The organism is Aminobacter sp. GW821-FHT11F06, assembly GCF_058808215.1.
Genome location: NZ_JBXARL010000002.1, coordinates 434218 through 488104 on the forward strand (window position 1 = coordinate 434218; position 53887 = coordinate 488104).

63 protein-coding genes (1 of these 63 cut by a window edge) are annotated in these 53887 nt (G+C 63.0%); 28 read left to right on the forward strand and 35 right to left on the reverse strand.

What is annotated here, in order from left to right:
- Both AC1RTB_RS06580 and AC1RTB_RS06585 read left to right on the forward strand, forming a co-directional pair.
- The coding region (locus AC1RTB_RS06580) for a hypothetical protein (protein WP_492943800.1) at nt 1–664 on the forward strand (664 nt) is incomplete at its 5' end.
- A 239-nt stretch (nt 665–903) separates the two neighbouring features.
- A complete protein-coding gene (locus tag AC1RTB_RS06585; protein WP_492875852.1) occupies nt 904–1491 on the forward strand; it encodes a transglutaminase-like cysteine peptidase in 588 nt (195 codons plus the stop codon).
- A 14-nt stretch (nt 1492–1505) separates the two neighbouring features.
- Here AC1RTB_RS06585 and AC1RTB_RS06590 read toward each other — a convergent pair whose 3' ends face one another.
- Together AC1RTB_RS06590 and AC1RTB_RS06595 are read right to left on the reverse strand one after the other, a co-directional pair.
- Nucleotides 1506–2039, reverse strand: a complete 534-nt coding sequence (locus tag AC1RTB_RS06590; RefSeq protein WP_492875854.1) for a GNAT family N-acetyltransferase — start codon at nt 2037–2039, stop codon at nt 1506–1508.
- A gap of 92 nt (nt 2040–2131) precedes the next feature.
- Nucleotides 2132–2359: a YdeI/OmpD-associated family protein gene (locus AC1RTB_RS06595; protein ID WP_492875856.1), complete on the reverse strand. Its 228-nt coding sequence runs from the start codon at nt 2357–2359 to the stop codon at nt 2132–2134.
- A 131-nt stretch (nt 2360–2490) separates the two neighbouring features.
- On the opposite strand from AC1RTB_RS06595, the gene AC1RTB_RS06600 reads away from it, so the two are divergent.
- Nucleotides 2491–2931, forward strand: coding sequence for a DUF2214 family protein (locus AC1RTB_RS06600; protein ID WP_492875858.1), 441 nt, complete (start codon nt 2491–2493; stop codon nt 2929–2931).
- On the opposite strand, the gene nth is transcribed toward AC1RTB_RS06600, so the two are convergent.
- Nucleotides 2925–3743: an endonuclease III gene (gene nth, locus AC1RTB_RS06605; RefSeq protein ID WP_492875860.1), complete on the reverse strand. Its 819-nt coding sequence runs from the start codon at nt 3741–3743 to the stop codon at nt 2925–2927. The genes AC1RTB_RS06600 and nth overlap by 7 nt on opposite strands.
- 22 nt (nt 3744–3765) lie before the next feature.
- On the opposite strand from nth, the gene AC1RTB_RS06610 reads away from it, so the two are divergent.
- The 4 genes from AC1RTB_RS06610 (at nt 3766) to AC1RTB_RS06625 (ending at nt 6878) form a co-directional block, all read left to right on the forward strand.
- Nucleotides 3766–4260 carry a DUF2244 domain-containing protein gene (locus AC1RTB_RS06610; protein WP_492875862.1) on the forward strand — a complete coding sequence of 165 codons (495 nt, stop codon included), beginning with the start codon at nt 3766–3768 and terminating at the stop codon, nt 4258–4260.
- Between the two features lie 62 nt (nt 4261–4322).
- On the forward strand, nt 4323–5216 hold the full coding sequence (locus AC1RTB_RS06615; RefSeq protein WP_492875864.1) for a methylated-DNA--[protein]-cysteine S-methyltransferase: 894 nt from the start codon (nt 4323–4325) through the stop codon (nt 5214–5216).
- Nucleotides 5217–5295: 79 nt separating this feature from the next.
- The gene (locus AC1RTB_RS06620; RefSeq protein ID WP_492875865.1) at nt 5296–6195 is read left to right on the forward strand and encodes a ribokinase; all 900 of its coding nucleotides are present in this window, start codon (nt 5296–5298) and stop codon (nt 6193–6195) included.
- 68 nt (nt 6196–6263) lie between these two features.
- On the forward strand, nt 6264–6878 hold the full coding sequence (locus AC1RTB_RS06625) for a LysE family translocator (protein WP_492875866.1): 615 nt from the start codon (nt 6264–6266) through the stop codon (nt 6876–6878).
- Between the two features lie 161 nt (nt 6879–7039).
- On the opposite strand, the gene AC1RTB_RS06630 is transcribed toward AC1RTB_RS06625, so the two are convergent.
- A complete protein-coding gene (locus AC1RTB_RS06630; protein ID WP_492875868.1) occupies nt 7040–7981 on the reverse strand; it encodes a nucleoside hydrolase in 942 nt (313 codons plus the stop codon).
- 130 nt (nt 7982–8111) lie between these two features.
- Here AC1RTB_RS06630 and AC1RTB_RS06635 point away from each other — a divergent pair, with 130 nt between their 5' ends.
- A complete protein-coding gene (locus AC1RTB_RS06635) occupies nt 8112–8537 on the forward strand; it encodes an Hsp20 family protein (protein ID WP_109575873.1) in 426 nt (141 codons plus the stop codon).
- Between the two features lie 62 nt (nt 8538–8599).
- Nucleotides 8600–8857, forward strand: a complete 258-nt coding sequence (locus tag AC1RTB_RS06640; protein ID WP_108605559.1) for a BQ00720 family protein — start codon at nt 8600–8602, stop codon at nt 8855–8857.
- Nucleotides 8858–8973: 116 nt separating this feature from the next.
- On the opposite strand, the gene ptsN is transcribed toward AC1RTB_RS06640, so the two are convergent.
- The 6 genes from ptsN to lptC all read right to left on the reverse strand — a co-directional run bounded on the left by ptsN (nt 8974) and on the right by lptC (nt 14156).
- Nucleotides 8974–9438 (reverse strand): PTS IIA-like nitrogen regulatory protein PtsN, encoded by a 465-nt coding sequence (gene ptsN / locus AC1RTB_RS06645; protein WP_476782832.1) that lies wholly within the window; start codon nt 9436–9438, stop codon nt 8974–8976.
- Nucleotides 9439–9503: 65 nt separating this feature from the next.
- The gene (gene hpf / locus AC1RTB_RS06650) at nt 9504–10088 is read right to left on the reverse strand and encodes a ribosome hibernation-promoting factor, HPF/YfiA family (protein WP_492875872.1); all 585 of its coding nucleotides are present in this window, start codon (nt 10086–10088) and stop codon (nt 9504–9506) included.
- Between the two features lie 280 nt (nt 10089–10368).
- Entirely contained in the window at nt 10369–11901 is a 1533-nt protein-coding gene (rpoN, locus tag AC1RTB_RS06655; RefSeq protein ID WP_492875874.1) for an RNA polymerase factor sigma-54, read from the reverse strand.
- 164 nt (nt 11902–12065) lie between these two features.
- Nucleotides 12066–12887, reverse strand: coding sequence for an LPS export ABC transporter ATP-binding protein (gene lptB, locus AC1RTB_RS06660; RefSeq protein WP_492875876.1), 822 nt, complete (start codon nt 12885–12887; stop codon nt 12066–12068).
- Nucleotides 12887–13468: an LptA/OstA family protein gene (locus tag AC1RTB_RS06665; protein WP_492875878.1), complete on the reverse strand. Its 582-nt coding sequence runs from the start codon at nt 13466–13468 to the stop codon at nt 12887–12889. The genes lptB and AC1RTB_RS06665 overlap by 1 nt, the downstream gene beginning before the upstream one ends.
- Entirely contained in the window at nt 13437–14156 is a 720-nt protein-coding gene (gene lptC / locus AC1RTB_RS06670; protein ID WP_492875880.1) for an LPS export ABC transporter periplasmic protein LptC, read from the reverse strand. The genes AC1RTB_RS06665 and lptC overlap by 32 nt, the downstream gene beginning before the upstream one ends.
- A gap of 266 nt (nt 14157–14422) precedes the next feature.
- On the opposite strand from lptC, the gene sppA reads away from it, so the two are divergent.
- From sppA to AC1RTB_RS06735, 13 genes are all read left to right on the forward strand, one after another.
- A complete protein-coding gene (sppA, locus tag AC1RTB_RS06675) occupies nt 14423–15397 on the forward strand; it encodes a signal peptide peptidase SppA (RefSeq protein ID WP_492875882.1) in 975 nt (324 codons plus the stop codon).
- A gap of 42 nt (nt 15398–15439) precedes the next feature.
- A complete protein-coding gene (locus tag AC1RTB_RS06680) occupies nt 15440–15724 on the forward strand; it encodes an integration host factor subunit beta (RefSeq protein WP_055981346.1) in 285 nt (94 codons plus the stop codon).
- Between the two features lie 43 nt (nt 15725–15767).
- On the forward strand, nt 15768–16097 hold the full coding sequence (locus tag AC1RTB_RS06685) for a LapA family protein (RefSeq protein ID WP_476800445.1): 330 nt from the start codon (nt 15768–15770) through the stop codon (nt 16095–16097).
- A 22-nt stretch (nt 16098–16119) separates the two neighbouring features.
- On the forward strand, nt 16120–17085 hold the full coding sequence (gene lhpI / locus AC1RTB_RS06690) for a bifunctional Delta(1)-pyrroline-2-carboxylate/Delta(1)-piperideine-2-carboxylate reductase (protein ID WP_492875885.1): 966 nt from the start codon (nt 16120–16122) through the stop codon (nt 17083–17085).
- Nucleotides 17086–17230: 145 nt separating this feature from the next.
- A complete protein-coding gene (locus AC1RTB_RS06695) occupies nt 17231–18298 on the forward strand; it encodes an RsmD family RNA methyltransferase (RefSeq protein WP_492875887.1) in 1068 nt (355 codons plus the stop codon).
- Nucleotides 18295–19131 (forward strand): TrmH family RNA methyltransferase, encoded by an 837-nt coding sequence (locus tag AC1RTB_RS06700; RefSeq protein WP_492875889.1) that lies wholly within the window; start codon nt 18295–18297, stop codon nt 19129–19131. The genes AC1RTB_RS06695 and AC1RTB_RS06700 overlap by 4 nt, the downstream gene beginning before the upstream one ends.
- A gap of 13 nt (nt 19132–19144) precedes the next feature.
- Nucleotides 19145–19636, forward strand: a complete 492-nt coding sequence (lspA, locus tag AC1RTB_RS06705; RefSeq protein WP_492875891.1) for a signal peptidase II — start codon at nt 19145–19147, stop codon at nt 19634–19636.
- 288 nt (nt 19637–19924) lie between these two features.
- A complete protein-coding gene (locus AC1RTB_RS06710) occupies nt 19925–20677 on the forward strand; it encodes an SH3 domain-containing protein (RefSeq protein ID WP_492943802.1) in 753 nt (250 codons plus the stop codon).
- Between the two features lie 86 nt (nt 20678–20763).
- Nucleotides 20764–23055 (forward strand): PAS domain-containing hybrid sensor histidine kinase/response regulator, encoded by a 2292-nt coding sequence (locus AC1RTB_RS06715; protein WP_492875895.1) that lies wholly within the window; start codon nt 20764–20766, stop codon nt 23053–23055.
- A gap of 199 nt (nt 23056–23254) precedes the next feature.
- Nucleotides 23255–24085, forward strand: a complete 831-nt coding sequence (gene olsB, locus AC1RTB_RS06720) for a l-ornithine N(alpha)-acyltransferase (protein WP_492876345.1) — start codon at nt 23255–23257, stop codon at nt 24083–24085.
- A gap of 4 nt (nt 24086–24089) precedes the next feature.
- Complete coding sequence (locus AC1RTB_RS06725) at nt 24090–24443, forward strand: MmcQ/YjbR family DNA-binding protein (protein WP_492875896.1); 354 nt, start codon at nt 24090–24092, stop codon at nt 24441–24443.
- Between the two features lie 49 nt (nt 24444–24492).
- The gene (locus AC1RTB_RS06730; protein WP_492875898.1) at nt 24493–25632 is read left to right on the forward strand and encodes an MBL fold metallo-hydrolase; all 1140 of its coding nucleotides are present in this window, start codon (nt 24493–24495) and stop codon (nt 25630–25632) included.
- Nucleotides 25613–25819 carry a hypothetical protein gene (locus tag AC1RTB_RS06735; protein ID WP_492875900.1) on the forward strand — a complete coding sequence of 69 codons (207 nt, stop codon included), beginning with the start codon at nt 25613–25615 and terminating at the stop codon, nt 25817–25819. The genes AC1RTB_RS06730 and AC1RTB_RS06735 overlap by 20 nt, the downstream gene beginning before the upstream one ends.
- A gap of 30 nt (nt 25820–25849) precedes the next feature.
- On the opposite strand, the gene AC1RTB_RS06740 is transcribed toward AC1RTB_RS06735, so the two are convergent.
- The 5 genes from AC1RTB_RS06740 to grpE form a co-directional block, all read right to left on the reverse strand.
- A complete protein-coding gene (locus tag AC1RTB_RS06740; protein ID WP_492875901.1) occupies nt 25850–27025 on the reverse strand; it encodes an oleate hydratase in 1176 nt (391 codons plus the stop codon).
- Between the two features lie 35 nt (nt 27026–27060).
- Entirely contained in the window at nt 27061–27438 is a 378-nt protein-coding gene (locus AC1RTB_RS06745; RefSeq protein WP_492875903.1) for an oleate hydratase, read from the reverse strand.
- 107 nt (nt 27439–27545) lie between these two features.
- The gene (locus AC1RTB_RS06750; RefSeq protein ID WP_492875905.1) at nt 27546–28856 is read right to left on the reverse strand and encodes an NAD(P)/FAD-dependent oxidoreductase; all 1311 of its coding nucleotides are present in this window, start codon (nt 28854–28856) and stop codon (nt 27546–27548) included.
- Nucleotides 28857–28925: 69 nt separating this feature from the next.
- Complete coding sequence (locus tag AC1RTB_RS06755) at nt 28926–29558, reverse strand: trimeric intracellular cation channel family protein (RefSeq protein ID WP_492875907.1); 633 nt, start codon at nt 29556–29558, stop codon at nt 28926–28928.
- 116 nt (nt 29559–29674) lie between these two features.
- Nucleotides 29675–30352, reverse strand: coding sequence for a nucleotide exchange factor GrpE (grpE, locus tag AC1RTB_RS06760; RefSeq protein ID WP_492876347.1), 678 nt, complete (start codon nt 30350–30352; stop codon nt 29675–29677).
- A 193-nt stretch (nt 30353–30545) separates the two neighbouring features.
- Here grpE and AC1RTB_RS06765 point away from each other — a divergent pair, with 193 nt between their 5' ends.
- Entirely contained in the window at nt 30546–30776 is a 231-nt protein-coding gene (locus AC1RTB_RS06765; RefSeq protein ID WP_492875909.1) for a hypothetical protein, read from the forward strand.
- Nucleotides 30777–30803: 27 nt separating this feature from the next.
- Here the strand turns inward: AC1RTB_RS06765 and AC1RTB_RS06770 are convergent, their stop codons facing one another.
- From AC1RTB_RS06770 to cysG, 5 genes are read right to left on the reverse strand one after another with little or no spacing between them, the layout of a single operon-like run.
- A complete protein-coding gene (locus tag AC1RTB_RS06770) occupies nt 30804–31349 on the reverse strand; it encodes a DUF934 domain-containing protein (protein ID WP_492875911.1) in 546 nt (181 codons plus the stop codon).
- A gap of 10 nt (nt 31350–31359) precedes the next feature.
- Nucleotides 31360–32118, reverse strand: a complete 759-nt coding sequence (locus tag AC1RTB_RS06775) for a phosphoadenylyl-sulfate reductase (RefSeq protein ID WP_492875913.1) — start codon at nt 32116–32118, stop codon at nt 31360–31362.
- A complete protein-coding gene (locus AC1RTB_RS06780) occupies nt 32093–33763 on the reverse strand; it encodes a nitrite/sulfite reductase (RefSeq protein WP_492875915.1) in 1671 nt (556 codons plus the stop codon). The genes AC1RTB_RS06775 and AC1RTB_RS06780 overlap by 26 nt, the downstream gene beginning before the upstream one ends.
- A gap of 20 nt (nt 33764–33783) precedes the next feature.
- Nucleotides 33784–34089, reverse strand: coding sequence for a DUF2849 domain-containing protein (locus tag AC1RTB_RS06785; RefSeq protein ID WP_492875917.1), 306 nt, complete (start codon nt 34087–34089; stop codon nt 33784–33786).
- Entirely contained in the window at nt 34086–35537 is a 1452-nt protein-coding gene (gene cysG / locus AC1RTB_RS06790) for a siroheme synthase CysG (protein ID WP_492875919.1), read from the reverse strand. The genes AC1RTB_RS06785 and cysG overlap by 4 nt, the downstream gene beginning before the upstream one ends.
- A gap of 419 nt (nt 35538–35956) precedes the next feature.
- Here cysG and AC1RTB_RS06795 point away from each other — a divergent pair, with 419 nt between their 5' ends.
- Together AC1RTB_RS06795 and ybaL are read left to right on the forward strand one after the other, a co-directional pair.
- Nucleotides 35957–36406, forward strand: a complete 450-nt coding sequence (locus tag AC1RTB_RS06795; RefSeq protein ID WP_492875920.1) for a baeRF12 domain-containing protein — start codon at nt 35957–35959, stop codon at nt 36404–36406.
- A 193-nt stretch (nt 36407–36599) separates the two neighbouring features.
- On the forward strand, nt 36600–38399 hold the full coding sequence (gene ybaL, locus AC1RTB_RS06800) for a YbaL family putative K(+) efflux transporter (RefSeq protein ID WP_492875922.1): 1800 nt from the start codon (nt 36600–36602) through the stop codon (nt 38397–38399).
- A 9-nt stretch (nt 38400–38408) separates the two neighbouring features.
- Here ybaL and AC1RTB_RS06805 read toward each other — a convergent pair whose 3' ends face one another.
- The 11 genes from AC1RTB_RS06805 to AC1RTB_RS06855 form a co-directional block, all read right to left on the reverse strand.
- Nucleotides 38409–39248 (reverse strand): DUF2865 domain-containing protein, encoded by an 840-nt coding sequence (locus AC1RTB_RS06805; protein WP_492875924.1) that lies wholly within the window; start codon nt 39246–39248, stop codon nt 38409–38411.
- A 174-nt stretch (nt 39249–39422) separates the two neighbouring features.
- Entirely contained in the window at nt 39423–39764 is a 342-nt protein-coding gene (locus AC1RTB_RS06810) for a DUF6616 family protein (RefSeq protein ID WP_492875926.1), read from the reverse strand.
- A gap of 91 nt (nt 39765–39855) precedes the next feature.
- Nucleotides 39856–40371: a MarR family winged helix-turn-helix transcriptional regulator gene (locus AC1RTB_RS06815; RefSeq protein WP_492875928.1), complete on the reverse strand. Its 516-nt coding sequence runs from the start codon at nt 40369–40371 to the stop codon at nt 39856–39858.
- A gap of 75 nt (nt 40372–40446) precedes the next feature.
- The gene (locus tag AC1RTB_RS06820) at nt 40447–42672 is read right to left on the reverse strand and encodes a transglycosylase domain-containing protein (RefSeq protein ID WP_492875930.1); all 2226 of its coding nucleotides are present in this window, start codon (nt 42670–42672) and stop codon (nt 40447–40449) included.
- A 124-nt stretch (nt 42673–42796) separates the two neighbouring features.
- Nucleotides 42797–42997: a hypothetical protein gene (locus AC1RTB_RS06825; protein ID WP_492875932.1), complete on the reverse strand. Its 201-nt coding sequence runs from the start codon at nt 42995–42997 to the stop codon at nt 42797–42799.
- A 35-nt stretch (nt 42998–43032) separates the two neighbouring features.
- On the reverse strand, nt 43033–43281 hold the full coding sequence (locus AC1RTB_RS06830; protein WP_492875934.1) for a hypothetical protein: 249 nt from the start codon (nt 43279–43281) through the stop codon (nt 43033–43035).
- A gap of 73 nt (nt 43282–43354) precedes the next feature.
- Nucleotides 43355–43654: a hypothetical protein gene (locus AC1RTB_RS06835; RefSeq protein ID WP_492875936.1), complete on the reverse strand. Its 300-nt coding sequence runs from the start codon at nt 43652–43654 to the stop codon at nt 43355–43357.
- Between the two features lie 83 nt (nt 43655–43737).
- Nucleotides 43738–44355 carry a ribonuclease D gene (locus AC1RTB_RS06840; RefSeq protein WP_492875938.1) on the reverse strand — a complete coding sequence of 206 codons (618 nt, stop codon included), beginning with the start codon at nt 44353–44355 and terminating at the stop codon, nt 43738–43740.
- A gap of 76 nt (nt 44356–44431) precedes the next feature.
- Nucleotides 44432–45820, reverse strand: coding sequence for a dipeptidase (locus tag AC1RTB_RS06845; protein ID WP_492875940.1), 1389 nt, complete (start codon nt 45818–45820; stop codon nt 44432–44434).
- A gap of 342 nt (nt 45821–46162) precedes the next feature.
- On the reverse strand, nt 46163–46372 hold the full coding sequence (locus AC1RTB_RS06850) for a tautomerase family protein (protein ID WP_492875941.1): 210 nt from the start codon (nt 46370–46372) through the stop codon (nt 46163–46165).
- 24 nt (nt 46373–46396) lie between these two features.
- Nucleotides 46397–46747: a nuclear transport factor 2 family protein gene (locus AC1RTB_RS06855; RefSeq protein WP_492875943.1), complete on the reverse strand. Its 351-nt coding sequence runs from the start codon at nt 46745–46747 to the stop codon at nt 46397–46399.
- Here AC1RTB_RS06855 and AC1RTB_RS06860 point away from each other — a divergent pair.
- From AC1RTB_RS06860 to AC1RTB_RS06870, 3 genes are all read left to right on the forward strand, one after another.
- Complete coding sequence (locus tag AC1RTB_RS06860; RefSeq protein ID WP_492875945.1) at nt 46741–47217, forward strand: GNAT family N-acetyltransferase; 477 nt, start codon at nt 46741–46743, stop codon at nt 47215–47217. The genes AC1RTB_RS06855 and AC1RTB_RS06860 overlap by 7 nt on opposite strands.
- Before the next feature lie 99 nt (nt 47218–47316).
- Nucleotides 47317–50316, forward strand: a complete 3000-nt coding sequence (gene polA / locus AC1RTB_RS06865) for a DNA polymerase I (protein ID WP_492875947.1) — start codon at nt 47317–47319, stop codon at nt 50314–50316.
- Nucleotide 50317: 1 nt separating this feature from the next.
- The gene (locus AC1RTB_RS06870; RefSeq protein ID WP_492875949.1) at nt 50318–50947 is read left to right on the forward strand and encodes a LysE family translocator; all 630 of its coding nucleotides are present in this window, start codon (nt 50318–50320) and stop codon (nt 50945–50947) included.
- A gap of 3 nt (nt 50948–50950) precedes the next feature.
- Here the strand turns inward: AC1RTB_RS06870 and AC1RTB_RS06875 are convergent, their stop codons facing one another.
- The 4 genes from AC1RTB_RS06875 to AC1RTB_RS06890 all read right to left on the reverse strand — a co-directional run.
- Entirely contained in the window at nt 50951–51364 is a 414-nt protein-coding gene (locus tag AC1RTB_RS06875) for a Fur family transcriptional regulator (RefSeq protein WP_492876349.1), read from the reverse strand.
- Between the two features lie 185 nt (nt 51365–51549).
- Nucleotides 51550–52602, reverse strand: a complete 1053-nt coding sequence (mgrA, locus tag AC1RTB_RS06880; protein ID WP_492875951.1) for an L-glyceraldehyde 3-phosphate reductase — start codon at nt 52600–52602, stop codon at nt 51550–51552.
- Nucleotides 52603–52659: 57 nt separating this feature from the next.
- Entirely contained in the window at nt 52660–53802 is a 1143-nt protein-coding gene (locus AC1RTB_RS06885) for a Gfo/Idh/MocA family protein (RefSeq protein ID WP_492875953.1), read from the reverse strand.
- Nucleotides 53803–53812: 10 nt separating this feature from the next.
- Nucleotides 53813–53887 carry the final stretch of a sugar phosphate isomerase/epimerase family protein gene (locus tag AC1RTB_RS06890; RefSeq protein WP_492875955.1) on the reverse strand. The gene runs 672 nt beyond the window's last position, so only the last 75 of its 747 coding nucleotides appear in the window; its start codon lies off the right edge, out of view; it ends in the stop codon at nt 53813–53815.

Genomic DNA, 53887 nt, shown 5'->3' on the forward strand with positions numbered 1-53887 from the left:
CGTGGTGATCATTGCCACCACCCTTGTGGTCGCCACCACCCTGGTGATCGTTGCCGCCACCCTTGGGATCGCCGCCACCCTGGTGATCTTTGCCACCGCCCTTGGGATCGCCGCCACCCTGGTGATCGCTACCACCACCTTTGTGGTCGCCGCCACCTTGGTGATCTTTGTCGCCACCGCCGCGATGGTCTTTGTCGCCGTGGTGATCGCCATCACCGCCGTCGTGGCCATGATCGTGGTGGTGGTGGTCGCCACCCCCGCCACCGTTGTCACCGCCGCCATTCGATCCACCCCCGCTGGAGCCACCTCCGCTCGAGCCACCCCCACTGGATCCACCACCGCTCGAGCCACTTCCACTGGAGCTGCCACCGCCCGATCCGCCGCCGCTGGCGACGACGCTGCCGCCAGCACCACCACCACTGGAGCCGCCATTTCTGGAGCCGCCGCCATTAAAGAAGTGATCGTGATCGCTCTCATTGGTCGTGAGCGATCGTATCGCGGCCGTCGTCAATGGCGGACACTGATTGAGCTGATCTTGAGTCAGGATCTGCTTCCTGTTCAAGGCAATGCAGCACCTTGCATAATTAGCGCCATTGAGAGGGCTGCATTGAGCAGCTGCAAGCCGTTGTGGAACAGATGCTCCAGCATATCCTGCCATGTATAGTGAGGATGCGGATACGGAGAGCGCGACAGCTAAGGCTTTAGCTATTGATTGCTTGATTGCAGACATTTTTGTCTCCATTGGAGGCGCCGCAACCAAATTTATATTGCTGCTTCAAATCCTATTTAAGCAAGTTACAATTTGTTAAGCATTACGCCCCTTATCGGCCAGATCGTCACTTTAGCAATAGCTCATTAACCGATACCCATCATTCTTTAAGCTAAGTCCGGGGGTACAAAACCGTGAAACGCCATGCCGCGCTGGTCGCACTTTCGGCGTTGTTCGCCAGCCCGCTTGCCGCCCAGGCTGGCACGACGATGGAAACCATGGGCAATGCCTTTGCGCCGCCCGCCTTCTATTCATTCTGCAGCCACGAACCTCGCTTGTGCAGCACATCTGGCGGCAAGAAGGTGGTATCGCTGCAGCCCAGGCTCAGTGCCGAGCTGCAGCAGGTCAACCGCGCGGTCAATTCCCGCATCAAGGAACGCAGCGACCTTGTCACTGTCGGCAAGGACGACGACTGGCGCGTGCCTGTCGCCTATGGCGATTGCGAAGACTTCGCGATCCTGAAGAAAAAGGAACTGCTGGCACGCGGCTGGCCGGCATCGGCGCTGCTGCTCACCGTGGCGCGCTATCGCGGTGAAGGCCATACTGTGTTGACCGTGCGGACCAGCGAAGGCGACCTCATCCTCGACAACATGACCAGCTCAATCCGCGACTGGTCGAGCACACCCTACGGCTACTTTGCCCGCCAGGCGCAAGGCAATGGCCACCGCTGGGAGCGCATCGGCAACGCCAGGCAAATCGTGACGACGGCGGTCGGCAACTGACGCCTGCCGGAGAATTAGCCTAAACGTTCGAGCAGGATCGTCGGCTCGCCGTGATAGGTGGTGCGGCCGATCTCGCGATAGCCGTTCTTTTCAGCGACGCGCAGCGAAGCGCCGTTGACCGGATCGATGATGCAGACAGTGCGGCCTTCGAAACGGTGGTCGGCCCAGGTCACGAAGGCGCCCACCACCTCGCTCGCAATGCCTTGGCCATGCTTGTCGGCGACAAATCCCCAGCCAGCCTCGGGGATGCCTTCGATCGAAGGTTCGATGTCGCGCTTGAGGTCATGGAAGCCAGCCTCGCCGATGAAGCGGCCCGTGGCCTTTTCCTCGACCGCCCAAAAGCCATAGCCGATCAGCGACCAGGAGCCGGCATGGCGCAGGAAACGCTGCCAGCTTTCCTCGCGTGTCCGTGGCTTGGCAATGAAGCGCGTGACGACCGGATCGGCCCACATCCCGGCATAAGCGTCGAAATCGGCGAGGCGATGCGGCCTCAGGATGGTGCGTTCGGTCTCGATGACAGGAATATCGGCAAGGTCAAAAGTGGTCATCGGTGAAGCTCCATCCATCGTTGCCGGGGCTTTAGCACGGTCCGACGGACAAGCAGCAGGCCAGATCGACATTTCGGCATCCGCCAGCGGAATCAGCCGCGCCAGGCCATGCGCATGTAGACGCCACCGCGTTCGAGCTCGTCGAGCATCTGGTCGAGCCGCTTGCGGCGGGTCGCTTCGAGCTTGGCGCGTTCGATCCAGCCGAGATAGTCGTTGCGCTGATAGCCGGGCCGCGCCTCATAGGCATTGAGCACACCGCGCGACAAAAGCTCGCTGCGGATCCACTCGGGCATCGGATTGATGTCGCGGGTCAGGGCCATGGCTGAAATTTGCGGATGAAAAACGCGCCCGTCAACCACACCACAATCATCAACTGACACATCCGGTTGTCATTTCGACATCGACCTCGCTTTGATATCGTAGCGACGAGGACAGGGTTTGCGAGGCGCCGATGACCGATCTCCTTCTGACAATCGTCCACCACCTGCTTGCCTTCACCCTCGCCGGCGTGATCGCCACGGAAGCCGTGCTGGTGCGCCCCGGTCTCGACCGGCGTGGCCTTGCCCTGCTCGGCCGTGTCGACGCCGCTTATGGCGCCTTGGCGGCTTTGCTGGTGATCATCGGCGCGGCACGGGTCTATTTCGGGCTGAAGGGCTGGGAATTCTACATCTACAACCCGACCTTCTGGGCCAAGATGGCAGCGTTCGCGACAGTCGGACTGCTGTCGATTGCGCCCACCATCCGCATCTTGCGCTGGCGCGCCGCTGGTAGCGGCGAGGCTTATGTCGTGCCCGATGTCGAGGTGGCGCGCGTGCGGCGCTTCATCAAGGCTGAAATCGCCGTCTTCGCCCTGATCCCGATCTTTGCCGCGGCGATGGCGCGCGGTTACTGAGCCGCCACTTCGGCTTCCGCGACCTCGACCGGATCGAGTTCGTCCAGCAGCACCAGCGGCGCGGGCTCGCTTGTCGACTTTTCTGGTGACTTGCAGATGTCGGCGATGACGCAGCGCCAGCAATCGGGCTTGCGTGCCTTGCAGACGTAGCGGCCATGCAGGATCAGCCAGTGATGGGCATGCAGCATGAACTCGTCGGGGATGATCTTGACCAGGATCGCCTCGATCTGATCGGGCGTCTTGCCGGGCGCCAGCCCGATCCTGTTGCCGATGCGCAGGATATGGGTGTCGACAGCCATGGTGTGGTGGCCGAAGGCCATGTTGAGCACGACATTGGCGGTCTTGCGGCCGACGCCGGGCAGCTTGACGAGCATATCGCGATCGTCAGGCACCTCGCCGCCATGGTCTCGGATCAGCGCTTCCGACAGGGCGATCACGTTCTTGGCCTTGTTGCGCCACAGGCCGATGGTGCGGATATGCTGGCCGAGCGCCTCCTCGCCCAGCGCCACCATCTTTTCTGGCGTATCGGCAATGGCGAAAAGCGCGCGGGTCGCCTTGTTGACGCCGGCATCGGTCGCCTGCGCCGACAGCGCTACCGCCACCAGCAGCGTGAACGGATTGACGTGTTCGAGCTCGCCTTTCGGCGCCGGCCGCTGGACCTGGAAACGGCGGAAGATCTCGCGCACTTCCGCAGCCGAATAGAGCGACTTGGCACGCGTTGAGCGGGCGCGCGGCTTCGGCTTGGTGCCCGATACGGCGCGGACGGTGGCCTGCGACGCCATTGGCGCATCTTTGGACTTGGGGTTTTTCATAGGCCCTCTATAATTAACCGACATGAGCGAGACAAACGCCACCTTTGCCGCCGACGAGCCGTTCTTCAAGGCGCTTTTGCTGCCGCACCGGTCGCTTGGCCGCACCGGCTTCATGATCCTGATGGGCGCGATGATGTTCGGCTGGATCGTCACCGGCATCATTTTCCTGAGCTACGGCGCCTGGCCGATCTTCGGCTTCTTCGGCCTCGACGTCATCGGCCTCTACATCGCCTTTCGGCTCAACTATCGCGCGGCGCGCGCCCGCGAAGAGGTGATCGTTTCCCGAACCAGCCTCGACATCCTCAAGACGGCGCCTTCCGGCAAATCGGAGCAGTATCACTTCAACCCGTTCTGGGCGCGTTTTGCCGTTTCCCGCCACGACGAGATCGGCATCACCGGCATGGCCGTGGTATCGCGGGAAAAAAGCGTGCCGATCGGCAGCTTCCTCAATCCCGACGACCGTGAGAGCTTCGCCAAGGCTTTTTCGCGGGCACTTGCAACCGCAAGGAGCAGATGAGCAGGAATCGGGTGGGAAATACCCACCGACAGCGCGATATTGGCGTCCAAGGAGATATTGCCATGAACGCCCAGACGCAAACGAAGCCCATTGCCACGCTGCAGCACGACATCACGCCGGTCGGCTCGGAATATGAGACGGTGCGCCGGGTGATCGAAAAGATCAGCCTCGACTATCGCGACCAGCCCTCGCTCGAAACCCTGGCCGACGAGGTTGGCGAAACGCCGACCGGCCTGCAAAAGCTGTTCAGCCGCTGGGCCGGCCTGTCGCCAAAGGCCTTCCTGCAGGCGGTGACGCTCGACCATGCCCGCAAGCTGCTCGACGAGGGCCTGCCGCTGCTCGAGGCCTCCTTCGAGGTCGGCATGTCGGGTCCGGGACGTCTGCACGACCTGTTCGTCACCCATGAGGCGATGTCGCCGGGCGACTACAAGACCCGTGGTGCCGGGCTTACCATCCGCTACGGTTTCCACATCTCGCCCTTTGGCGTGGCGCTCGTCATGGTCACCGATCGCGGGCTTGCCGGCCTGTCCTTCAACGATGCCGGCGAGGAGCGCGCCGCATTCGCCGACATGTCCGGACGCTGGCCCAACGCCACCTATGTCGAGGACATGAGCGCGACGGCACCTTATGCCGCGCACATTTTCGATCCGACCCGCTGGCGGCAGGACCAGCCGCTGCGCGTGGTGATGATCGGCACCGACTTCCAGGTCCGGGTGTGGGAAGCGCTGCTCAAGATCCCGATGGGCCGGGCCTGCACCTATTCGTCGATCGCTTCGGAAATTGGCTCACCCAAGGCCAGCCGCGCTGTGGGTGCCGCCGTCGGCGCCAATCCGATTTCCTTCGTCGTGCCGTGCCACCGGGCGCTTGGAAAATCGGGCGCGCTCACCGGCTATCACTGGGGCCTGACGCGCAAGCGTGCGATCCTCGGCTGGGAGGCCGGCCAGGTCGCGCGATGATGGTTCGAAATGGCAACGCGACATCTGGCAAGTGAGCGCGACACAGGCTAGTTTCCGGCCGATTTTTCAGGAGACTGCCGTGATCACCGTTGTCGGATCCATCAACCTCGACCTCATCGCCACCGTCGGCCGTTTGCCAGGACCCGGCGAAACCGTTCCGGGCAGCGACTTCAAGTCGGCGCCCGGTGGCAAGGGCGCCAACCAGGCGCTCGCGGCGGCGCGCGCCGGCGTTCCGGTCCGCATGGTGGGCGCTGTCGGCAAGGATGCCTTCGCCGGCGAAGCGACTGCCTTTCTTAGGGATGGCGGCGTCGACCTTTCCGGCGTCGCTGAAATCCAGGCGGCCACCGGCATCGCCCTGATCCTTGTCGGCGGCGACGGCGAAAACATGATCGCTGTGGTGCCCGGCGCCAATGGTTCGGTGGTACCGGGCGATCTCGCCAAGGCGCAGTTCAAAAAGGGCGACATCGTCCTGCTCCAGCACGAGATCCCGCTTGCCACCGTGGATGCGGCACTCGCGGCGGCACGCAAGGTAGGTGCGGTGACCATGCTCAACACCGCCCCCTTCCGCGCCGAAGCGGCGAGCTTCGTCGGCAAGGCCGACTATGTCGTTGCCAACGAAACCGAGTTCGACCTCTATGCCGAAGCCCTGAGCCTGCCGGCCGGCGAGCGGTCGGAGCGCATGAGCGAATTTGCCCGCCGCACCGGTGCCACCGTCATCGTCACGCTTGGTGGCGAAGGCGTTCTGGCGGCCAAGGGCGACGAACTCGTCCATGTCGACGCACTCAAGATCACGCCGGTCGATACTGTGGGTGCAGGCGACACTTTCTGCGGCTATCTCGCCGCGAGCCTGTCGACTGGGCTCGACCTCAAGGACGCGCTTCGGCGCGCGGCTGTGGCCGGGTCGCTTGCTTGCCTGAAGCCGGGTGCCCAGCCAGCCATCCCGCTCGCCGCCGAGGTGGAAGCAGCACACAAGGGTTGAGCGCAGCACCTTCTGGACACGCGTAAAATCTCAGTGCTTAGTGTCGAGCGACCGCCGGAGGAACGGAAATGTCGCTCGAACTCTACGCCGCCTATGTCGTTGCCTGTATCGTCATCGTGCTGATACCGGGGCCGACCGTCACTTTGATCATCGCCTCGAGCATAAGGCACGGCACGCGCGCCGGGCTGCTCAACGCCGCCGGCACGCAGATCGGCGTGGCCGCGATGATCGCCATTGTCGGCATCGGCCTCAACCAGATGATCGAGGCCATGGGCCACTGGTTCGAATGGGTCAGGCTCTTGGGTGCGGCCTATCTGATCTGGCTCGGCATCCAGATGTTCCGTTCGGGCGGCGAACTCGCCGCCGATGGCGCACCGAAGCGGCCGCGCGGCGGTTTCTTCCTGCAAGGCTTCCTGGTTGCCATCTCCAACCCCAAGACGCTGATCTTTTTTGGCGCCTTCATCCCGCAGTTCATCGACCCGACTGCCAATTACGCCCAGCAGATCGTCATCATGGGCATCACCGCGATGGTCTTCGCAGCACTCTCGGATTCCACCTATGCGGTGGCCGCCGGTCGTGCGGGCAAGTTCCTGTCGGCCAAGCGCCTGAAGCTGATGACCCGCATCAGCGGCACGTTCCTTGTCGGCGGTGGCGTGTGGCTGGCGTTTTCGCGGGCGAGATAGAGCATTCGCCTACCTGCGTTTCAGGGAGAATTGCCCCTCATCCCCTGCCGGACCTTCTCCCCGTAATGACGGGGAGAAGGAGGATGGCCGCAACGCCGGCGCCCCCTCGCCCCGTCCTTCACGGGGAGAGGTAAGGATGAAAATGCTCTAGTCTTACGGTCTCAGAGCCGGCCGAGGCGCTCGACGAGCAGCGCAAAGAAGCCGTCATGGTCGATGTCGCGCATGACGGTCGCGTTCTTCTCACGCTTGGTGACGCCCCACCAGTCGACCACGGTCATGCCCATGGTCAGCTCCGACGCCGTCTCGACGGTGACGTTGCAGAACCTGCCCTGGAACAGCTCGGGCTTGATAAGGTAGGCAATGACGCACGGATCGTGCAGCGGGCCGCCGTCGGTGCCATACTTGCCTTCGTCGTAGCGCTCGAAGAATTCCAGCATCTGGGCGGTGGCGATGCCAACCTTGGTGCCGAGCTTGCGGAAGGCGTCGATGCGCTTGGTCGTGGTCAGCGCCTTGTGGGTGACGTCGAGCGGCATCATGACGATCGGCACGCCCGAGCGGAACACCACGTCGGCCGCATGCGGGTCGACATAGATGTTGAACTCGGCCGACGGCGTGACATTGCCGCCTTCAAAGAAGCCGCCACCCATCAGGACGATCTCCTTGATGCGCGGTGCGATCCTGGGCTCGCGGATCATGGCGAGCGCAATGTTGGTGAGCGGGCCGAGCGGGCACAGCGTGACGGTACCGGCTTCCTCGCGCATCAGCGTCTCGACGAGGTAGTCGACGGCGTGCTGCTCCTCAAGCTTCATCGTGGGTTCGGGCAGTTCGGGGCCATTGAGGCCGGTCTTGCCGTGGACTTCCTCGGCGGTGACGAGGTCGCGGATCAGCGGACGGATGGCGCCTGAATAGACCTTGGTCTCGGGGCGGCCGGCCAGTTCGCAGATCTTGCGGGCATTCTTCTCGGTCAGTTTCAGCGGCACGTTGCCGGCGACGGCAGTGATTCCCAGGATATCGAGTTCAGGGCTTCCGAGCGCCAGCAATATGGCGACGGCATCGTCCTGACCGGGGTCGGTGTCGATGATAATCTTGCGCGGTATGGGCATTTTCTTTCCTTGTTGGGCAGTTTTTTTGCAGTCTTGAAGTTGCCGACGCGGCGGACCATATCAACAACAGTCGGGAAAATGCCATCTGGGTTTTTCCGCTTTATGTCGCTCTCGGAGGACAAGCTGTAACATGAGCCGTATGACGCCCTTTTCGAGCCCGCTTCTACTGGGCTTCGACACGATGGAAAAGACGCTGGAGCGCCTTGCCAAGTCGGGCGACAGCTATCCGCCCTACAATATCGAACGCATCAGGGATGCCGACGAACGGGGTGAAAGGCTGCGGATCACGCTTGCGGTGGCCGGTTTCGCCGAAAACGATCTCGAAGTCACCGTCGAGGAGAACCAACTCATCGTGCGTGGCCGACAGAGCGACGACAAGGAGCGCGAGTTCCTGCATCGCGGTATCGCATCACGACAGTTCCAACGCTGCTTCGTGCTGGCCGACGGGATGCGGGTGATCGCGGCCGATCTGAAGAACGGTCTGCTCTCGGTCGATCTCGACCGACCGGAAGCCGAACGGCTGGTACGGAAAATAAACATATCGGTAGCAGACTGAAAACTACCGATGGCTCTCATGCGGGATGGCCGAATCGGCATCCTGGCTAGAAGGAGGCTGTAATGCCCAGTACTGACCAGAGACACACCATGACCACGGGCGAATTGGCCCATCTCGGCGAAGGTTCCGTCGCCTATCTCAGGAAGGTATCCAGCGACGACCTGCGCGGCCGTTTCCCAGGCCTGACGCAGATTGATCCCGGCCTTGAGCTGTGGGCGCTGTTTGCCGCCAATGGCGAGCCGATCCTGTTGTCCGACGCTCGTGACCGCGCTCTTGCCGGTGCGATGGAAAACGATCTGACGACCGTCGCCATCCACTAACCCTTTGGGGTTATCGGCTCCAGTTCGAGCCGATGTGACAGATGGCGAAACGGAAAAGGGCCGCGAGACGCGGCCCTTCCCAAGCTTTTTCCAAAATCCAAACGTCCACCAAGACGTCAAGCGGCGTGCGAAGCCGGCGTTTCCGACAGAAGCGCGAGGATGGCGGACGCGTCGCGCGTGCCGCGAATCTTGGCCACGGTGTCGGCATCGCGCAGGACACGCGCGATACGCGACAACGCCTTGAGATGGTCGGCCCCGGCCCCTTCAGGGGCCAGAAGCAGGAAGACGAGATCGACCGGCTGGTCGTCCAGTGCCTCGAAGTCGACGGGCGTTTCCAAGCGCGCAAAGACGCCTGTGATGCGCTTAACGCCTGCGAGCTTTCCATGCGGGATGGCAATGCCATTGCCGACACCGGTCGAGCCGAGACGCTCGCGCTGGAGTATGGTGTCGAACACCTCCCGCTCGGGGATGCCGGAGATCGATGCGGCCCTTTCGGCGAGAAGTTGCAGAAGCTGCTTCTTCGAATTCGCCTTCAAGGCCGGCATGATCGCCGGTACCTCGATCAGATCACTCAGATCCATGCTGAAATTCCCTTGCTGTGCTCATCGCCGCATTGCCCCAAAACCCCACATGCGGTCGGCGGCGACTATCCCTGGGCGACCTTAGCGGTCGAGGGATCTATCCAGCCGATGTTCCCATCCGGCCGGCGGTAGACGATGTTGAGGTGCTCGTTGCCAGCATTGCGGAAGACCACAACAGGGCTGTCCTTGGTATCGAGCTCGATGACGGCGGAAGCCACCGACATGGTCTTCAGCACCATCGTCGATTCGGCGACGATGGCGGGTGCGAAATCCTCGGGCACATCTTCGTCGTCATCGACGAGTGCTGCGACCACCGAGTAGGCGACATCGGTCAGCTGACCGTTGCCCGCACCCAGATTGTGCGACTTGAGCCGGCGCTTGTAACGCCTCAAGCGGGTTTCAAGCTTGTCGGCCGCCGCTTCGAATGCGGCGGTCGGTTCCTGGGCCTCGCCGGTCGCTTGCAACGACATGCCCGAATCGAGCCGCACCACGCAATCGGCGGTGTAGCGCGAGCCGGCCTTTACGACGTTGACGTGTCCGGAGAAGCCGCGATCGAAGTATTTGCCGATCGCTTCGCCGATACGACCTTCGATGCGCGTACGAAACGCATCGCCGACGTCCATGTGTTTTCCAGAAATACGCAGGCTCATCTGAAAACTGACCTTTTCTGTTCAGACTTCAAACCAGTCCGAGTTTATACCCGTGGCCGATGCAAACAAGCGTTGGCTCGCCTGTCGCACCGAATTTAAGTCCGAACCTGTCGGCTGATCTTGGGCCACCCACCGGCAGCCTATGGCTCGTATCACAAGCCATCTCGTGCCGCATCTTTCTCTGGCGGGCTTAGCCCCTCTCATGCGGGCGGGCTTCTAGACACTTCATTAGGGATTGTCAATCAAGGCCCCGGATTGGCGCGAATGCGCGCCTTTCCGTCTAGCTGCTGCTACCGGCGATCGCGCGCTTTTCGCGCCGGCGCTGCACCGACGAGGCGATGTTCATGCCTTCGCGATATTTGGCGACTGTGCGCCGGGCGATATCGACGCCACTTTTCTTCAGGATATCCACAATGGCATCGTCGGACAGCACATCGGCCGCCTGCTCTTCCTCGATCATCTGGCGGATGCGGTCACGCACGGCTTCCGACGAATGCGCATCGCCACCTTCGGCAGAGGCGATCGAAGCGGTGAAGAAGTAGCGCAGTTCGAACACGCCACGCGTCGTCAGCATGTATTTGTTGGCGGTGACGCGGCTGACCGTCGATTCATGCATGCCGATGGCATCGGCCACGGTGCGCAGGTTGAGTGGCCTGAGATGGCGCACGCCGTGGACCAGGAAGGCATCCTGCTGGCGCACGATCTCCGAGGCGACCTTGAGGATGGTCTTGGCGCGCTGGTCGAGGCTGCGCGTCAGCCAGTTGGCGTTCTGCAGGCACTCGCTGAGGAAATTACGCTCCGAGGCATTCTTGGTTCGCCCGGTCACCTCGGCAAAATAGACCTGGTCGACCAGCACGCGCGGCAGGGTTTCGGGGTTGAGCTCAACCGCCCAACTGCCATCGGCGGCCTGGCGCACCTCGACATCGGGCACGATGGTATCGGTAGCGCCCCCCACAAAGGCTCCGCCGGGCCTGGGATCGAGCGCACGGATTTCTGCCAGCATCGCGAGCAGATCCTCCTCGTCGACGCCGCAGATGCGCTTGAGGGCCTGGAAATCGCGTTTGGCCAGAAGGTCGAGATTGTCGATGAGTGCCGCCATCGCCGGGTCGAGCCGGTCGCGGCGGGCAAGCTGGATACGCAGGCACTCGGCAAGATCTCGAGCGAAAAGCCCAGCCGGATCAAAGCCCTGGCAATCCGCAAGCACCCTGAGCACAAATGCCTCATCGACACCGAAGCGCGTGGCAATCTCGCTTGGATCGCCACGGAAATAGCCCGCTTCGTCGAGCCAGTCGGTCAATTCGGAGGCAACGAGTCGTTCAGCGGGATCGATGAAGGCGAAGGAAATCTGCTCGCCGACATGGTCGCGCAGCGTAATCGCCGCCGCTGCCATGTCCTCCATGTCGAAACCTTCGGAGGAACCGCCCGAGTTTGAGCCCGGAGATGACGACTTCCATTGCATGGCCAGGTCCGGCCCCACGCGCTCGACAGCGCCGGAATCGTCGGGAAACAGGTTTTCAAGCGAGGTGTCGAGCTTGTCGGAGATCGCCTCGGAACTCCAGCCGGCTTCGGCCTCGAACCAGTCCTCGCTGGCCGCAGCGTTTGCCTCGCTGGGCGTTTCGATCTTCGGAAACTGGTCCGGTGCGTCTTCCGGCGCGTCCACGCGCTCGAGCAGCGGGTTGCGCTCGATCTCGTCGTCGATGAAGCGTTCGAGCTCGGTGTGGGTGAACTGCAGCAGTCTTATCGACTGCATCAGTTGTGGCGTCATCACCAGAGACTGCGACTGCCGTAGCTGTAATTTCGCCGACAGCGCCATAAGCTGTTGTGACCCGATCCCGATCCGCGACGGCCGAAAACCGGCCCGCCTGCCAGCAGCGATAAAACTGGCCCGGCTTTTGCATGTCAAGCAGATTGGGGTTTTGGCAGTGTTATTGCCGATGCGCTACCCGGAGCGCGGAACGCCGGCTGCGCGTTCAGCGGTCAGAGCGTGAAGCCCTCGCCGAGATAGAGACGGCGGACATCCGGGTTGGCCACGACCTCGTCGGCACGGCCATGGGTCAGAACCTCGCCGGCATGGATGATGTAGGCGCGGTCGATCAGGCCCAGCGTCTCGCGGACGTTATGGTCGGTGATCAACACGCCAATGCCGCGCTTGGTCAAATGCCGGACAAGCTGCTGGATGTCGGCGACTGCGATCGGGTCGATACCGGCGAAGGGTTCGTCGAGCAGCATGTAGTTGGGCCGGCTGGCCAATGCGCGCGCGATTTCGAGACGCCGCCGCTCGCCGCCCGAGAGCGCGATGGCCGGTGCCTTGCGCAGATGGCTGATGTGGAATTCCTCGAGCAACGCGTCGAGCGATTTCTCGCGCTCCTTGCGGCTCGTTTCGACCACTTCGAGAATGGCGCGGATGTTGTTTTCGACCGACAGGCCGCGGAAGATCGAGGCTTCCTGCGGCAGATAGCCGATGCCGAGGCGGGCGCGGCGGTACATCGGCATCGCGGTCACGTCGAAGCCGTCGATCTCGATGGTGCCTTGGTCGACCGGCACCAGGCCTGTGACCATGTAGAAGCAGGTCGTCTTGCCAGCGCCGTTGGGGCCGAGCAGGCCTACGGCCTCGCCGGCGCGCACGCCAAGCGTCACGCCTGACACCACCTGCCTGCCCTTGTAGCTCTTGGTCAGGCCCTTGGCGATCAGCGTGCCCTTGAACTTACCGTTCTTGGCACCGCCAGTTATCGCGGGCGCGGCAAGCTTTTGCGCCGAGCCGGGCTTCAGACGCGACAACAACCGGGATACCTCAATCATTATTTCTTCTGCGAACTCGGCGTAATCGACATTATGACGCGACCATTGCTGTTGGTGCCCTTGGTGCAGCCATCAACCTGCGCGAGCCCGGTCTTCATCTGAACGGTAAGCTTGCAGCCAACCAGAACGTTGTCGCCTTCCGACAGAACGACTTCCTTGCCGGACATCACCAACACCTCGGTCTTCATGTCGAACGTGCCGCGGTCGCCAGTGGCAACCTGCTTGTCGGACTTCACATAGACCTTGTCGTCGACTTCAAGCCGATCGATCTTGGCGGAGCCGGTGGCCGCCGAACCGCCATCCTTGGCGTAATAGACAGTCATCTTGCCCGACTTCATCAGCGTCGGTCCCTGGGTGACGTTGACGTTGCCGGTAAAGATCGCGAGGTTTTCCGATTGGCGGACCTCAAGCTTGTCGCTTTCGATCTGGATCGGCTGATCGCCGGAGAGCTTGAGGCCCGAAAGCCTGCTCTGGCTGTCCTGCGCAAAAGCGCTGGCGGTGCAAAGCACAACGCCTGCGCATGTTAACGCGGCCAATGACCGCCAAGACCTAATTTGCCGCACTCCCGCCTCCGCTGTCATTCTGCGCCGCCTTCATCCGCGCCGGATCGATGTCCACGCGTACCCTCTTCTCAAAGACGACAACCTTGCCGTTTTCGAGCATCGACATCGAATCGGACGTGATCCTCGAACCGTCAAGGCTTATTTCAACCGGTTCGGTAGTCTTCATCTCGCCGCTGCCCATATCGAGATACGCCGATTTGAGCTTGGCGACCATACCATCACTGGTCTTTACTGTGACCTGATCCGTCAGATTGAGCGTATTTCCCGTGCGATCATAGACACCACGCGCCGCATTGACCTCGGCGACGTTCTCGGCAGCGATCGGCAGCTTCGCGTCGATGCCAAGCAATTCGACCACGCCCTGGTTGGCCGGATCCTGCACAGCGCGGTCAGCCGTCATCGAATAGGGCAGATTGGTCCGGGTGAAACCGCTGAGCTGAGGCTTGGCCATCACCAGCTTGCCTTCGGAGAAGGCAGCACCCTCCGCCTTGACCTGGAAGGAGGGCGGGGCGGCAAGATAAGAATAGCCGCCGAACAGCGCCGCAAGCGCCACAGCCGCCAACGGCAAAACGCGCTTGAGAAAGCGGACGCGGCGCGAATGGCGCGACGCGAGATTGAAGGCATCGCCGCGCGAAGTCGCGAGCGCAATTGCGGAATCCACCGCAACGCCGCCACCGCCGCCACTCGTATCGATCGGTCGCGCCAACGCAAATGTCCTTTTTCGAACTATCTAGGCCGTGTTCAGGCCGGCACGGTGAAGCGGATGAAAGCCACGAAAATATGACCGTAAGGTCAAAGAGTTGCGGCTGAACGTACACGCCCCGCGCGTCCAGCTGCCGAAAGTGCAAACCCCAATATGGCTATTTACATTACAAATCCAAGTTCCCGCAACGGTAGCTGCGTCAGGAAAGCGGTGGCTCTCGCCAAAGCGTTGCGATAAAAGCGCAAGCCTCACAGCATGCGAGGCACGCCATGTCCATGAAAGCCGACGACCTCATCGACCGACGCCGGTTGCGGCGCAAACTGACATTCTGGCGCGTCGCGGCCTTTGTCATTGCCGCATTGGCCATTGTCGGCCTGTCGACCTGGCTCGCCGGCGAGCGAATTCCTGGCGTCACCAGCGACCATATCGCCAAGATCAGGATCGACGGCACGATCACCGAGGACGAAGAACTGCTCAAGCGCATCGACGACGTCCGCAAGTCGGCCGCGGTCAAGGGCGTGATCCTGTCGATCGATTCGCCCGGCGGCACCACCGCCGGCGGCGAAGCGATCTTCGATGCCGTGCGCAAGCTTGCCGCCGAAAAGCCTGTCGTCACCCAGGTCGGCACGCTGGCTGCTTCGGCCGGCTACATGATCGCCACGGCCACCGACCATATCGTGGCGCGCAAGTCCTCCATCGTCGGCTCGATCGGCGTTCTGGTGCAATATCCTGACCTGACCGGCCTGATGGACAAGATCGGCGTCAAGCTCGAGGAGGTGAAGTCGTCGCCGCTGAAGGCCACTCCCTCGCCGTTCAAGCCGACGACTGAAGAAGAGCGCGCCATGGTGCGCAACATGATCATGGACAGCTACGACTGGTTCGTCGGCATCGTCGCCGATCGCCGCTCGATGTCCAAGGCCGAAGCCACCGCCCTTGCCGACGGCAGGGTCTTCACCGGGCGCCAGGCGCTCACCAACAAGCTGATCGACGAGGTCGGCGGTGAAGATCAAGCGATTGCCTGGCTCGGCACCAAGGGCGTCGATGCCAAGCTGTCGGTGGTCGAGTGGAAGCCGGCACGCAGCAGCAGCTTCTTCTTGCCGACAGCGCTTGCCCAGGCGCTGGGCCGGGCGTTCGGTGCCGGCGATCTTTCGTCGGAACTGATCAGGGAGATGGGCGCCGACCGCTTGTTCCTTGACGGTATGCTGTCGCTCTGGCAGGCTGAAAAAGCCGTGTCTGGCGGCTGAAAAACAAATAAAATCATCACCATCTCGACGGGGACCGCGCATATGATCAAGTCTGAACTGGTGCAAATTATTGCCACACGCAATCCGCATCTTTTCCTACGGGATGTCGAGAACATCGTCAGCGCCATTTTCGACGAGATCACTGATGCGCTTGCCGACGGCAATCGCGTCGAGCTGCGCGGCTTTGGGGCGTTTTCGGTCAAGAACCGCCCGGCCCGCACCGGCCGCAACCCGCGCACCGGCGAATCCGTCGAGGTCGAGGAAAAGTGGGTGCCGTTCTTCAAGACCGGCAAGGAGCTGCGCGAGCGGCTGAACTCCGCGAAATAGGTCGCGAAGCGACCAAAACGGCGGGGCTTAAACGGGAATATCCATGTTCAATCGCTTCATGCTCATCGTCGTCTTCGTGCCGGTGGCAATCGTGCTCATCGCACTTGCCGTCGCCAACCGCGCCGCCACCGCATTCACGCTCGACCCGTTCAATCCGGGCAATCCCGCGCTGACCATCCAGGCGCCGCTGTTTGTGCTGCTGTTTGCGGCACTGGCGCTCGGCGTGATCTTGGGCGGCGCCGTGACATGGCTCAAGCAGGGCCGCTACCGCAAGGTGGCGCGCCAGCGCGGGCTCGAAGCCGAGAGCCTGCGTCAGGCGGCGGCCCAGCGGCCGCCCGTCGCGCAAGGCCCGGCCTTGCCGCGCCCCAACTAGATAAGCCTTCAGGGAGAAACCGATGCTGCAATTTTCGGCCGATGACATCGACCGGGCGCTTACCTTTCCCGGATTGGTCGAGACATTGCGCACCGCCTTTCGCGAAGGCGCGGTGCAGCCAGTGCGCCACCACCACACCGTCGAACGCGCCGAAGGCACGGATTCGACCCTGCTCCTGATGCCGGCCTGGACCGACTTCAAGGCAGCGGGTGCTGGAACCGACGGGCATATCGGCGTCAAGATCGTCACCGTGTCGCCCGACAACAACGACATCGCCAAACCGGCGGTCGTTGGCGTCTATCTGCTGCTCGACGGCATCACCGGCGAGCCGCAGGCGCTTATGGACGGCCCGCGCCTGACGCAATGGCGCACGGCTTGCGCTTCGGCGCTCGCCGCCTCCTATCTGGCGCGCGAGGATGCCTCGAAGCTTCTGGTGATCGGTGCCGGCGCGCAGTGCAAGTTCCTGGCACGCGCCCACGCTGCCGTGCGGCCGATCAAGCAGATCCGCATCTGGAACCGCACAATCGCCAATGCCGAGACGCTGGCCGCTTCGCTGCGCGGCGAAGGCTTTGAAGCGACCGCCGTCTCCGACCTCGATGCCGAACTTGGCTGGGCTGACATCGTCACCGCCGGCACGATCTCGACGACACCGCTGGTCAAGGGCGCAATGCTCAAGCCAGGTTGCCATGTCGATCTCGTCGGCGGCTTCACGCCCGGCATGCGCGAGGCCGATGATGCAGCGATCAGCAAGTCGCGCGTCTATGTCGACACCCGCGCAGGCGCCACCAAGGAAGCCGGCGACATCGTCCAGCCGATTGCATCGGGCGTGCTCAAGGCAGAAGACATCGTCGCCGACCTGCATGAACTGGCCCGTGGCCAGAAACCAGCCCGCCAGTCGGCGGACGAAATCACCTTGTTCAAGTCGGTGGGCGCGGCGCTCGAAGACCTCGCCGCCGGCATCGCCGTCTACAAGGCGCTCAAGCGTTAACGCTGGAATCGGCGCCCATAGCTTCCGCGATCAGGCGGAAGTCGTGTTCGCTGAGCAGGCAAAGCCCGAGGCGTAGCTGATAACCCCAATTGCGGAGTTCTGGGCCGTATGCCAAAAGCGGCCAACAGCCCGGAGATACAATTTCTTGAAGCACCCGCGTGACAAGCGCCGCGACAGCCGGCCTCAGCCGCCCCGCCAGGGTGCGACGGCACCTGCGCCAACGCGCGCCCGTGAAGAGCATCGCCCTGCTCCCAGGCAAGAGGCGACCCCAGAGCCCAAGGCCGAGCCGCGCAAGCTTGTCCGTCGCGAAGGCGCCCTGCCCGCAGAACGCCTGCCGCTGATCCTCGAAGTCTTGCCCAATGACGATTACGCGTTGCTCGACAGCGGCGCGGGCCTCAAGCTCGAGCAATATGGCCCCTACCGGATCGTGCGGCCCGAAGGCCAGGCGATCTGGCAGCCGGCCCTGCCGGCCAGGCAGTGGGAAAACGCCGACGCCGTCTTCACCGGCGACACCGACGAGGAAGGCCTTGGCCGCTGGCGTTTCCCCAAGATGCCGCTCGGCGAAACCTGGCCGATGCGCCATGACGGGCTGCACTATCAGGGCCGCTTCACCTCGTTCCGCCATGTCGGGGTGTTTCCCGAGCAGGCGACGCACTGGGACCACATGGCCCGGCTGATCGAGGACGCCAAGCGCCCGGTCAAGGTGCTCAACCTGTTTGGCTATACCGGGCTTGCCTCGCTGGTCGCCGCACGCGCCGGTGCCGAGGTCACCCATGTCGACGCTTCCAAGAAAGCCATCGGCTGGGCGCGTGAAAACCAGGAAATGGCCGGCCTCGCCAACAAGCCGATCCGCTGGATCTGCGACGACGCAATGAAATTCGCCGAGCGCGAGGAACGCCGCGGCAGCCGCTACGACATCATCCTGTTCGATCCGCCGGCCTATGGCCGTGGCCCCAAGGGTGAGGTCTGGCAACTGTTCGAACACCTGCCTGTTCTGACCGACATCTGTCGCTCGATCCTGACGCCCAAGCCGCTGGCCATGGTGCTGACCGCCTATTCGATCCGCGCCTCATTCTTCGCCATCCACGCCTTGATGCGCGACACCTTCGCCGGCATGGGCGGCACCATCGAATCGGGCGAGCTGGTCATCCGCGAGAAATCGGCGGGACGCGCGCTTTCGACTTCCCTCTTTTCGCGCTGGGTGGCCAAATGAGCGAACACCGCACCGGAGCGCCGGGCCGCGTCAAGGAGGTGACCAGCCTCGCCAACCCGCTGGTCAAGGACATCAAGGCGCTGGCGCAGAAGAAATTCCGCGACCAGCAGAATGCCTTCATGGCCGAAGGGCTGAAGCTCGTCATCGACGCGCTCGATCTCGGCTGGACCATCAAGACGCTGATCTTCGCCAAGTCCGCGCTAGGCAACGCCGCCGTGGAAAAGGTCGCGGCGCGCACCGTCGCCTTGGGTGGCGACGTGCTCGAAGTCTCCGAAAAAGTGCTGACGGCGATCACCCGCCGCGACAACCCGCAGGCGGTCGTCGGTGTGTTCAGCCAGCGTTTCGTGCCGCTCAAGGATGTTCGCCCTAGAGGTAACGATGTCTGGGTGGCGCTCGACCGGGTGCGCGATCCCGGCAATCTCGGCACCGTCATCCGCACTGTCGATGCTGTCGGGGCCAAGGGCATCATCCTCGTTGGCGAGACAACCGATCCGTTTTCGCTCGAAACCGTGCGCGCCACCATGGGCTCGATCTTCGCGGTTCCGGTCGCCAAGACCAATCCGGAGGCGTTTCTTGCCTGGCGCAAGGATTTTGCCGGCACTGTCGCCGGTACCCATCTCAAGGGCGCTGTCGACTACCGCTCGGTCGATTTCGGCAACCGCCCGGTTCTGCTGATGATGGGCAACGAGCAGCAAGGCCTGCCCGACAATCTGGCCGAGGCCTGCGACAAGCTTTTGCGCATCCCGCAGGCGGGCCGCGCCGATTCGCTCAATCTGGCGGTCGCCACCGGCGTCATGCTGTTTGAGATCCGGCGCAACGCGCTCACACTTTAGGAGACGGCGCCCAGTGAAATCCGCAGCATTCTATGGCGTTGTGACGGCCTTGGCCGTAGCCCTCGACCAGTGGATCAAGGTCCTTGTCGAAGCCAACCTCGTGATGCACGAGAAGGTCGACGTGCTGCCCTTCCTGGCGCTGTACCGCACCTACAACACCGGAATCGCCTTTTCGATGTTCTCCAGCGTCGGCGACACCGGCCTGATCGCGCTGACCGCGATCGTCGTCGCGCTCGTCACCTACCTGGCCATCCGCACGACGCCGGCGCAGATCATCTCGCGCTTCGGCTTCGCGCTGATCGTCGGCGGCGCGCTCGGCAATCTCATCGACCGCACTGTCTACGGCCATGTCATCGACTACATCTTGTTCCACACGCCGGTGTGGTCGTTTGCCATCTTCAACCTCGCCGACGCCTTCATCTCGGTCGGTGCGGCACTGGTGGTGCTCGACGAGTTCCTGAGCTGGCGTCGCGGGCGCGGCGAAACCGCAGCCTCCGACAAGTAGCGGGCGGCGGCATAGATCAAGTTACAATACGCATTGTGACAGTGCCGTGAAGTCAGTCGCAGCTTACGCACAGACTTCACTTTGCGGTTAAGAATTTTTTCATGAAGGTCGCAATCGGGTCCAAGGTCTGCCACAATCGGTCATCATGGTGCGTTCGGTGGACGGGCCGTTAGGTACCGACTGAAACTATCTTGCGGCTACGCGGCGTAGATTTGCGGGTCGAAACGACGGGTGGGGACGCTCAATATTCCGAGCGCTTGGGGCCTGTTTGGAGAGTTGCTAGTGAAAATGCCCTTCGGGTTGGGCGCAGCCAATCAGCCGCGCTCCGCTATGATGTTCACGAAAGCCGAGCCCGCCTCCTGGCGTGAGAACGCGCCCAATCGCGGCCTGGTCTGCGGCGTGCTGGCGATGACCGCGCTGATGAGCGTGACCGCCGTTTCGGCACTGTTCATCGTGCCGCATATGGGCCAGCACTCGGCCAATACGGCGCAAGAGGCCCAGCAGGCTACAGCCCAGCCGGCAAAAGAAAAGATCACCACCATCGCCGCCGAACCGACCGGCCGCAAGGAACGGGTCGCCACGACCCGCACTTCGATCCTGGTTTCCGAGGCGTCGGCATCTGAAGCGGCGACCGACATGCCGCTCGCCGCCGATCCGCGCTGGGCGCAGGTGGTGGCTGCGGCAGCGAACCGGCCGCTCGAAGCGATGCCCGCCATTCCAGGCGCCGAAAACATCATCGCCAAAGACCCTGACGAGACAGCCCCACTCGCGCTCGCAGAGACCACCAAGCCCGACCCTGCTGAAACCGCTGCCGTCGACGCGATGGAAGCCGAGGTCAAGACCGCCGACGAACCAAGCCAAGGTGGCCGCGAGGTCAAGATCAAGCGTTCGGTGAACATGCGCGCCACCCCGCAAAAAGGTGGTCAGGTTTTGGGCGTCATCCCGGCCAAAACCGCCGTCGAACTGGTCTCGTGCACACAGTGGTGCGAGATCGTCTTCAACGGCAAGCGCGGCTACGTCTTCAAAACCTACATCCAATAGCGTCCGGCGCCGGAAATCGGCGCGACCGCTAAAATTCGAACGATCCGTCCAAATCTTCCCTAAGCACTCGGTGCTAGGCTTCCGCCATGATGACGGAGCCTGGCATAGCGAAGGACAAAACGACGCAAGGCGCGGCCGGCAGCGAAGCCGAGACGCTGGCGCATCGCCTCACCATCACCCCGCCACCGCTTGAGCCGCAATTGCCGAAGGAGCCGCCGCGCGGGCTCTATTTCATCACGATCGTCGCCGTGTTTGTGCTCGCGGGCATGGCCCACCTGACCGGCGCACCAGCCTTCATCAGCATCGGCCTGCTGATCGCCGCCCTCACCGGCCTGGCGCTGCTGTCGCGCAGCCTTGGCGAGCGCGAACGCGCAGCCGAAGCGATCACCGAAAGCGCTTCGCGCAGCCGCGCCGAAATCGAGACGCTGGCCGACCGGATGTGGGAGTTGCAGGAAAGCGAAGAGCGCTTTCGCGGCCTCATCGACGCGCTCGGCGACCTGGTCGTGCACCGCGATCGCGACGGCCGCATCGTCTATGCCAACAAGGTGTTCGCCGGCCTCATCGGCCAGGACCAGCGTGATCTCGCCGGCCGCACCTTGTCGGAACTCGGCGTCGATGTCGGCATCGTGCCGGACGCCGCCTTCGCCGATGGCGAATGCCTGAGCTCCACCGATGTCGGCATCCGTTCGAACGGCGTGGTGCGCTGGTTTTCCTGGACCGAGCTTTCGGTCCGCGACAAGACCAGCAACGCCGTGTCGCACCGGGCGATCGCCCGCGACATCACAGCCCGCAAGCGCGCCGAAACCGCGCTCATCGGCGCACGCGAGCGCGCTGAATATGCGAGCCAGGCAAAATCACGCTTCCTGGCCACCGTAAGCCACGAAATCCGCACGCCGATGAACGGCATCATGGGCATGGCAAAGCTTTTGCACGACACCGAGCTGTCGCCCGAGCAGCGCACCTATGTCGGCGCGATCTCGACGTCGGCGAGCGCGCTTCTGGCGCTGATCGAGGACCTGCTCGACTATTCGAAAATCGAGGCAGGACGCTTCGATCCCGAACCGCAGCCGATGTCGCCGCGCGAGATCGCCGACAATGTGGTCGAGCTTTTGGCCTCGCGCGCGTTCGGCAAGGGCATCGGCCTTGGCTGCCATGTTGCGCTCAACGTGCCGCAAATGATCACCGCAGATCCGGGCCGCGTGCGCCAGGTGCTGCTCAACCTGATCGGCAACGCCATAAAATTCACCGATACCGGTGGCGTCTGGCTTGGCGTCGAGCGTATCCGCGACACGCACCCAAACAAGATCCGCTTCACAGTGACCGATACGGGATCGGGCCTGCGCGCCGAGGACATGGAGCGCATCTTCGAAGAATTCGAGCAAGCCGACGGCACCTCGACCCGCTCACATGGCGGTGCTGGCCTCGGGCTTGCCATCTCCAAGCGCCTGGTGACCTCGATGGGCGGCACGATATCGGCCAACAGCATTTCGGGCGAAGGTTCGGAGTTCTCCTTCGATCTGCCCGCCTTCGGCGCCACTGACGACGCACAAGCCAGCGCCGACGTGCTTGCCGGCCGCCGTGTGGTGATCCTGTCCAGGAACACCACAGAGGCCGAGGTAATCGCCGAGGCCATCCGCGCCCATGGCGGCAGCGCCGACATCGCCGTCACGCCCGAACAGGCACAGGGTTTTGCCGATGGCTGCAACGCGGTCCTGATCGATGCGGCAATGGAAGAAAATGACGGCCGCATGCTGAGGCAGCTGCGCGAGAACGGCTTTGCCGCAAGCGAAGCGGTGACACTGATCGCCCCGAACGACCGCGGCCTTTTGGGCGAATTGCGTGCCAGCGGCTACGCCACCTTCCTCGCGCGGCCGGTGCGCGGCGACACCTTGCTGCGGGTGTTGCTGGCGAATCAGGGCGTCGTTCAAGGGCAAGCGCAGCCCGCAAACCGCCGCACCGTCGCCAAGCCTGCGGCTAATTCACATCTTCGTGGCCTGTCGGTGCTCATCGCCGAGGACAACGACATCAACGCCATGCTGGCACGCGCAGTGCTGCTGAAGGCAGGACACCGGGTCGATGTCGTCAACAACGGCAAGGCTGCCGTCGAGGCGGTGACGGGTGCCGCGCGCAAACGCCGCTACGACGTCGTGCTGATGGACCTGCATATGCCCGTAATGGACGGATTGGACGCGATTTCGGCCATCCGGAGGCATGAAGAGCAACATGGGCTTTCCGCCGTGCCGATCATGGTCTTGTCGGCCGACAGCCAGGAAAAGACCCGCCATGCCGTGCTCGCCCATGGTGCGAACGGCTTCGTCACCAAGCCGCTGGACCCGGACGTCCTGATAAATCTTGTCGAACAGCGCGCCGCCGCCTGACTACTTCTGTCGATTTCCCTAGCCGGCTAGGCGCTGTTGCTTGCCCGCGCAGTCTTGCCCGCGCGGGTCGATCACGATACTGTCACAATCCTGTAGCACCGACACCGTATCCCCGCGCCAGGAGGGATGGCTCGAAGGAGAATCACCCGTGCATACAGCCTTGCCGGACAGTGACACTCAGAAAGCCAACGGCGCCAAGTTGACAGTGCCTTCCAAACCTTTGCTGCCAGGTACACCGCTCGGACGGATCGGTACGCTGGAAGTTCGCCTCGCCCGGGACGAATCAGAGATCGCTGCCGCGCAGGAAGTCCGCTACCGCGTGTTCTTTGACGAACTCGGTGCCCGGAAGCAGACGTTTCACTCGGTCGAACGCCGCGACGCTGACCGCTTCGACGAAGTCTGCGACCACCTGCTGGTCTTCGACACCTCGATCAACGGTCCGGAGCATCGCCGCATCGTCGGCACCTACCGGCTGCTGCGCCAGGAGCGCGCGACCGAGGCGGGCGGGTTTTATTCCGATGACGAATTCGAGCTGAACAAGCTCATCGCGCGCCATCCCGGCCAGCGCTTCCTTGAGCTCGGCCGCTCCTGCGTGCTGCCCGAGTACCGCTCCAAGCGGACCATCGAGGCGCTGTGGCAAGGCATCTGGGCCTATCTCAACCGCTACGACATCGACGTCATGACTGGTTGCGCCTCCTTCCACGGCACGGTGCCCGCGGCACATGCCGAGGCGCTGACCTATCTTGCCCATCATTGCCGCACGAGCGCTGACTGGGACGTGCGCGCGGTCGCGTCGCGCTATTGCGCCATGGATTTGATGCCGATCGAGGCGGTCAATGCCAAGGCGGCGATCACGGCGATGCCGCCGCTGGTCAAGGGCTATCTGCGCGTCGGCGCCAAGATCGGCGACGGCTGCGTCATCGACCACGATTTTGGCACGACCGACGTCTTCATCGTCATGCCGGTCAAGGAAATCGGCGCCCGCTACATCAATTATTACGGCGGGGAAGCGCAGCGCTTCGCCGCCTAGATCAGTGACAGGCGATCTCTCCAGCGCCTTCGACAAGCTGCGCGCAGCAGCGCAAGGCCTGCCGGAGGTTGTCGAAGGCATCTCCTACGGCACGCCGTCTCTCCACGTCCGCAAGAAACTCCTCTGCCGCGTCAAGGATGCCGACACTGTCGTCGTGATGTGCGCGCTTGAGGAAAAAGAGATGCTGATGGAGGCTGATCCGCAGCTCTATTTCGAAACCGCGCATTACAAGGGCTGGCCGGCGATGCTGGTGCGCATCCACGAGATTCCGATCGACCAGCTCAGAGCCCGGCTCGAACGTGCCTGGCTGATGCGGGCACCGAAAAGCCTGGTCAAGGCTCGGCAGGACAGAGGCTAAACGTCGCTGGCACGCGGCCATTCTCAGCCGACTCAGGCATAGTCATGCTGTGAAATCTTGCGACGATGCTGTGCAGAAGGAGGCCGATGTGGTGGTGAAAGACGAGCTGTTCGAACGCCTCTGGAATGGCGAAGCGGCGATGGAGGAATGGAGTGATGCTGTCTCAGGCGGCTTTGCGCGGCAGATCGCGGATGATGCGATCGCCATCCACACCGGCTATCTCTTTGGAAATGCGACGGCCTTTCGCACCGCCGAAGGCTTGGTGCTTGTCGATACGGGCAGCCGCGAAACCGCCAGCCAGACGCTTGCCATATTGCGCGAATGGGACGATGCGCCGGTTCATACCGTCATCTATACGCACGGGCATATCGATCATACCTGGGGGGCACGGCTGCTTGACCAGGAGGCGGATGCGAGAGGGGTGTCGCGTCCGCGCATCATCGCGCATCGCAATGTTCTGGAGCGCTTCAGGCGATATGACACAACCCATGACCTCAACAGCATTGTGATGGGCCGCCAGTTCAACCAGCCGGGCTATACGTTCCCCAGCGACCACCGCCGTCCCGACGAGGTTTATGACGACAATCTCGCACTGACGATTGGCGGGCTGCAGCTTGAACTCTTCCACGGTCGCGGCGAGACCGACGACGCGACCTTCGTCTGGGCGCCGCAAAAGCGCATCCTGGTGAGCGGCGATTTCGTCATCTGGGTGTTTCCCAATGCCGGCAATCCACGCAAGGTTCAGCGCTTTGCGCTGGATTGGGCGTCGGCCCTGCGGCGCATGCAGGCCCTGAAACCGGACGTGCTTGTTCCCGGCCACGGCCCTGTGATCGCGGGCTCGACCCGGGCAGATCAGATTCTGAACGACGGCGCCGAAGTGCTGGAAAGCCTGACGTCGCAGACACTCGAACTCATGAACAACGGACGCTCGCTGGACGAGATTCTCCACTCGGTTTCAGCCCCACCGGGCCTGCTTGCCAAACCTTATCTGCTGCCAAAATACGATGACCCGGAGTTTGTCGTCCGCAACATCTGGCACCTTTATGCGGGCTGGTTTGACGGCAACCCCGCCCACCTCAAGCCGGCCCCGGCAGTCGAATTGGGGAGCGAGATTGCTTCACTTGCCGGCGGAGCGCAGAAGCTCGCAGAAGCTCGCGGAACGCGCGGCGTTGCTCGCCGAAGGCGGTGAGACACGGCTTGCGGCGCATTTGATCGAATTCGCCGCCACGGCGCTACCCGAGGATCAGGAGATCCAGCAAATCCGCGCGAACGTCTACGCACGATGCGTCGAGGCGGAAACGTCGCTCATCGGCAAGGCGATCTTTGCCGTCTACCAGCGCGATGCCAAGGCGCGGGCAACGAACGCATCCAGCTGACGGCGATCAACGCGCGCCAGAGTCGACGTCTCAGGCAAACGCCGTCCTCAGCGCGGACCAGGCCACCTTCGGATCGCTGAGCCCGTGATAAAGCGGCGGGATCGGCTTATCGATATCGAAGTGGTGATAGACCGCCATCATCGCTGCGCGCACCGAATAGTCGACAGTGAACACGACGGCTTCGGGGATTTCGACGAACTGCCCGAGGAAAGCGTAATTCTGGGCACCCTTGGGGACCACCAGCGGCCGGTCCGCCACCACGCGGCGCTGGAACTGTGCGTCGATGTAGGGCATCTGCACCGTCGTCACCTTGGTTGTGCGATGGACCTCCTCGGCGATGTCGTCGAAGCCGAGATGGCCAAGCAGTTCCGTCAGGATTTCCGTGCCGGTGCAGTCATCCATCTTCTTTTCGACGAAGTCGCCTTCAACGTCGCCAAACAGTGAATAGCCCCAAAGCGTGTAGGTGTCGGGTTCCTGGTTCATGAAATGAGGCTGGGCCGGCACAACGATCGACAAAAGCCAGCGCGAGTCCTTCCAGGTCATCAACGCGCCTTCTCCGGGCACGTTGCCGGTATATTGCTGAATGCGGTCGAGCAGCTTCGAGCCCTTCATCGTCAGCGTGAAGGATTCCCATTTCGTCTCGTCGATGTTGCCGCAGAAGGCATTGGGGCGGCCGAAGTCACGGGCTTTCTTGGCGATGGTCTCCCACAGCCGCCATGACCCGTCGCGCTTGTCGCGGATGATCTCGGGCACCGTCGAGCTGTCGCCATAGGTCGTATCGGAGGTCATCGAACCATTGGTGACAAAGACAAAATCATCGGGACCCAGCTCGATCGTTTCCGGCCTGCCTGCGCGAAGCACCGTCAACTGTGAGGCGCGCCTGGCCTCAGCGTCGGCAAACTCGATGTCTTCGACGGTGACGCCGAATTCGATCCGGACGCCACGGTCCTCGATCCATTTCTGGATCGGGCGAATAACGGAATCGTACTGGTTGTATTTGCTGCGCCGAACGCCGCCGAGCGTGTGGATACGGTCGAATTCCTGCACGAAGCACAGGAAATAGCGCTTCAATTCGATCGCCGAATGCCAATTCTGGAACGCGAAGGTGGTGCGCCACATGCACCAGAAATTGGACTCGAAGAATTCGGGCTGGAAGAAATCCTCGATGCGCTGCGCGCCGATGCGGTGTTCCGGCAAAGCGAGCAAACGGACGAGATCGGCGCGGTCGCGGGTGCCAAGGCCTAACCTGGAGCATCGGGAATGGAACGATCGCACAGGATGATGCGGGCCTTCGCATGCGTGGGATGATCTTTGTTGAAGGCGAGAAATTCCTGGCGCGCGCTGATTGCCGGATTCTCGAGTGTCGGGATCGTTTCCAGCAGGTTCCACAGGCAGACGTAATACTCCTCCTCGAACATCCGCCCGCCGCGCGTGACATAGCCACCCTCGGGCGTCGGTGCCGGTGCGCCATCCATCGATCCTCCGGTGATATTCAATTGTTCGAGGATGTGGATGTTTTCACCCGGCAAGCCGGCGTCGCGGATCAGAAAAGCCGCGGCCGCAAGCGACGCGATGCCGCCGCCGACAAGATAGACCTTGGAGTTCGACGAGGCCGGCATACGAAATCTCCTTTGATATTCAGTCGAAATCTTCTGCGAAGCTTACCTTGTCACAGGTTCGATGAAAGCGAAATGACACGGCCATCAAGAGCCATTTGGCCTCATAGTTACTTCCGCGGCGACCTGGCCTTGGCGGCGTCCTGACTGGCCGAAATGCCGGGCGATTCGATCTGCGCCTCGCCTTGTGTGATCAGCCGGGCGCTGCGCTGGTTGCGGGCGTGAATCCAAAGCCAGTTGATGGCGACACTGAGCCGGGCCCGCGAGCCGATGAGGAAGTAGATGTGGGCGATGCCCCACAGCCACCACGCCAAGGCACCGCGCAGTTTGATCCGCCCGAAATCGATGACCGCGCGGCGCTTGCCGATTTGGGCGAGGCTGCCCTGGTGGCGGTAGTGGAACGGCTTGGGCTTGGTATCGCCGCGTAGCCGTGCCTTGATGATGGCGGCGACGTGTCGGCCTTCCTGCTTGGCAGCGGGTGCGATCCCTGGCGCTGGCTTTCCGTCCGGCCCGCTCACTGTCACGGTATCGCCGATGGCGAATATCTCGGGGCGGCCGGGCACCGTAAGGTCAGGCATCACCTGGATGCGTCCCGCCCTGTCTGCAGGTGCCCCCAGCCACTCGGCAGCGGGTGATGCACGCACGCCTGCAGCCCAGATGATCGTCCTGGTCGCCAGCCTGATATCGCCAAAGGTGACGCTGTCGGCGGCGCAGTCGGAGACCGCTCGCCCGAGCTCGACCTCGACGCCAAGCTTGCGAAGCGAACTTAGCGCATAGTCCGACAGGTCTTCGGGAAACCCTGCCAGAACGCGCTGGCCAGCTTCGATCAGCACGACCCGCGCCTTGCCCGTGTCGATGTTGCGGAATTCGCGCCGCAGTGTGTCCTGCGCCAGTTCGGCAATCGTTCCGGCCAGTTCCACCCCGGTCGGGCCGGCACCAACGATGACGAAGGTCAACAGGGCAGCCTGCTTTTCAGGATCGGTCTCCTGCTCGGCTCGTTCGAATGCCACCAGGATGCGCCGTCGGATCGTCGTTGCATCCTCCAGCGTCTTCAAGCCAAGGGCATAAGGCTCCCACTCGTCGTGACCGAAATAGGCATGCCGGGCGCCGGTTGCCAGAACGAGGCTGTCGTAAGGCACAGTCGAGCCATCTTCGAGCAGCACGTGGCGGCGTTCCGCGTCGACACCCGTCACGTTAGCCAGAACGGTCGTCACCTCCGGCCTGTCCCATACAAGCGAACGGATCGGCCAGGCGATCTCGGATGTCGCCAGCGAGGCGGTGGCGACCTGGTAAAGCAATGGCTGAAAGAGGTGATGATTGCGCCGGTCGATCAAGGTGATGCTGACCGGTGCGCCGGCAAGGCCCTTCACGACCTCCAGGCCACCGAAGCCGGCACCGACGACCACTATTCGCTGTTGCATGGAGGTTGTCCTCTGCTGGTTAGGCCTATGCAAAAGCCTAGCTTCAGAAGCGAGGCGCGGCTTTGATCCTCACGGAATATCCTCCGGATTTCGGCCGGGACGGCTGCGGTAAGCGGGGAAGGTCCAGCCGAACTTCAGCGCCCCGCCACGGACCATGAAGGCAGCGACAAAGGCGACGACCGCCGACACCTGCGGCGGCAATTCGGCAATCTCGGCGAGCGTGTAGATGCCGGCCCCCACCATCGCCGCCGAGACATAGATTTCAGGCTTGAGCAGCACCGAAGGTTCGCCGGCGAGCAGGTCGCGCAGGATACCGCCGAAAGTGGCGGTCAAAAGGCCCATGACGATGGCGACCGTCGGCGAACCGGTCGCGGCCAAGCCCTTGGCGGCACCGATGGCGGCATAGGCCGACATGCCAAGCGCATCGAGCCAGAGCAGAAGCTTGTAACGGGATTCAACGAGGTGGGCGGTGAAGAAGACAAGCACCGCGACCGCGGCGCAGACCAGCACATAGGCCGGGTTGACCACCCAGAACACCGGCAGGCCAAGGATGACGTCGCGCACTGTGCCGCCGCCGATGCCGGTAAAACTTGCCAGGAACAAGAACCCGATGACGTCGAGTTCCTTGCGCGAGGCAGCAAGCGCGCCGGTGGCGGCAAACACCGCCACGCCGGCATAGTCGAGATAGAGCAGTGGATTCATGAGAGGAGCGAATAGGGAGTAGGAAATAGCGAATAGGGAAAAAACATAGCGGGCCCCAGCTTTGCAGCTACATTATCCGCCAATTCCCTATTCGCTACTCCCTATTCGCTCATTCCTCACGCGTCTTTTTCGGCCTGTTCGTTGACCGGGCCGGGCTCGGCCGGGGCCTCGGAGACATGCTTGGGGCCGCCCTTGGCGACGCCGACCATGGCCGGACGCAGGACGCGGTCACCGATGGTGTAGCCGGATTGCATGACCTGCACGACGGTGTTGGCCGGCACATCGGGGTTCGGCACCTCGAACATCGCCTGATGGAAATTGGGGTCGAACTTCTCACCCTGAGGGTCGAGCTTGCGCACGCCATGGCGTTCCAGAGCCGTGAGCATCGCACGCTCGGTCACCTCGACGCCTTCGATGAGGCTTGCCAAGCCGTCACCGCCAGCAGCCTTGGCCTCGTCGGAAACCACTTCGATGGCGCGGCGCAGATTGTCCGACACCGAAAGCATGTCGCGGGCGAAATTGGCCACCGAATAGGCACGCGCATCCTGCACGTCACGCGCGGTGCGGCGGCGCAGGTTCTCCATCTCGGCAACCGTGCGCAGCGCGCGGTCCTTGAGTTCTTCGTTTTCTTTCAGCAGTCGCACGACCGCTTCATAATCGCCATCGACAGCGCCCTCGATCTTTTCGGCCTGGGCCTCGGCAGCCGCCGTCTCGTCGGGCGCGCGTTCGTCTTTTGCCTGGTCGCTCATCGCCATTTCCCGTTGTTCGGATACGTTGGAAGTTGCGCCCGATATCGAGGTTTGGGTGCCAAAAATCAAGGGGCAACGGCCACATGGGGACCGGATGCCGCGCCTCGCGGCCCTTTTGGCCCGGGGCCGGCAAGCCTCGAAAATTCAATGTTAATTCAAATTTTACCACACAAGCCGACCATTGCCATGGCGGGGCCATCAGTATGGGAACCATTTGCATCTGGCAGGAGTTCTCCCGATGAAGAACAGGCCTTTTGTCATGCCAAGCATACGCACCAACAAGACCGCAGCCAAGCTGGCGACCAATATCAGGCGCCAGCTCACCTCGGACAGCAATGTGCGCGCGCTGGAAGCGCTGCCCGCATTCCGGGCCGATGAAGAACTGCCCAAGAAGCTCCGTCGCCTGCTCGACAGGCTGGACACCGCCGAACGGAAGCAGTCCCTTCCCAAAATGCTCAGCAGAATCTAGAGCGTCCGCGCGTTCATCCGGGAGCGCTCAAACGCCCGAAGCGCGGCGCCAGGAATATTTCGCGCCTTCCAAAGGCAGTTCGGCTGGCTTGGCGGTCGGCTGGTAGTGCAGCGGCAAGCCGCCAACCTCGCCTTTTTCGAGCCGCTTCAGCAACACCGGGTGCGAGACCTCGAACTCGTTGAAACCGACACGCAGCATGTGCGGCAGCTGGTCGATCAGAACCTGGCCAGTCGCCCTCACGGCACCTTCAAAGTGATGCCGGCTGCGCAGCAATTCGGCCTTCGAGAACGAACGCCCATCGTTGAAAGCCGGAAAAGCCAGCGCCACCAGCGTCAGTTGATCGAGCAGGTCGACGATTTCGTCGAGCTGGTCTCCCGGCTGGAGCGACACGCCAAGGCGTTCCTTCGCCGCTTTCCGTTGCTCGGGATCGAGGTCGACGAAGACCTGAAGCGGCAGGATGACCCGGCTGTTGCCGGCAAGAGCGCTCGCGTCCTCGGCATGGATCCAGCCGTCGTCGCGGAAACCCTCCGGTGTCCAGAGGCGGATCTTTGTCTCCGGTGTCGCTTCGGTCATGTGGAAATTCCTAAAGGGATGCGTCGGTCAGCGACTGTTCGAGGCCGGAAAGGTGGATGCCGCATTCGGTCTTGCCCTGCCCGGCCCAGCGTCCGCTGCGGGCGTCCTCGCCCGGCTTGACGGCTTGCGTGCACGGAAAGCAGCCGATCGACAGATAACCATAAGCGACCAGCGGGTTTTCGCGCAACGCGTGCTTACGCATGTAGTCGGCAAGGTCCGTGGTCGTCCAGCGCGCCAACGGGTTGATGCGGAAACGCGGGCCGACCTGCTCGAAAACAGGCAGTGCCGCGCGTGTTGCCGCCTGGAACCGCTTGCGGCCGGTGAACCAGGCGCGGAACGGCTCGACGCCGCGTGCCATCGGCTCGACCTTGCGCACGTCGCAGCAGGCGTCGGTGTCGGTCTTGTGCAGGTTGCCGGTGGGGTCGACACGTGCCAATGCCGCCTCATCGGGGGTGATGATGCGGATGTCGGTCAGGCCGAAATCAGCAGCCAGCGCATCGCGATAGTCGAGCGTTTCGCCAAAATGCTTGCCGGTATCGAGGAAGATCACCGGCAGCTTGCGATCGACTTCAAAGATCATGTGCAGCAGCACCGCCGAATCCGCTCCGAAGGACGACACGGCGGCGATTTCGCCGACAAAACGTTCTGTTGCCGCGCGCGCGATGATCTCCAGGGGCGTCAGATGCCCGTAAAGCGCGTCGAGCGATGCGGCCTCAGCCAGAACCTGCGCTTCGGCTTCAGCGTCAGGCTGCCTTGGCTTCGCTAGCATAGAGCGCCTCCTTGAACGGCGCAGGGCCCACGCGGCGGTAAGCGTCGAGGAACTTTTCCGAACGGTCGAGCCTGATTCCAAGATAGGTCTCGACGATCGTCTCGATGGCGTCGGTGATCTCTTCCGGGCCAAAGCCACGGCCGATGATCTCGCCGACCGAGGTGTGCTCGTCGGCCGAACCGCCAAGCGTCACCTGGTAAAGCTCCGCGCCCTTCTTCTCGACGCCCAGGATGCCGATGTGGCCGACATGGTGGTGGCCGCAGGCATTGATGCAGCCCGAGATCTTGAGCTTCAGCTCGCCGATGTCGCGCTGGCGCTCGAGCGAGGCGAAACGATTGGAGATTTCCTGGGCCACCGGGATCGAGCGGGCATTGGCGAGCGCGCAATAGTCGAGACCCGGGCAAGCGATGATATCGCTGATCAGGTTGGAATTCGCGGTGGCGAGGTCGATCGCCACCAACGCGTCATAGACCGCCTTGAGATCGGTGCGGGCGACATGCGGCAGGATCAGGTTCTGCTCATGGCTGACACGGATTTCGTCGAAGCCGTACTGCTCGGCGATGTCGGCAACCGCTTCCATCTGGTGGTCGGTGGCATCGCCCGGCACCTCGCCGATGCCTTTGAGCGAGATCGTCACGGCGGCATAGTCGGGATTGCGATGGGTGAAGACGTTCTGGTCGAGCCATTCGCCGAAGCTCCTGGAATCGAGCCGCGCGAGCTTGATCACCTCGTCACCCTCGGGCCGTGGCGTCAGCGCAGGCGGGGCGAAATAGGACTGGATCGCCGCAACGTCGGCCTCGGGCAGCCTGAGCTCGCCGTCCTTCAGCGCCTGCCATTCGGCCTCGACCTGACGCACGATCTCATCGACGCCGGTCTCGTGGACCAGTATCTTGATGCGCGCCTTGTATTTGTTGTCGCGGCGTCCGTAGAGGTTGTACACGCGCAGGATCGCGGTGGTGTAAGATAGCAGGTGCTCTTCGGGCAGGAAGTCGCGGATCTTCTTGGCGACCATCGGCGTGCGGCCCTGACCGCCGCCGATATAGACGGCGAAACCAAGCTCGCCCTTGTCGTTTTTCTTCAGGTGCAGGCCGATATCGTGGGTCTGGATCGCGGCGCGGTCGCGCTCGGCACCTGTCACTGCGATCTTGAACTTGCGCGGCAGGTACGAAAACTCAGGGTGCACCGACGACCACTGGCGCAGGATTTCGGCATAGGGGCGTGGATCGGCGGCCTCGTCAGCGGCAGCACCGGCGAAGTGATCAGCGGTGACGTTGCGGATGCAATTGCCGGAGGTCTGGATGGCGTGCATCTCGACGCTGGCGAGATCGGCCAGGATCGCTGGGATATCCGACAGTGCCGGCCAGTTGAACTGGATGTTCTGGCGCGTGGTGAAGTGGCCGTAACCCTTGTCGTATTTGCGGGCGATGTGGCCGAGCATGCGCATCTGCTTGGAGCTCAGCGTGCCATAGGGCACGGCGATGCGCAGCATGTAGGCGTGCAGCTGGAGATAGACGCCGTTCATCAGCCGCAGCGGCCGGAACTGGTCCTCGGTGATCTCGCCGGCAAGGCGGCGCTCGACCTGGTCGCTGAACTCGGCGACGCGGGCCTTCACGAAGTCATGATCGAACTCGTCGTAACGGTACATTGTCGTCTTCCGGTCTGTCTTCAGGCGGCGCCGGCTGTGGGCCGGGCCTGCTTGCCAAGGTCGAGGCGGTTGGTGGGGCCAGCGGCGCGGATCACTTCGCGCAGCCTGAGCGGGTGGATCGCGCCATCGACGACGCTGACGTCGATCAGGTTGACGTCGACCACCTCGTTGTTGTCGTAGGCAGCCTTGCCGATCGCTTCGAGGCGCGCTTCGCCAGCCTTGTCGGCAACGGTCTCGGCGACGTCGATTGACTCAGCCCAGCTGCCGTCGGCCGCAAACCACACGGCCTCACCGTCGGTCAGCCGGTTGGCGGTAAGGATCTTCATGCCCTGCTTCCTTCGAGCGCCGCGGATGCGGCCTGTTGGTGCCTGTGTGCCGCAAGCGGCTCAGAGAGTTCGAAATTGGCACCTGCGACCGCGTCGCCGATGATGGTCATGACCGGACCGGTGAGGTCGCTGCGGCCTTCGAGCGAGGGCAGATCGGCGAGCGTGCCGTGGAAACGGCGTCGGTTTTTCAGACTGGCGTTTTCGACAACCGCAACCGCCGTATCGGGCGACAGCCCGGCGTCGATGAGACGCCCCGCAACATCGGCGGCAACGGATCGGCCCATGTAAACGGCAACGGTCGCACCCGAGATGGCGAGCTTGGCCCAATCGGGCAGCGAACCGCCCTTGAGATCGTGGCCGGTGGTGAAGACCATCGAGGAGGTCACGCCGCGCAACGTCAGCGGCAGCTCGAAATCGGCGGCGGCGGCAAAGGCCGAGGTTACGCCCGGCACGACCTCGTAGGAGACGCCGGCATCGCGCATCGCCTGCATCTCTTCGCCGGCGCGGCCGAACACCAGCGGGTCGCCGGACTTGAGGCGGACCACGCGCTTGCCGGCCTGCGCCAGTTCGGTGAGCAGTTGGTTGATCTCGCTCTGGGTCTTGGAATGGCAACCCTTGCGCTTGCCGACCGGCAGGCGCTCGGCGTCGCGGCGGCCCATCGAGATCACCGCCTCGGGCACCAGTGCGTCATGGACGATGACGTCGGCTTCCATCAAAAGGCGATGGGCGCGCAGCGTCAGCAGATCCTCGGCGCCGGGACCGGCACCGACAAGCGCGACATGCCCTTTGAGCGAGCCGTTTTGGAGCAACAACTCGGTCGCGGCGTCATGGGCGTCGGCAAGCTGGCCATTGTCCAGCGCACGCGCCGGCGCACCTTCGAAGAATTCGCGCCAGAAGCCGCGACGGACATTGCCCTTGGGCAGCAAGCGCTCGACGGCGTCGCGGAAGCTTGCGCCCAGCGTTGCCAGCGTACCCAACTGCGGCGACAGCATGCGGTCGACGCGGGCACGGATCATCTGGGCAAGAACCGGCCCTGCCCCTTCGGTGCCAATGGCAACGGCCACCGGCGCGCGGTTGACGAGCGCGGGCGTGAAGAAGTCGCACAGCTCGGGGCGGTCGACAGCGTTGACGGCGATGCCGAGGCGACGGGCGTCCTGGGAGATGCGGCGGTCGAGCAATTCGTCACCGGTGGCCGCGAATACCAGTACCGCGCCTTCGACCAGCGCTGCCTCATAGGCCGCGTGGATACGGGTCGCGCCGTTGGCAGCGATCCAGTCGCGCAGCTGCGGTTCGACATGGTCGGCGATGATGCGGATTTCTGCGCTGGACTGGCTGAGCAGGCGGGCCTTGGCCAGCGCCTCGTCGCCACCGCCAACGATGGCCACGACTTTGCCCTCGACCTTCAGGAAGATAGGAAAGGCATTCAGCTTGGCGGCGGCTAACGTCATGTCAGGGGTTCCGGAATACCCGACATTTTTAACCGCCCTTGCTGCGGCGCAGAAGAAACCCACTCGCGCGCCCTGACATGGGAGGCAATCGCTTTTGCCCGCGCCATCGCGGCAAGAGAAAATTATTCCTCGCATGGCTGTGCAACGCCATTTCCAGGCTTTGCCTCATGCGGAGACACCCAGCACCGAGCTGACACTCCACAGCCCTTGCAATCGCCCGGATTTGGCAAGCTTGCAGCGCGATTGATCTGGTCAACATCTGAGGAAGGAGCTGATGCAGACGGGCTCGTTTTTCCTAATTTCTACTAAGTTAGTAGAATTAAGCCCGGCTGCCTCTTAGCCATTCTTTCGAAACATCCGCTGGCGCCTTGCGTTCCCCAAGCGGGGCAAACCGCCTCGCAAGAAAAAAGGAGCACGACATGGCGCACATCAATCTGAAGCATGGGATCTGGGTGCTGGTGGCGGATGGCGAAAAGGCGCTGTTCCTGAGGAACCAGGGCGATACGAAATATCCGAACCTCGAAGTCGTGCGCGAAATGGAACAGGAAAACCCGCCGACACGCGAGCAAGGCAGCGATCGTCCCGGTCGCTATAGCGACGGCCCTTCGGCCCATCGCAGTGCTGTCGACGACACCGACTGGCACAGGGTCGCCAAGGAGCGCTTCGCCGACGAGATCGCGGCACGGCTCTACAAGTTCGCCCACGCCGGCGATTTCCGCGAGATCGTCCTGGTCGCACCGCCCGTGGTGCTCGGCGAGCTACGCAAGAAGCTGCACAGGCAAGTCGACCAGCGGGTGTCGGCCGAAATACCGAAGACGCTGACCAATCACAGCGTTTCCGACATCGAGACGATCCTGATGGTGGCCTGATCCGCCACAGTAGTACCAAGCAACCCAATGGTGTGTGCCGGCAGCGATGCCGGCATTTTTTTGGGCCAGTGGTCAAGTTTCTTGGCCGCTCAGGGTTGCGCATGCGCGCTTGGGTCCACCATATTGGAAACGCAGCGGTTTTCACCGCGCACCCCAACAAATCGTCAACCTTCCGAAAGGTGCCGCCGGGACAATGCCGCATGACACGCCCCTCATCGCAACCATCGTCGCCGGTCTGGGGCTGGCATTCATTTTCGGCGCTCTCGCCAATCGCTTCAAGGTTCCCCCGCTTGTCGGCTATCTGATTGCCGGCGTTTTGGTCGGGCCGAATACGCCCGGCTTCGTTGCCGACCAGAAACTGGCGCTGGAACTGGCCGAAATCGGCGTCATCTTGCTGATGTTCGGCGTCGGCCTGCATTTTTCGCTGAAAGACCTGTTGTCGGTGCGCGCCATCGCCGTGCCCGGCGCCATCGTGCAGATCGCGTTTGCCACCGCCCTTGGCGCGGCACTGGCCTGGCTGCTTGGCTGGTCGCTCCGTGCCGGCCTGGTGTTCGGACTGGCGCTGTCGGTCGCATCCACGGTCGTGCTTTTGCGCGCCCTGCAGGAGCGCCGCATGATCGAGACCGAGCGCGGACGGATCGCCGTCGGCTGGCTCATCGTCGAGGATCTGGCGATGGTTCTGGCGCTCGTACTGCTGCCCGCGCTCGCCGGCGTCCTCGGCGGCGATCAGCAGGCGTCGCAGGCGCCCAACATCCTCGCCCTTCGCTTCGATTTCGGCGTCTGGGGCGTGCTCGGCATCACCCTTGCCAAGGTCGCCGCCTTTGTCGTCCTGATGATGGTCGTCGGCCGCCGTGTCATTCCCTGGCTGCTGCACTACGTCGCCCATACAGGCTCACGCGAATTGTTCCGCCTGGCGGTGCTGGCAATCGCGCTCGGCGTCGCCTTCGGTGCCGCCAAACTGTTCGGCGTGTCGCTGGCGCTCGGCGCCTTCTTCGCCGGCATGGTCATGAGCGAATCCGAACTCAGCCATCAGGCGGCGGAAGAAACGCTGCCGTTGCGCGACGCGTTTTCGGTGCTGTTTTTCGTTTCGGTCGGCATGCTGTTCGACCCGACAAGCCTGCTCAGCAACACCTGGCCGATCCTTGCCACGCTGTTCATCATCCTCATCGGCAAGTCGGTCGCCGCCTTCCTGATCGTCGTTGCCTTCGGCTACCCGATCGCAACCGCGCTCATCATATCGGCCAGCCTCGCCCAGATCGGCGAGTTTTCGTTCATGCTGGCAAGCCTGGGCGTCAGCCTCGACCTGCTGCCCGAGCAGGGCCGCGACCTGATCCTGGCCGGCGCGATACTGTCGATCGTGCTCAACCCGCTGGCCTTCGCCGGTGCGGCGCGCCTGAAGCCCTGGCTCGAAAAGCGCGCCGGCATTGCCGAAGCTGTCGAAGCAGTGCCGATCGGCCCGGCGACCGAACCCGGCGAGGTGGCGACCACGACCATCGTGCCCGTCAAGGATGACGAAGATGCGCCGCCGCCGACCAAGTTGACCGACCACACCATCCTCATCGGCTATGGCCGCGTCGGCTCGCTGGTCGGCAAATCGCTGCGCGAGGCCGGCCTGCCCTTTCTCGTCATCGAAGATGCCCACAAGACGATCGCCAAGCTCAAGGCCGATGACATCGAGACGGTGTCAGGCAACGCGGTCAGGGACGAGGTGTTCGCCTCGGCCAATGCCGCCGGCGCCAAACGGCTGATCCTGGCCATCCCCAATGCCTTCGAGGCGGGCCAGATCATCCTCAAGGCCAAGGCGGCCAATCCCGAAATGCTGATCGTCGCGCGTGCCCATTCCGACGCCGAGGTCGACCACCTCACCGGCCTCGGCGCCGACAAGGTCATCATGGGCGAGCGCGAGATCGCCCGCGGCATCGTCGAGCAGGTGATGGTAGGTAAGGCCACGCCGCCAGTCGGCGATCCGGAGCCGTCGCCGGCCGCAGCCTGACCCGAGCAATCAGGGCCTATCGTTGGGCAAGAAAGGCGCGCCGACCACACGAACCTTGCGCGGCCCGGCTACCCTGGCTTTCGCGGTTTCAGGCACGAATGCCGTGAGCGTGCTGTCCAGACCTGTCTCCGGCTTGGCTTGGGGCAGCGGAATGATCGCCGCGGTCATGTTTTTCGGCGTCACGGTTCTCGCCCGCATTTCATCGGCGCGGCGGTAGTAGCGCAGCAGGTCGCAGCCCTGGAAATCGGCGCTATCGCGATAGACAAAGGCTGCCGGCAGGTCCCTGTAGGATTGGCTCGTCTTCACCGAGGTCATCTCCTCGGTTTCGCGGCCGATGTCGTCGAGCACATAGACGTCCATCGCCTTGTCGTTGCAGATGTAGCGGCAACGATCGAGCGTGTTGTCGTAGTAGCCGGCATTGACGAACTGGGCGTTGGGCGCGGGGAAGAAATAGCCGTCCGATAGCCGCACGCAATACAGCATCGCCTGGCCTGTGTAAGAAACCGGGCGCTCTGTCTTGGGGCGCTGGGCAACCTCTTGCGTGCAGCCCATGGCGGACAGACGCGCCCTGATTGCCGCGTTGCTGCTTTCGCCAGACGCGCTTTGGATTTCGCGCTCGACGCCTGCCCTTCGTCCGGCGAGATCGCGGCAAGGATCGAAGAACCCGCCACTGCTGCGGCCGCTGCATTGCCTCTGGCGTTCGAGCGCCTTGATCGCCGCCAACTGCCTGGTCAAATGTGCGGGAGCCGCCCCCTCGCTGCCCAGCCTAGCGCGCAGCACGCTGCAGGCGTCGGCATGAGCCTGGGAAAGCCCGATGAACAGCGCAAACGCGCACCATGCGAGCCGCACACCTATATTTCGCCAAACTAAATTAGCGACCGCCATTGCCTAAGCTCCGCCAGACCTTAGCAAGACTTGAGCAATATCACGGCGGCAGGTTACTTCAAAACACTGGCTGTAAACTGCGTTAATCCCGCCGTGGCGCGGCGACTTGATGTCATCCACGCCACGGCGTCATTCGCTTCATGTGCTGGCGGCGAGTTGGGCAAGATGGCCGGGCAGATCAGTGCCGGGGCCGGCCGCATTGATCGTGTCGAAATAATCGTGCCAGCCCGAGGCGGCGATGCCCTGCAAAAGCGCGTCCAGCGCAGCATTGTCGGGAAAACGCCAGATGGCGAAGAAACGATGTGGGGCGGGATGGATCTTGGTGGCATCGGTTTCACCCAGGGCAATCGCCTCGACACCAAGCGCCGACAAGGCAGCCATGCCGGCACCAATGGCTTCGAAGAAGGCCTGCCGCCCGGCTGCGTCAAGCGCCAGCCATGCGGGTTTCGGGGTGTAGAGCTCGGCCAGATAATGCGCCACGTTGGTTTCCTTTCGACAAAGCACTGCCAACAGCCACGGGATGCGGCCGCGTTTGCAAGCGCGGGAATTGAGTTAGAAAGCGGGCGTCGCGTCAGCTTGGAGAGGCGCCTGGCTTTGCGGCAACGGGGTCGAGATTTTGCCAGACACGGCTGAGCAGGTCGCCAAACAGCTGGCGGTCGTCGGCGCTGAAGCCGGCAAACAGCGTACCAATCCATTTGGTATGTTCGTCGAACAGATCACGCGCCGCTGCCTGCCCCTTGGCGCTCAGACGCACCGAGATTTTGCGGCGGTCCTCAATGCCCGGATGACGCGCCAGGAAGCCGTCGCGCTCGAGCCCGTCGAGCAGTCCGGTGATCGTCGCGCGGGTGACGCCGGCGCGCTCGGCCAGTTCGTGCGGCGACAACCCATCCGGACGGTCATGCAGCAGGAACAAAAGCACGAACTTGCCCTCGGATAGCTGATGCGGGGCGAGACGGGCGGCACAATCCCTGTCGATCGCCGACGACAGCGCCAGGATCTCCAGGCATAGCCGCAAGCCGGCCTCGGGCCTGCCCCGGCGCTTGGCTTCGTCCAGAAGGGCGAGATGTTTTTGTTCGAGCATTGTCATATGCCGCCATATAGTATGGCGCCATATCAACTGTCAATCGATGTTTGGCCATTGTCCAGCGAGCCAGGTGAAAGGCTAATTCCCCAGGAGCACGTCGAGAATTGACGTCTCGCGGCGCTGCGTCGGGCCGCCGACATCGCCTGGAGGCACCGGGCGGCCGATGGAGGCGGTCGAGGACTGCTCCTGTGGCACGCCGCCGGCATCACGGACCTGCTCGACCGGCCGGCGTTGCTGTTGTGGCTGCGCCGGCTGGGGAGCTGCCGGGAAGGTGTTTTGGTCGAGCGGCTGGCTTTCGACGGCGACATCGGGTGCCGCGGCACGCGGCGTCCATGATCCCGGCAATGCCGCCACCGGCACGCCCTCATGGGCGGCGACCATGAATTCATGCCAGGCAAGGGCCGGCAGCGCGCCGCCCGTGACCTTCTTCATCGGCTTGCCGTCGTCATTGCCGAACCACACGCCGGTGGTCAGGTTCGCGGTATAACCGACGAACCAGGCATCGCGCGAATTCTGGCTGGTGCCGGTCTTGCCGGCGGCCGGCCAGGCGAAGGCGGCCTTCTTGGCCGTGCCCTCCTCAACCGCGCCGGTCATCATGGCGTTCATCATGCCCACGACCTCCGGGCTGATGACACGCGGTCCGCCGCCGGCCGTATTTTCGTACAGCACCTTGCCGTCGGTCGTGGTCACCCGCTGGATGATGTGCACGTCGGGGCGATAGCCGCCATTGGCGAAAGGCACATAGGCAGCAGTCAGCTCAAGCGGCGTCACCTCTGATGTGCCGAGCGAGATCGAGACATTGGGCTGCAGCTCGGATTCGATGCCCATGCGGTGCGCCGCTTCGACAACCGCGTTGGGCCCGACTTCCATGGCGAGCTGCGCCGCCACCGAGTTGAGCGACTTGGCGAGCGCTGTCTTCAGCGTCACGCGGCCAAAATATTTGCCTTGGTAGTTTTCAGGGGTCCACTTGCCGATCTTGATCGGCGCGTCGTTGCGCACGCTGTCTGGCGTACGGCCCTGCTCCAGGGCTGCCATGTAGACGAACGGCTTGAAGGCCGAACCTGGCTGTCGCCGCGCTTCAGACGCGCGGTCGAACTGGCTTGTCGAATAATCGTAGCCGCCGACCATGGCGCGCACCGCACCTGAATTGTCGATCGACACCAGCGCGCCCTGGCTGACATTGAGCTTCTGGCCGTTCTCGTCGATCAGGCGGCGGATCGATTTTTCGGCCAATTCCTGCAGCGTCAGGTCGACGGTGGTGTCAACGATGATGTCGGAACGCACCTCGCCGATCAGGTCGGGCAACTCGGCCATGACCCTGTCGGCGACATAGTTTTCCGAGCCGGTCCAGAACGAGGCGGCGCGTGTGGCCGGCGCGCTCATTGCGGTCGTCAGTTCCTTTTGGCCGATCATGCCTTGGTCGCGCATCGCTGCCAGCACCAGCTGGGCGCGGTCGCCGGCGGCTTTGGGATCGCGCGCGGGCGAAAGCCTGGATGGCGCCTTGAGCAGGCCGGCGAGCAGGGCCGCCTCGGCAAGCGTCACGTCGCGTGAGGACTTGCCGAAATAGCGCCGCGAGGCGGCTTCCACGCCATAGGAACCGGAGCCGAAAAACACCCGGTTGAGATACATCTCAAGGATCTGGTCCTTGGTGTGCTTCTGCTCCAGCCAGATCGCCAGAAGCACTTCCTGGACTTTGCGCTCCAGTGTGCGGTCAGGCTTCAGGAACAGGTTCTTGGCCAGCTGCTGGGTCAGCGTCGAGCCGCCCTGGGTGAAGCGCCCGTGCAGGAACCTTGTCGAAACGGCGCGCGCCAGGCCGATCGGGTCGAAGCCGAAATGCGAATAGAAGCGCTTGTCTTCGATCGCGATCACGGCCTGCGGAATGTAAGGCGACATCTGGTGCAGGCCGACGGCCTCGCCGCCGGTCATGCCGCGATTGGCGACCAGCTTGCCGTCGACGCCGACGATCTTGATGTTGGGGGAGCGGTCGGGGATCGCCCAGGTCGTGGCACTCGGCATCTTGGCGCCGTAATAGACAACGATGCCGGCGGCAGCGATGCCGCCCCAGATGGCGAGCACGAAGCACCAGTAGACCAGCCGACCGACGATGCCGAACATGCCGCGCCGGGGCTTTTTGGCCCGTCCGCGCGGCGTCGACCTGGCCTTGGAGGATTTGCGCTTGGCAGGAGCCTTGCGGCGGCTGGGCACGACGCGATCCTCCTCGCTTACCGAAAAGACGTCGTCTTCCGCATCGTCGCGCGGTCCATCGAAGCTGGGCTCGATGCGTCTGTCTTTCCGGTTCGCCATACCTGTCTTGTCCGGCCCCCATGCCAATGGCGTTCCGGTTGGACAGTAAATGCGGCGATTTAAGGGGGCGTTAAGTGAAGCCGTGTGGAGAAACGTGGCTTTGGCTGGGGTATCCCTCCAGCCGTCACGGCCCAATGGTCTTGTTGAGCGCGGCCGAGATGCGCTCTCGCAAGATCTCGGCGATGTCGGTGTCCATGTGCAGGCGCACCCGCCCGCCGCGCGCATCGACAAGCGTCACTGCAACACTGTCGAGTGTGTCGTCCTTGGCCGGCTCGACAGCCGCGACCATGAACTCATGTTCTTTTCGATCGGGTTTTTCGGCCATGGCGGTTCTCCCTGGCAAGCGCCCCGATCATACGCCTATTCCTCCTCGTCGTCGCCACCAGGCCTGGACCAGGAGTGCGGGGAGATGCGTTTTTGGGTGTCGCTGTCGACATAGGCCCACCAGCCCTCGTCGCTGTCGTCCCATTGACCGCCGGCGGCCTTGAGGCGGGCCAGCGAACGGTATTGCGCCACCGATTCATTTTCCTGGCCGTCGCGGTCGGTCCAATAGACCGTGACCTTCGAGCCATCCCTGGGCGCGGTGGCGATCGGCAGTTTGGCGCTCATGCGGTTCCCCTCAAAGTCTGGTCACGAACAATAGCCGACCGCGCGGCCCGGTAAAGCCACGCGACGGCGAATGTCATCGGCGCGTCAGCAACGCGGCCAACAAACCGAAAACGGCAACGCCGACAAGTGCCGTCGCCACCGGATTTTCCTGGGCCCTCTTCTGGGCCATCCGGGCCTGCTTGCGCATCGTCGGCATCGCATCGGTAAAGCGTTCGTAGAGCCCGTCATAGAGCTCGGAGGCGCTTTCGCGGCTATCGGCGAGGGCTGCCGCGCTGCGCTTGGACATCGCCTTGGTCAGCGAGGCGACCTGCTTGGTCAGATGGGAAACCTGCTCTTCGAGGTCGGTCTGGATTTCTTCACGGGTCGTGGCCATTCGGATATTTCCTTTCATCGAGTAACGCTCCCAAACGGCTCAGCCGCCAAGTTCGTTCCCAAAAAAGGATTGCCCGAAGCCCCTCAGCTATGGGCGAAGATGTCTTCTTCGTCCCAGCCCATCAGATCGAGCTTGGCGCGGGTGGGAAGGAAGCGGAAGCAGGCCTCGGCTTCCTTGGTGCGGCCATCACGCTCGAGCCGACCTGCCAGGACGTCGCGCAGGCGGTGGAGGTAGAGAACGTCGGAAGCGGCGTATTCCAGCTGCTCGGGCGACAGCGTCTCGGCCGCCCAGTCGGACGACTGCTGCTGCTTCGACAGGCTGACGCCCAGAAGCTCGTTGCAGATGTCCTTGAGGCCGTGGCGGTCGGTGTAGGTGCGGCAAAGACGCGAGGCGATCTTGGTGCAGAACACCGGCTCGGCCATGACGCCGAAGGCATTGTAGAGCACGGCAATATCGAAGCGGCCGAAATGGAACAGCTTCGTGATCTTGCGGTCCTTGAGCAGGGCAACGAGGTTCGGTGCCTTCTTCTGCCCCGGCGCGATCTGGATCACGTCTGCGGTGCCGTCGCCCGGCGAAATCTGCACGACGCAGAGGCGGTCGCGATGCGGGTTCAGCCCCAGCGTTTCGGTGTCGATGGCGACCGCATCGACATTGTAATGGGTCAGGTCGGGCAGGTCGTTCTTGTGAAAGCGGATGGTCATGGTCTTCTCCGATCGCGGCTTGGCTCGTCCTCGCCGCGATCGGATGAAAAATCAACAGAAAGTTGATCTTAGACGGTCACGAACGGGTCAGCGCCTCGAGAATGCGGGCCCAGGAGCGCTGGCCCTTGTGGAACGAGGTCAGGTCGTACTTCTCGTTGGGCGAATGGATACGGTCGTCGGCGAGCGCGAAACCGACAAGCAGCGACTCCATGCCGAGATAGGTCTGGAAGTCGCCGACGATCGGGATCGAGCCACCCATGGCGATCATCACCGCCTGCTTCGACCATTCATCCGACAGCGCGTCCTTGGCCTTGGCGAGGAAGGGCGAGTCATAAGACAGCTGGATCGCCGGCGAGCCGCCATGCTCATGGAACTCGACGCTGCAATCGGCGGGGATGCGCGCGCGGACGAAGTCGCGGAAGGCGGCGCGGATCTTTTCGGGATCCTGCTTGTGGACGAGGCGGAACGACACCTTGGCCGAGGCTTCCGCCGCGATCACCGTCTTGAAGCCCTTGCCGGTATAGCCACCGATGATGCCGTTGAATTCGGCTGTCGGTCGCGCCCAGACCAGTTCGAGCACCGAGCGGCCCTTTTCGCCCGAAGGGATCGACAGGCCAACCTCGCCGAGGAACTTTTCGGCCGTCTCGCCAAGCGTTTCCCACGACTTCAAGATCTGCGAGGGCGTTTCTTCGACACCGTCATAGAAGCCGGGAATGGTGACGCGGCCGGTGTCGTCGTGGATGTCGGCCAGCACCTTGGCCAGGATACGCACCGGGTTGGCGGCGGCACCGCCATATTCACCCGAATGCAGGTCGCGATCGGCGGCGTGAACGGTGATCTCCTCGCCGACCAGCCCGCGCAGCGCGATCGAGATCGCCGGCGTTTCGCGGTCCCACATGCCGGTGTCGCAGACCATGGCGAAATCGGCCTTGAGCTCTTCGGCATTGGCGTCGAGGAACGGCTTGAGCGAGGGCGAACCGGATTCCTCTTCGCCTTCGAACAAAAGCGTGATCTTGCACGGCAGGCTGCCATGCACCTCTTTCCAGGCGCGGCATGCCTCGACGAACAGCATCAGCTGGCCCTTGTCGTCGGACGAGCCACGGCCGGTGATGACCTTGAGGCCGTGCTTCAGCTCCTTGATCTTGGGGTCGAACGGATCGCTCTCCCACAGCTCCAGCGGGTCGACCGGCTGGACGTCGTAGTGACCGTAAAACAGCACATGCGGCGAGCCGGCCGGGCCGTCATGATGGGCAACGACCATCGGATGGCCCGGCGTGTCGCGCACGCTGGCGTCGAAACCGATGGTCTTGAGGTCGGCGACCAGCCATTCCGCGGCCTTGCGGCAATCGCCTGAAAAAGCCGGATCGGTGGAGATCGATTTGATGCGAAGCAGGCCGAAAAGGCGTTCCAGGGACTGGTCGAGATTTTTGTCGAGACGGTCGAGAACAGGCGCGAGCGCGGTCATTTTTGTGCCTTTCGATTCTTCTGAGGCGCAACCTAGTGACGAAAGGACAAAACGAAAAGCCGGCAATATTGGGCCAGAGGCGCGTGCGGCGGGAAGCTTGGCTGGGAATAAAAAGTGCCGCCGTGGTGGAGGGGTAGCCACGGCGGCACTACTTTAAACGGTGCGGCAGCCCGGAGAGGGGGATGAGGCTGCCGCAGGGTCCGGATAGGCGGGGGACGGGCCTGAGACCGGACTTCGGCAAAAACTGCCGATGCCCACTATTTGTTCCTTTGAACGTGGCGATTCAAGGGCACGAAGATTACACTTTTGTAACATGACCGTGATTGGCCCTGCCGCACGGTCTCAGCCACTGACCTGCCTGCGCCGGTATTCGAACACCAGCAGCCCGCCGACACCCCAATCCTCGAGATCGACCTCATCAATCACCACAAATGGTGTGGCCGGCTCCTTGCCCAGGACGTCGACCAGAAGATCAGTGGTGCCCTTGATCAGGGCGGCTTTCTGCTCAGGTGTGGCGCTTTCGCGGGTGATCTTAATATTGACGTAAGGCATTCTTGTGCTCGCGCTCCATGTCAGTCAGTTCGACTGCAGATCGAAGTGAAAAATCTTCGACATGATCTGCCAGCGGCCATCGAGCTTCACCAGCGTAAGCAAATCGGTGAAGAGCTTCGGCCCAATGGCGCAGTTGTGCCGGACAAAAGCCGTAACCGGACCAGCGAGCTCGATCGAAAACGATGCGGTCGATCCTGGGCTCCGAGCGGCTGGCCCGGCGAGGCGGCGAGCCTGCCGCCTGACACTCGCTACCTTGAGAAGACGATCGACGTCAGCATTTCGATCTCCGAAATCCCACATTGGCAGAACGGGTGTGGCCCGCCTATTCTCAAGCAAAGCAGCCAAATCAACAGTGGAATGAGCAATCCATGGCATTGCATACCCGACCCGCGCAGCAGCAAGACGCGAGCGAGATGGCGCGAATCCTGAACGAAATCATCGAGATCGGAGGAACAACGGCTCACCGCGAGCAATTCGATGAGGAGCGCATCATCGCTTACTTCATTGCACCAAAACTCGGAATCAGCTGCTTCGTGGCGGTGGATGGGTCGCAGCTGTTGGGGTTCCAGTCACTCGAATGGTCCGATCCGGATTGGCCGGGCGATCGATTGCCAGCCGACTGGGGGATTGTCGCAACCTTCGTGGATCCACATGCCCACAAACGAGGTGTTGGACGGGCACTGTTCGCCAACACAGTGGAGGCCGCGAAGAAGGCGGGCGTCAGTTTCATCGACGCGACCATTCGGAAGGAAAATATCGGCGGCCAGGCATTCTACCAAGGGATTGGCTTCACCGACTATCGCGAAGGAACCGAGACCATTTCCAAGCGGTTTGCGTCTCTCTAGACGCCTGCCGCCAAACACCCATCAATGACTTGTCAGTAGACGGCGGCAAGGCCAGCTTGACCATGGACAGCCGCGCTGTGCCAAGTTACCCGTATCGCCATGAAAAAAGGCGATCATCTCTTCCTTGTCGACGGCTCCGGCTACATCTTTCGCGCCTATCACGCGCTGCCGCCGCTAACCCGCAAGTCGGACGGCCTGCCGGTCGGCGCGGTCTCGGGTTTCTGCAACATGCTGTGGAAGCTGATGCTCGATGCGCGCAACACCGAGGCCGGTGTGGTGCCGAGCCATTTTGCCGTCATCTTCGACTATTCCTCGAAGACCTTCCGCAACGAGCTCTACCCCGAATACAAGGCCAATCGCTCGGCCCCGCCGGAAGACCTGATCCCGCAATTCGGGCTGATCCGCCAGGCGACCAAGGCCTTCGAGCTGCCCTGCATCGAGATGGAAGGCTTCGAAGCCGACGATCTGATCGCAACCTACGCCAGGCTTGCCTGCGAGGCCGGCGGTGATACCACCATCGTTTCGTCCGACAAGGACCTGATGCAGCTCGTCGGTCCCAGCGTGTCGATGTACGACCCGATGAAGGACCGCCAGATCAACATCCCCGAGGTCATCGAGAAATGGGGTGTGCCGCCCGAAAAGATGATCGACTTGCAGGCGCTGACCGGCGACTCGGTCGACAACGTGCCGGGCGTGCCCGGCATTGGACCTAAGACGGCAGCACAGCTGCTTGAACAGTTCGGCGACCTCGACACGCTTCTGGCTCGCGCCTCCGAGATCAAGCAGGACAAGCGGCGTCAATCGATCATCGACAATGCCGAAAAGGCGCGCATTTCGCGCGAGCTGGTAAGGCTCAAGCTCGACGTGCCGGTGACAGACGGGCTCGAAGACTTCGTGCTGCAGCCGCCCAACGGGCCGAGGCTGATCGGCTTCCTCAAGACCATGGAATTCACCTCGCTGACCAGGCGCGTGGCCGAAGCCACCGGCACCGAGGCCGGCGAGATCGAGGCAGTGCCTGTTACCGTACAGTGGGGCGCCGAGGCGCATGGGCCGGATGTCGGCTCGGGGGCTACAACTCCCCCCTCTGGCCTGCCGGCCATCTCCCCCTCAAGGGGGGAGATCAATCAATCGCCAACGTCGAAGCTGCCAATCTCCACCCTTGAGGGGGAGATGGCCGGCAGGCCAGAGGGGGGTAATGCCCCCACCGCCCTCGCCAACAAGATCGCCGAAGCAGCGGTGGCGCAAAAGTTCGACCACGCCGCCTATGTCACCATCCGCGACCTCGGAACGCTGAAGGCCTGGGTGGCCGAGGCGACCGAGGCCGGCGTCGTGGCCTTCGACACCGAGACCAATTCGCTCGACCCGATGCAGGCCGAACTTGTCGGCTTCTCGCTCGCCACCGCACCCGGCCGTGCCGCCTATGTGCCACTCGCCCACAAGAGCGGGCGCGGCGACCTTTTGGGCGGCGGGCTGGTCGAAAACCAGATTCCGGTGCGCGACGCGCTTGCCGTGTTCAAGCCGTTGCTCGAAGACGCTTCGGTGCTGAAGATCGCGCAGAACCTGAAATACGACCTCGTGGTGATGAACCGCTACGGCGTCGACGTCAGGTCGTTCGACGACACGATGCTTTTGTCCTACGTGCTCGACGGCGGCACCAATGGCGGCCACGGCATGGACCCGCTGTCGGAAAAATGGCTCGGCCATACACCGATTGCCTTCAAGGAAGTCGCCGGATCGGGCAAGAGCTTCATCGGCTTCGACCAGGTCGACATCGACAAGGCCACAGCCTACGCCGCCGAGGATGCCGACGTGACGCTGCGCCTGTGGCGCGTGCTCAAGCCGCGCCTCGCCGCCAAGGGACTGGCGTCGGTCTACGAAAGGCTGGAACGCCCGCTGGTGCCGGTGCTGGCCCGGATGGAGCAGCGCGGCATCTCGGTCGACCGCCAGATCCTGTCGCGCCTGTCGGGCGAACTCGCCCAAGGGGCCGCGCGCCTTGAGGACGAAATCAACAATCTCGCCGGCGAGCGCTTCAACATCGGTTCGCCCAAGCAGCTCGGCGACATCCTGTTTGGCCGTATGGGCCTGCCGGGCGGCACCAAGACCAAGACCGGCCAGTGGTCGACCTCGGCCCAAGTGCTCGAAGACCTCGCCGCCGAAGGCCACGAGCTGCCGCGCAAGATCGTCGACTGGCGCCAGCTGACCAAGCTGAAATCGACCTACACCGACGCCCTGCCCGGCTTCATCAATCCCGAAACCAAGCGCGTCCACACCTCCTACGCGCTCGCCGCCACCACCACCGGCCGGCTGTCGTCGTCGGACCCGAACCTGCAGAACATCCCGATCCGCACCGCCGAAGGACGCAAGATCAGGACCGCCTTCATCGCCGACAAGGGCAACAAGCTGATCTCGGCCGACTACAGCCAGATCGAGCTGCGCGTGCTCGCCCATGTCGCCGATATCGGCCAGCTCAAGCAGGCCTTCGCCGACGGCGTCGACATCCATGCCATGACCGCGTCGGAGATGTTTTCGGTGCCGGTCGAAGGCATGCCCTCGGAGGTGCGCCGCCGCGCCAAGGCGATCAATTTCGGCATCATCTACGGCATCTCGGCCTTTGGCCTCGCCAACCAGCTGTCGATCCCGCGCGAGGAAGCCTCCGACTACATCAAGAAGTATTTCGAACGCTTCCCCGGCATCCGCGCCTATATGGACGAGACCAAGGCGTTCTGCCGTGACAACGGCTATGTCGAGACCATCTTCGGCCGCCGCATCCACTACCCTGAAATCCGCTCGTCGAACCCCTCGGTGCGCGCCTTCAACGAGCGCGCCTCGATTAATGCGCGCCTTCAGGGCACGGCCGCCGACATCATCCGCCGCGCCATGATCCGCATGGAAGACGCACTTGTCGCCGCCAATCTGTCGGCGCGAATGCTGCTACAAGTGCACGACGAATTGATCTTCGAGACCGCCGAGAGCGAGGTCGGGGCAACCATCCCGGTGGTGCGTCATGTGATGGAAAACGCCGCCATGCCGGCAGCGTCGATGTCGGTGCCGCTGCATGTCGATGCCAACGCGGCCGACAGCTGGGACGAGGCGCACTGAGATGGAGCTTGCAACGTCGTCGAACCTGCCGACGTTGCTGTCCTTCGCGCTGACAGCACTCATCATCGAGCTGACGCCAGGGCCGAACATGACCTATCTGGCGCTGGTGTCGGCCAGCGAAGGCCGGCGCGCCGGCTTCGCCACCGTGGCCGGCATCGCGCTCGGCCTTGCCACCATCGGCATAGTCGCGGCTCTCGGCGTCACCGAGCTGATCCAGGCGTCAGACCTGCTCTACGAAGGGCTGCGCTGGGCCGGCGTGCTGTTCCTGCTTTATCTCGCATGGGAAGGCTGGAAAGGCGGCGGCGAAGCTGTCGCAAACGACTCCGACGCCGACCGGCGCTATTTCACGCGCGGGCTCGTCACCAACCTGCTCAATCCGAAGGCGGCTGTCTTCTACATCGCCGTGCTGCCGACCTTCGTCGTCGCCGACCAGCCGGTGCTGTCGCAGACGATCACGCTGACGGCGATCTATGTCGCGGTTGCAACCGGCATTCACGCGCTGATTGTCGTGCTGGCAAGCCGGCTCGAACCCGTGCTCAACAACCCGCGCATCGAAAGCATCGCCCGGCGCGCACTTTCAGCACTGCTGGCGGGTGTTGCGATCTGGTTCGCGTTCTCGACGGCGCGGTAAATTCTAGGCGGCGAGTGCCGCGCATTTGGCGCAGGTGCCGCGGAATTCGATGACGGCTTTCTTGGCGACGAAGCCGGTCGAGCCGACCCAGTCGTCGAGGCGCTTGCCGATCAGCTCGTCGGAGATTTCGGTGACCTGGCCGCAGGTGTCGCAGATGGCAAAGGCCGTCATGCGGTGGTTGTGGTGGCTATGGTCGTGCGGCTCGGAACAGGCGACGAAGGCGTTCAGGCTTTCGAGGCGATGGACAAGCCCGTCCTTCACCAGCACATCGAGCGCGCGATAGACCTGCAGCGGCGCGCGAAAGCCATCCTCGCGCAGCTGGTCGAGCAGGGTGTAGGCGCTGAGCGGGCCGCTCGTCGCTTCCAGTCTCTGGAGAACCTTTTGCTGGTTCTTCGTCAGCGTGTCCCGCGCCGCCATTTTTGTCGTCTTCACCTTTCCTCGCTGGAACAGAACATTCCAGCACCAAGCAGTCGCCCTAACATGGCGATTGGCCACAGGTTTTGCTAGCGCGTCCGGCCGCCAAAGACAATGTCGCGGCCGAGTTCACGCCCCAAGCAGAAGCGGGGGGCATCGCCCCCCGCTTCAAGTCGATGGCATTCAGCTTATTTCTTCTGGCGCGCCGAGCCTTCGCGCTCCGACGAACGCGCCCACAGATTGATGTCGGCCTCGCGGGCATGCTGGTCGATCTCGGCCAGTTCGGCATCGCTGAAGGTCGCATTCTTCAGCGCGCCAACACAATCTTCGACCTGCTCGGGACGGCTTGCGCCGATCAGCGCCGAGGTCACGCGGCCACCGCGCAGCACCCAGGCCAGCGCCATCTGCGCCAGCGTCTGGCCGCGGCGTTCGGCAATGCCGTTCAGCGCGCGGATATTGGCGAGGTTCTTGTCATTGAGGAAAGCAGGCCGCAGCGACTTGCCCTGCGCGGCACGGCTGTCTTCGGGCACGCCCTTGAGGTATTTGCCGGTCAGCATGCCCTGCGCCAGCGGCGAAAACACGATCGAGCCGAGGCCGAGGCCATCGAGCGCGTCGAGCAGGCCGTCATCCTCGACCCAGCGGTTGATCAGGGAATAGCTCGGCTGATGGATCAGGCACGGCGTGCCGAGCTGACGCAATATGTCGGCGGCCTCGCGGGTGCGCTGGGCGTTGTAGGACGAGATACCGGCGTAAAGCGCCTTGCCGGAGCGCACAGCATGGTCGAGCGCGCCCATGGTTTCTTCCAGCGGCGTGTCCGGGTCGAAGCGGTGCGAATAGAAGATGTCGACATAATCGAGCCCCATGCGCTTCAGGCTCTGGTCGAGGCTCGCCAGCACATATTTGCGGCTGCCCCACTCGCCATACGGCCCCGGCCACATGTCGTAGCCGGCCTTGGTCGAGATGACCATCTCGTCGCGCAGACCAGCGAAATCGGTGCGCAGTATCTCGCCGAATGCGGTTTCGGCCGAGCCGGCGGGCGGGCCATAATTGTTGGCGAGATCGAAATGGGTGATGCCGAGGTCGAACGCCTTTTGGCAAATGTCGCGCTTGGTCTTGTGCGGCGTATCCTCGCCGAAATTGTGCCACAGTCCCAGCGAGATCGCCGGAAGCTTGAGCCCTGAACGGCCGCAGCGGTTGTAGACCATGTTTTCGTAGCGATTGGCGGCCGGCTGCCAGGTCATGATGCTGTCCTCGGAAAAAGGGGAATCGGCGCTCTCGCACCGCTCCCCCTTCTTAGCTCATTTCGGCGCGGCCAGCAGCCCCCTTGCTGCTGCAGGCCCAAGCGGCTCCGGTCGTTCGCAGGTCGTCTGCATTTCGACGAACTTCTTCGTCTCGCCCGATTTCAGGATGCCGGTCATCACGTCGATGACGTGATTGGCGAGCTCGAGCGAGCAGCGGTGCGGCCTGCCCTGCATGATCGCCAGCGCCATGTCGGCCAGGCCCGCCGTGCGGTAATTGGCCATCATGCCGTGGTCGTGCTTCTCGTTTGGCACACCGAAGGGATGCTCCCATTTCGGCAGCGTCTTCACCGGCTTGTTGCCCTTGGTGTAGCTGAGCTTGCCGCCGAAGAAATTCGGATCCGGCATATGGATGGTGCCGGCCTCGCCATAGAGTTCCATCGGCGAATGGCCATTGTCCCAGACATCCCAGCTGGCGTTGAAGGTGAAGACAGCGCCGCTTTGGAACTCCATCAGCGCCAGGATCGTCGTCGGCGTCGTGACCGGGATCTTTTCGCCGGCGCGCGGCTTGGACGAGATCGTGCGCTCCTTGGCCGGGATCGACGACAAGGCGGCGACACGTTTCACCGGCCCGATCAGCTGAATGAGATTGGCGATGTAGTAGGGGCCCAGGTCGAGGATCGGCCCGCCGCCCGGCTGAAAGAAAAAATCGGGATTGGGGTGCCAGTGCTCCATGCCGTGGCTCATCACGTGGCAGGTGCCCGAAGTGATCTTGCCCAACTTGCCGGTGTCGATCAGATGCCGCGCCAGCTGGTGCGAACCGCCGAGAAAAGTGTCGGGCGCAGAGCCGATGCGTACGCCCTTCTTTTCCGCGCGCTTCTTGAGATCAAGCCCGTCCTTGATCGCCAGAACGAACGGCTTTTCCGAATAGACGTGCTTGCCGGCGTCGATCGCCTGCTTCGACACCTCATAGTGCACCGCCGGAATGGTCAGGTTGACGACGATGTCGATGTCATCAGATGCCAGCAGCCCCTCGACCGTCTCGGCGCGCAGCTTGAATTCCTTCGCCCTTGCCTTCGCCGCATCCATGTTGATGTCGGCGCAGGCACGCATCTCGATGCCCTTGAATTCAGGCGCGCGCGTAAAATAGGTCTTCGAGATGTTGCCGCAGCCGATCACCCCGACCCCGAGTTTCCTTGCCATATGATGCTCCCTAAAAGGTCTTGGCGGCTGCGATCGAGCGACGCGCGAAGCGTTCGAAATCGGCCGGATTGTCGTGTTCCATGAC

Excerpts from the sequence above, each read along its gene's own strand:
- AC1RTB_RS06590 (WP_492875854.1), bottom strand. The coding sequence starts at position 2,039 with ATGACCACTTTTGACCTTGCCGATATTCCTGTCATCGAGACCGAACGC.
- AC1RTB_RS06595 (WP_492875856.1), bottom strand. The coding sequence starts at position 2,359 with ATGGCCCTGACCCGCGACATCAATCCGATGCCCGAGTGGATCCGCAGC.
- AC1RTB_RS06600 (WP_492875858.1), top strand. The coding sequence starts at position 2,491 with ATGACCGATCTCCTTCTGACAATCGTCCACCACCTGCTTGCCTTCACC.
- nth (WP_492875860.1), bottom strand. The coding sequence starts at position 3,743 with ATGAAAAACCCCAAGTCCAAAGATGCGCCAATGGCGTCGCAGGCCACC.
- AC1RTB_RS06610 (WP_492875862.1), top strand. The coding sequence starts at position 3,766 with ATGAGCGAGACAAACGCCACCTTTGCCGCCGACGAGCCGTTCTTCAAG.
- AC1RTB_RS06615 (WP_492875864.1), top strand. The coding sequence starts at position 4,323 with ATGAACGCCCAGACGCAAACGAAGCCCATTGCCACGCTGCAGCACGAC.
- AC1RTB_RS06625 (WP_492875866.1), top strand. The coding sequence starts at position 6,264 with ATGTCGCTCGAACTCTACGCCGCCTATGTCGTTGCCTGTATCGTCATC.
- AC1RTB_RS06630 (WP_492875868.1), bottom strand. The coding sequence starts at position 7,981 with ATGCCCATACCGCGCAAGATTATCATCGACACCGACCCCGGTCAGGAC.
- AC1RTB_RS06635 (WP_109575873.1), top strand. The coding sequence starts at position 8,112 with ATGAGCCGTATGACGCCCTTTTCGAGCCCGCTTCTACTGGGCTTCGAC.
- AC1RTB_RS06640 (WP_108605559.1), top strand. The coding sequence starts at position 8,600 with ATGCCCAGTACTGACCAGAGACACACCATGACCACGGGCGAATTGGCC.
- ptsN (WP_476782832.1), bottom strand. The coding sequence starts at position 9,438 with ATGGATCTGAGTGATCTGATCGAGGTACCGGCGATCATGCCGGCCTTG.
- hpf (WP_492875872.1), bottom strand. The coding sequence starts at position 10,088 with ATGAGCCTGCGTATTTCTGGAAAACACATGGACGTCGGCGATGCGTTT.
- rpoN (WP_492875874.1), bottom strand. The coding sequence starts at position 11,901 with ATGGCGCTGTCGGCGAAATTACAGCTACGGCAGTCGCAGTCTCTGGTG.
- lptB (WP_492875876.1), bottom strand. The coding sequence starts at position 12,887 with ATGATTGAGGTATCCCGGTTGTTGTCGCGTCTGAAGCCCGGCTCGGCG.
- AC1RTB_RS06665 (WP_492875878.1), bottom strand. The coding sequence starts at position 13,468 with ATGACAGCGGAGGCGGGAGTGCGGCAAATTAGGTCTTGGCGGTCATTG.
- sppA (WP_492875882.1), top strand. The coding sequence starts at position 14,423 with ATGTCCATGAAAGCCGACGACCTCATCGACCGACGCCGGTTGCGGCGC.
- AC1RTB_RS06680 (WP_055981346.1), top strand. The coding sequence starts at position 15,440 with ATGATCAAGTCTGAACTGGTGCAAATTATTGCCACACGCAATCCGCAT.
- AC1RTB_RS06685 (WP_476800445.1), top strand. The coding sequence starts at position 15,768 with ATGTTCAATCGCTTCATGCTCATCGTCGTCTTCGTGCCGGTGGCAATC.
- lhpI (WP_492875885.1), top strand. The coding sequence starts at position 16,120 with ATGCTGCAATTTTCGGCCGATGACATCGACCGGGCGCTTACCTTTCCC.
- AC1RTB_RS06700 (WP_492875889.1), top strand. The coding sequence starts at position 18,295 with ATGAGCGAACACCGCACCGGAGCGCCGGGCCGCGTCAAGGAGGTGACC.
- AC1RTB_RS06710 (WP_492943802.1), top strand. The coding sequence starts at position 19,925 with ATGCCCTTCGGGTTGGGCGCAGCCAATCAGCCGCGCTCCGCTATGATG.
- AC1RTB_RS06715 (WP_492875895.1), top strand. The coding sequence starts at position 20,764 with ATGATGACGGAGCCTGGCATAGCGAAGGACAAAACGACGCAAGGCGCG.
- AC1RTB_RS06745 (WP_492875903.1), bottom strand. The coding sequence starts at position 27,438 with ATGCCGGCCTCGTCGAACTCCAAGGTCTATCTTGTCGGCGGCGGCATC.
- AC1RTB_RS06750 (WP_492875905.1), bottom strand. The coding sequence starts at position 28,856 with ATGCAACAGCGAATAGTGGTCGTCGGTGCCGGCTTCGGTGGCCTGGAG.
- AC1RTB_RS06755 (WP_492875907.1), bottom strand. The coding sequence starts at position 29,558 with ATGAATCCACTGCTCTATCTCGACTATGCCGGCGTGGCGGTGTTTGCC.
- AC1RTB_RS06765 (WP_492875909.1), top strand. The coding sequence starts at position 30,546 with ATGAAGAACAGGCCTTTTGTCATGCCAAGCATACGCACCAACAAGACC.
- AC1RTB_RS06770 (WP_492875911.1), bottom strand. The coding sequence starts at position 31,349 with ATGACCGAAGCGACACCGGAGACAAAGATCCGCCTCTGGACACCGGAG.
- AC1RTB_RS06775 (WP_492875913.1), bottom strand. The coding sequence starts at position 32,118 with ATGCTAGCGAAGCCAAGGCAGCCTGACGCTGAAGCCGAAGCGCAGGTT.
- AC1RTB_RS06780 (WP_492875915.1), bottom strand. The coding sequence starts at position 33,763 with ATGTACCGTTACGACGAGTTCGATCATGACTTCGTGAAGGCCCGCGTC.
- AC1RTB_RS06785 (WP_492875917.1), bottom strand. The coding sequence starts at position 34,089 with ATGAAGATCCTTACCGCCAACCGGCTGACCGACGGTGAGGCCGTGTGG.
- cysG (WP_492875919.1), bottom strand. The coding sequence starts at position 35,537 with ATGACGTTAGCCGCCGCCAAGCTGAATGCCTTTCCTATCTTCCTGAAG.
- AC1RTB_RS06795 (WP_492875920.1), top strand. The coding sequence starts at position 35,957 with ATGGCGCACATCAATCTGAAGCATGGGATCTGGGTGCTGGTGGCGGAT.
- ybaL (WP_492875922.1), top strand. The coding sequence starts at position 36,600 with ATGCCGCATGACACGCCCCTCATCGCAACCATCGTCGCCGGTCTGGGG.
- AC1RTB_RS06815 (WP_492875928.1), bottom strand. The coding sequence starts at position 40,371 with ATGACAATGCTCGAACAAAAACATCTCGCCCTTCTGGACGAAGCCAAG.
- AC1RTB_RS06820 (WP_492875930.1), bottom strand. The coding sequence starts at position 42,672 with ATGGCGAACCGGAAAGACAGACGCATCGAGCCCAGCTTCGATGGACCG.
- AC1RTB_RS06825 (WP_492875932.1), bottom strand. The coding sequence starts at position 42,997 with ATGGCCGAAAAACCCGATCGAAAAGAACATGAGTTCATGGTCGCGGCT.
- AC1RTB_RS06830 (WP_492875934.1), bottom strand. The coding sequence starts at position 43,281 with ATGAGCGCCAAACTGCCGATCGCCACCGCGCCCAGGGATGGCTCGAAG.
- AC1RTB_RS06835 (WP_492875936.1), bottom strand. The coding sequence starts at position 43,654 with ATGGCCACGACCCGTGAAGAAATCCAGACCGACCTCGAAGAGCAGGTT.
- AC1RTB_RS06840 (WP_492875938.1), bottom strand. The coding sequence starts at position 44,355 with ATGACCATCCGCTTTCACAAGAACGACCTGCCCGACCTGACCCATTAC.
- AC1RTB_RS06845 (WP_492875940.1), bottom strand. The coding sequence starts at position 45,820 with ATGACCGCGCTCGCGCCTGTTCTCGACCGTCTCGACAAAAATCTCGAC.
- AC1RTB_RS06850 (WP_492875941.1), bottom strand. The coding sequence starts at position 46,372 with ATGCCTTACGTCAATATTAAGATCACCCGCGAAAGCGCCACACCTGAG.
- AC1RTB_RS06860 (WP_492875945.1), top strand. The coding sequence starts at position 46,741 with ATGGCATTGCATACCCGACCCGCGCAGCAGCAAGACGCGAGCGAGATG.
- AC1RTB_RS06855 (WP_492875943.1), bottom strand. The coding sequence starts at position 46,747 with ATGCCATGGATTGCTCATTCCACTGTTGATTTGGCTGCTTTGCTTGAG.
- polA (WP_492875947.1), top strand. The coding sequence starts at position 47,317 with ATGAAAAAAGGCGATCATCTCTTCCTTGTCGACGGCTCCGGCTACATC.
- AC1RTB_RS06870 (WP_492875949.1), top strand. The coding sequence starts at position 50,318 with ATGGAGCTTGCAACGTCGTCGAACCTGCCGACGTTGCTGTCCTTCGCG.
- AC1RTB_RS06875 (WP_492876349.1), bottom strand. The coding sequence starts at position 51,364 with ATGGCGGCGCGGGACACGCTGACGAAGAACCAGCAAAAGGTTCTCCAG.
- mgrA (WP_492875951.1), bottom strand. The coding sequence starts at position 52,602 with ATGACCTGGCAGCCGGCCGCCAATCGCTACGAAAACATGGTCTACAAC.
- AC1RTB_RS06885 (WP_492875953.1), bottom strand. The coding sequence starts at position 53,802 with ATGGCAAGGAAACTCGGGGTCGGGGTGATCGGCTGCGGCAACATCTCG.